The organism is Streptomyces spongiicola (genome assembly GCF_003122365.1).
Taxonomy (GTDB): Bacteria; Actinomycetota; Actinomycetes; order Streptomycetales; family Streptomycetaceae; genus Streptomyces; species Streptomyces spongiicola.
Genome location: NZ_CP029254.1, coordinates 173,015 through 230,559 on the forward strand (window position 1 = coordinate 173,015; position 57,545 = coordinate 230,559).

The window sequence follows — 57,545 nt, forward strand, 5'->3', positions numbered from 1 at the left end:
CGTGCCGGTCGCCGAACCCTGGAGGGCCACCGGCCGGAGTGGATCCCGTTCCCCTCCGACGGTGCGCGGCGCACGCACGGCCCCGAAGCCGGTGGCCGGATTGCGGCGCACCCGACGGCATGCCGGTGGCGGACCGCGGTGCACCCGACGGCGGCGGTGCCGGCCGGGTGCACCGGCCGACCTCCTCGGCCGGCCGGTGCGGAACCCGGCCCGGAACCGGTTGTCGTACCCCCGCGCTACGGTGCCGGACATGGTGGAGTTCGTACTGACGGCGGCCGCTCGGCTCGGTGCACGGGGCGAGGCGGCCGTACGGGCGCGCTCGACCGGAGCCGTCCGCACATCCGTGGGGGCTGACGGCGGGAGCCGGACGCTACTCCGCCCCGGCGGCCCCGCGGACGACGCCCGGCGGGTGACGGCGAGCGGCCCCGGGTCATCCCGGACCGCCCGTGGTGCGCGGAGCGCTCTCCGTGCGCGGGCCGCCCTGGGTGCGAGCGGCGCCCTCCGTGCTCGAACCGGGCTCCGTAGCCGAGGCGTCCTCCGGGCGCGGGGCGTTTCGACCCGCGCCCTCCGGGCCCGCCACCCGCCGTCCGAGCGTGTCGACGGCGGCGACGACCCGGTCCCAGAACCTCTCCTGGTCGAGGCCCACCGCCACGCGCGCGTTGACCGGCCGGTCGAGGTGCCGATGGAGGTCCACGACGGTCGCCCCGCGGGTGAACGCCCCTCGGAGTTCGACGGCGACGCTCGCCTCGGCACAGTCCACGATCGCCGGATCGACGACCCGGGCCACCGCCACCGGATCGTGCAGGGGTGGCGCGGAGAATCCCCGCGAGCGCCGGTAGGTGCCGGCGAAGAACGTCATCAGCTCCGCGCATACGCGCCCGAGGTCCGTGTCGAGCCCCTCCAGCCGGGCGAGCACCTCGGGGGTGACCAGCGCCTGATGGGTGACGTTGAGCCCGCACATGGTCACGGGCAGCCCGCTGCGGAAGACGATGTCGGCGGCCTCCGGGTCGACGAAGATGTTGAACTCGGCGGCGGGAGTGCGGTTGCCGCGCTCCGTCGAACCACCCATGAGCACGATCTCGCGGATGTGCGCCGCCACGTCGGGGTAGCGGGTGAGCAGCAGGGCGATGTTGGTCAGCGGCGCGGTCGGCACCAGGGTCACGGGTTCCGGGTGCCGGGTGAGGATCCGGTACATCAGGTCGACGGCGTGCTCGGGCACGGTATCGACGGTCGGTGCGCCGAAGCTCGGCCCGTCCAGGCCCGACTCGCCGTGGACGTCGTCCGCGATCTGGAGTCGACCGAGGAGCGGACGGGCGCAGCCTGCGGCGACGGGCACGTCGGTGATACCCGCGACGGTGCAGACGCGACGGGCGTTGAGCGTTGTCTTCTCCAGTACCTGGTTGCCGGCGACGGTGGTGATCGCGAGCAGGTCGACGGCGGGATCCCCGGCGGCGAGCAGGATGGCGAGGGCGTCGTCGTGCCCGGGGTCGCAGTCGAGGATGATCGGTACGGACACGGTGCTCCTCGGCGTCGGTGTCGGCTCTTGGGGACGCGCGCCGTCGGTGGGGCGGCGTGGCCGCCAGGGCGGCCGGTACGGCGCGGATTCGGGGCGACGCGGACTTCGGACGGCGCGGACTCGGAGCGGCGCGGACTCGGAGCGGCGCGGACTCGGAGCGGCGCGGACTCGGAGCGGCGGCGTCGCCGTGGACAGGGAGCAGCGGGCGTTTCAGCGGGCAAGGGCCGGCGGGCCCCGGGCGGGGAAGCGACGCCACCAGTGTGCCCCGGATCCCGCCGCGCGGTCCCCTGGCGCGCGGACCGCGGTTCGCGCGCCAGGGGACCGCGCGCCAGATGTTCCTTCGTCGTGCGGGGCGTCCCGCCCGCGCGCACCAGGCGCTCCGTCCGCCGTCCGGGGTGTTCCGCACGTGCGTACCGGATGGTCCGCACGGCCGTACACGATGGCACGTACGGGCGCACGGCCCCGTACGAGCGCGGGCGCACAGACGCACGGGCGCACAGACGCACGGGGTGTTCCCTACGGGGTGTTCCGGGCCGTGCCGGACTCCCCCGGCGCGGACCGGGTCCCGGCTCAGCGCGGAGCCGGGCGCGCTCCGGGCTTCCCCGCCCCGGCTCGCCGGGCCCGGCGCCGCGGGTGAGCGGGGCCGCGCCGGACACGGCGGCCCGGTGGCCCGGCGGCCCGGGCTCACAGGGCTCTGAGGCCGTCGATCACCTCCCGCAGGATCCTCTCGTCCGGTAGCTGCGCGGGCGGCACCGGCATGGAGACCGTGACATGCCCGCCTTCCAGCAGATCGCCGACGAGCACCCGGACGACTCCCACCGGCAGATCGGCGTCCGCGGCGAGTTCGGCGACGGACTGGGCCTCGGTGCGGCAGAGTCGCAGCAGTGCCCGGTGCTCGGGACCGAGCAGGGACTCCGCCGCCCGGTCCGCCGCGTCGCCGACGGCGTCTACGAGCGCGATGAGGTCGAGGCGCGCGGAGTTCGGTCCGGGCCGGGTGCGGCCTCCGGTCATGGCGTACGGGCGGACCAGCGGACCCGCCTCGGCGTCGTACCAGCGGCTGCCCGGGAGGTCCGGGCGGCCGTCGGCGGCATCGTTCATGTCGCTGGAGCCCTTCTCCGGTCAAGAGGCGTCAAAAGGCGGCGGACGGGGGCGTGGACGTGCGTGGCGGGCTGCCGAGGTGCTCGCCGACGCGCTTGACCAGCCGTGCCATCTCGTAGGCGATGAGCCCCACATCGGCGGTGACGGAGCAGAGGACGGCAAGGCAGGAGCCCTCGCCCGCGGCGGCGACGAAGAGGAAGCCGTCGTCCATCTCGACCATCGTCTGCCGGACCCCGCCGGTGCGGAAGTGGCGGCCGGCGCCCTTGGCGAGGCTGTGGAACCCGGAGGAGACGGCCGCGAGATGCTCCGCGTCCTCCCGGGTCAGTCCGCCGGACGCGCCGACGGCGAGGCCGTCGCCGGAGAGCACGACCGCGTGGCGGACCTCGCCCACCCTCAGTACCAGGTCGTCGAGCAGCCAGTCGAGTTCACCGGAGCGGTGATGGGAGGTCCTCTCGTGGTCGATCATGCGGGGTCTCCTTCGCTGCGGTGGGCGCCGGTGTGGGTGGGACTGCCCGGGGCGGCGCCTTCACCGCGGGCCCAGCCGGCGCGGTAGGCGGTCATCCGGTCCCGGACCTGTTCGGGGGTGCGTTCCGCTGCGTCCTGCCGGGCGGGGTCCGCCGGTTCCGGCTGCGAGGCCGTGCGCAGCTGGGGGACGAGGCTGGCCTGCCTGACGCGGCGCGGCAGACCGGCCGCTTCCGCGGAGGAGGGGGCCTTGCGGGTGGTGCCGCCGCGGGCCTGGGTGCGGACGGGGGTGCTCTCGGGGCGGGGGCCTCCGTCGGGTGGTGTCCCGTTGCGGTCGGGCAGCCGCAGGGCGACGACGCCCGGCGGTGGGGCCGCCCGCCGGGCCCCGGCCTCGGTGTCCTGCGGGTCGGGCGGGCCCGGCGGAGGTTGCTCGCCGTGCCGTTCCGGCCGCGGCTCCGTGTCCGGCACGGCGCAGGGGGCGGAGGGTGTCGCGGGCCCCGGTCCCGGGGCGTGTGCGGCCGCACGGCCCGCGGCCGCCGCAGTCGCGTCGCCTGCGGGCGGGGCGCTCCGCAGCAGCGCGGTGGGGACCAGGACGACGGCGGTGGTCCCCGCGTACGGCGAGGTCCGCAGTTCCACCCTGATGTCGTGGCGGGCGGACAGCCGGCTGACGACGAAGAGGCCCAGCCGGTCGCTGTCGAAGAGGTCGAGCGCCTCCGACTGCTCGATGCGGCGGTTGGCGTCCGCGAGGGCCTCCTTGCCCATTCCGAGTCCCCGGTCCTCGATCTCCAGTGCGTAGCCGTTGCCGACCGGCTCGCCGCTGACCCTGACCTTGGTGTGCGGCGGTGAGAACTGTGCCGCGTTCTCGATGAGTTCGGCCAGCAGGTGGGTGAGGTCGGCGACCGCGGCCCCGGCCACCGCGGCCTCCGGAAGCTGCCGCACCTCGACCCTCGCGTAGTCCTCGACCTCGGACACCGCGGCGCGGACGACGTTGGTGAGCGGCACGGGCATCCGCCAGGCCCGGCCCGGTGCCGCGCCGGACAGGATGATGAGGCTCTCCGCGTGCCGGCGCATACGGGTCGTCAGATGGTCGAGGCGGAACAGGTCGCCGAGTTCACCGGGGTCCTCCGCACGGCGCTCCATGCCGTCGAGCAGGGTGAGCTGCCGGTGGACCAGCACCTGGCTGCGGCGGGCGAGGTTGACGAACACCCCGGAGATGCCGCGGCTGAGTTCGGCGCGTGCGACGGCGGCGCTCAGCGCGGCGCGGTGCACGGTGGACAGCGCCTCGCCGACCTCGGCGATCTCGTCCTGCGCGGGCGGCCCGGGCGGCGCCTCGGCCCGGATGTCGATGTCCTCGCCGGAGCGGAGCCGGCCCATGGCCTGCGGCAGTTTGTGCCGGGCGATCTCCAGGGCCGTGTTGCGGAGACCGACGAGTTCGACGACGAGGGCACGTCCGATGCGTACGGAGATGGCGAGGGAGGCCGCCACCGCGACCAGTCCGAGCAGGACCGCGGCACCCGCGGCGGTGAACAGGCCCTGACCGACCGGATCGGCCCGGTCCGCCGCGCCGCTCCGGGCGCTCGCCTCGATGTCCCGCATGCCGGCGCGGACGGCGTTGTGGGCGGTGTCCCAGGTGGCGGCGGGTACGGCCGCGGCCGCCCGGCGCCCGGCCGGGGCGGCGGCGGTGGCGTCCTCGGCGGACCTCAGGGCCCGGTAGGCGACCTGGCCCGTGAGCACCCGCCAGGAGGCTCGCTCGCGCGGGCGCAGATCGGCCGCGGCGGACTCGGTGAGCGCACGCCGGGTCTCCACCGCCCCGGTGAACCGCCGCAGCCGGTCGGCGCCGAAGGACCCGGCGGCACGGGCACCGGTGAGCAGCACGTCCTCACGCGCGAGCATTTCCCCGGCCCGGGCGAACTCGAGCAGCACCCGCGCGTCCGCACTGGTGCCGGAGTCCTGGACGCCGGCGAGTGCGCCGGCGACGCCGAAGCCCGAGCCGATGGCGGCCGTGTACTTCTCGTATGCGCCGTCCCAGTCGGTCCGGCCGTCGAGCACGGAGGCCCGAAGGGCGGTGAGACCGCGGCCCCGAGTGACGAACCCGGCCAGCCGGCGGCCGACGTCGCGGGGCAGTTCGGCGCCCTCGGCGACGGTGTGGGACGGGCCGAGGGAGAGTGCGGCGAGTGCGGCGTCGGTGGCCTTCGCCCGCTGCCGCAGCTCGGTGGCGCGCTGTGAGCCGGGCGCGGCGATCTGGCGGAGTGCGGCCCGGCGTTCGTCCTGGAGTGCGTGCACGGCGTGGGCGACGGGTCCGCGCACGCGGTTCTCGACTTCCTGGAGCTGGCGGAGCCGGGCGACGTCCTGCGCGGTGGTGACGGTGGCGAACCCCCAGAGGGCGAGCAGGGAGACGACGGGGACCATCAGCAACGAGATGATCTTGGCGCGTACGGTCCCTGGGCGCAGCGGCCGGGGCTCCCCCGGCCCCGGTGCCTCCCGGCGGGGCGGGCCGGCCGGCCCGTGGGCGGTAGCGGACTCGGCCCGTTCGTCCGCGGGCGGCCCCGCGTGGGCGCGGCGACCGCGGCCGATGCCCTTGTGCGGCGGGGCGTCCGGCTCGGGCCCCGCGTGGGCGCGGCGACCGCGGAACGCCGGGGCACCGGCCGCCGCGGGTGGTCGCGGGTGCGGGGGCGGCGTCTGGGCGCCGGACGTGCTGCGCGGTCTGCGCATGGCCTCCTCGTTCCGGGTGCGGGTCGTTGGGTGCGGCGGGGACGGCGGGGCGGCCGCGCGGGTTTCCGGGCCGGGGCGGGGCGGGGCGGTTTCCGGGGCGTTCGGGCCGGGGCGGGGTTCGGGCCCGGGTGGGGATGGAGAGGCCGGGCGGGGATGGAGAGGCCGGGACGCCCCCACGAGGGCGCGGACGGCGTGGGGCCGGGACGGCGTTCGGCGGGCCCGGGACGGCACTTCGCGGGGCCCGGGGCGACCGCGGCGGGCGGGACCGCCTCGGGGGACCGCCTCGGGGGACGGCGGCGGCCTACGACGTGGCCGGCTCCGGTGCGGGCGAGGCGGGCTCGATCGCGGCCTCGGCGCTCCGCCCGGCCGACGCGTAGTCGGCCCGTTCGCGGACCGTCGGGGTGAGCGCGACGAAAGCCGAGGTGAGGAAGAGGTACGACCCCAGGCCGACGGCGAGCGGGAAGATGAACTGCATCGTCGTGGCCCCGGGCAGCACCGCGTCCGAGGGCGCGACGGTCACCCGTACGGCGAGCATGCCCGTGTAGTGCATGCTGCTGACAGCCGCGCCCATGACGAGGGAGGCCACGGCCACCGCGCGGGGCGATCTGATGTTCAGCGCGGCCCACAGGGCGGCGGTCGCGGCGACCACGGCGATGGCGATGGAAAGGGCGACGAGCAGCGGATCGTAGGTGACGTCCCCGTGCAGCCGGAGGGCCGCCATGCCGAGGTAGTGCATGCTGGCGACGCCCAGCCCGGTGGTCAGCCCGCCGAGCAGCAGGGCGCGGGGGCGTCCGCCGCTGTGGCCGACGGCGAAGACCCCGGCGCCGACCACGGTGACGGCGACGATCAGGCTGAGGATGGTGAGCGGGACGTTGTACCGGATGTCGGTTCCGGTGACACCGAAGCCGAGCATCGCCACGAAGTGCATCGTCCAGATGCCGGTGCCGATGGCGGAGGCCGCCGTGAGGAGCCAGTTGCGCCGGGAGCGGCCGGTCGCGTCGAGCGCGCGGACGGTGCAGCGCAACCCGAGGGCGGCGCCGATGCAGGCCATCGCGTACGACAGCACGGGGGTCAGCCAGCCGAATGTGGCGTGGTCCAGGTGTCCCATGGCTCAGGGACGGTAGTCCTGGTCGGGGCGGGGGACGGGGGCGCATTCCGAAAGCGGCTGGAATATGACAGCCGATGTTTCAGAACGATCGTGCCGAGGTCGTACGAGTGCGCCGCACGCCTGTTCCTGCAATCGTTCGGTGGTGCGGGCGGTTCTTCCGGCGGTTCTTCCCGCGGTTCTTCCCGCGGTGGTAACGGTGGTCGTGACGGTGGTGGTAGCGGTGGTGGTAGCGGTGCCGGCGGTTCTTCCCGCGGTGGTGCAAGTGGGGATCAGGGGGTGGGCCCGGGGCTGAGGGATCATGGGGCGCATGACCGACGACCACAGACATGTACAGGAGTTCTTCGGCGCCCGCGCGGCGGGCTGGGACACCCGGTTCCCGGACGACGGCCCCGCCTTCGCCGCGGCCGTCGCGGCGCTGGCTCCGCGGCCCGGCGGTGTGGTGCTGGACGCCGGCTGCGGCACCGGACGCGTACTCCCCCTCCTGCGCGAGGCCGTCGGCCCGCACGGCACGGTCCTCGGCGCCGACCTGACTCCCGAGATGCTGCTGGCGGCGGTGCGCGCCGGACGCGGCCGCGACGCGGCGCTGCTGCTCGCCGACGTGGCACGGCTGCCGCTGCGCACGGGGGCCGTGGACGCGGTGTTCGCCTCGGGGCTGATCGCACATCTGCCGAATCCGGCCGAGGGTCTGCGTGAACTGGCCCGGGTGGTGCGTGCGGGAGGCCGTCTCGCCCTGGTGCACCCCATCGGCCGGGCGGCCCTGGCGGACCGGCAGGGCCGCCGGCTCACGCCAGGCGACCTGCGCGCCGAGCCCAACCTCGGCCCCCTGCTGGCCGCTTCGGGATGGCGGCTGGTCTCGTACGTCGACGAGGAGGCGCTCTTCCTCGCACTGGCGCTGCGGGAGGACTGACAGCACGGGGCGGCCCGGTGGGGCCGCCGCCCGTCGGCGGCACCGCCGGGGCGGGACCACGCCGACGGGCGCGGCCGCAGGGACGGGAACGCGGACGGGGACAGGGGGACACGGGGACGGCGGGACGGCGGGACGGCGGGACGGGAAGACGGGAAGACGGGAAGACGGGGGACGGGAGCAAGGACGGAAACGAGGACGGAAACGAGGACGGGCGTCGGCCCGCGCCCTGCCCTCTCGGTGCGGCGGTGCCGCGAGGGCAGGGCGCGGCGGAAGCCGGCGCGGTTTCCTGCCGCGGACCCTCGACGGCGGGGTTACCCACTGGTTAGGGTGCGCCGACGAACGATCGGACGGGGGAGGATGCGGTGGCCGGGACGGACGGAGCGGCAGACGACGACGCGCTCTTCGTGCTGACCGCGCAACTGCTCACACCGGCGCGGTTCCCCGGGGTGCTCGGCGACGACTATCCCGCGGCGTGCGCGGCGCTCGGGCTTGCGCCCCACGGCGGCGGCTACGGACTCGTCCTCGGACAGGACGGCGCCGGAGCCCGCTGGACGGTGGTGATCGACGACGTGTCCCTGGTGGCCGTGGCCATCGCGTCGTGGGACTGCGGGATGGAGTACGACCTGTCGCCGGGCGACCGTTCGGTGGTCGCCGCACTGCCGGGCTGGCCGCTGGCCGTGGCGACGGTCGCGCCGGGTGTGCCCGCGCCCCATGACCCGGACGGGGAGGAGGTGGACGGGCCGCCGTTGGCCCCGCCCGACACCAGCGAGTGGGGTCCCGCGCAGCGTCGGCTCGGCGCGGACGAGGTCGCGTTGCAGTGGGGCGTGTGGCGCGCGCAGGTGGACGAGCAGATCACGTTCGCGCGGCCGGACGCCCTGCCGGAGGAGCGCGCGGCGCCGCACGAGGGGGTGCGCCGGGTGCTCAGGGAGCTACACGGCTATGTCGACGACGCGCCGCCGCTCGGGCGGGTCCGGTCGAGCTTCGCGTCCGACGGTGCGCGGATGCTGAGGGCGGACGGGCCGGGGTGGTCGCTGGTGGCCAGGACCGACGACATCGCCCTTGTGCTGCTTGACGAGGAGCCGGGGGAGGTCCTGCCGGTGGGACGCGGACCGGAACTGCCGGGACTGCTGGAGGCGCTGGACAGGCTGGCGGTGCGGCCTTCCTGAGGCGGGGTACGCCGACGCCCGTCGGCGCGCAACCGCACCCGTCAGCAGCCCGTCGTCGCGCCGTAAGCAGCCCGTCGTCGCCCCGCCAGCACCCCGTCGTCGCGCCGTCCGCGTACGCCGGCGCACGTGGACGAGTGCGAGCGAACCGCCGGAGAGGCTCCGCGCGAGTGTCCGCCATGCCCCACCTCCCACACATGGCCGAAGTGTTCGAGGTGTGTTCCGCGCCTATGGCCGGGCGGTATCGGCCGCAGCACGCTGAGGCTGCGCACCCACCCGTTCGTCGTTCGCCCGGAGGCCGCGGCCATGCGTCTGTTCCGTACCACACCCCGGAGAGCACCGGTGCTCACCGCCCTGCTCCTGGCACTCACCTCCGCGTCCTTCGCGGGCGCCGTCCCGGCGCAGGCAGGGGCGCCGCCGGGCCACTGCGCCCGACCGGATCGGCTCGACGTGCCCGGCGCCGCACACCAGCGGTCGGCCTGCCTCGGAGACCTGACGACGGCCGGGCTGGCCGGAACTGCGTACACCGACATGGCGGACCAGGCGGGACTCGCGGCGGCCGGCACACTCAACCCCTCGGGGGTGCCGGGCGTGCAGATCGACGGCTACTTCCCCGACGGCTCCCGCCTCAACCGGACCCACGGCTGGAACCACGACGCCCAGTTCGTCATCAGGCTGCCCGACCGGTGGAACGGGGGGCTGGTGGTCACGGGCGCTCCGGGGACCCGCCGCCAGTACGCCACCGACGCTCTGATCTCCGATCACGTACTGGCCCAGGGGTACGCGTACGCCGCCACCGACAAGGGCAACACCGGGCCCGACTTCTTCACCGACGGCCGCTCCCCCGGTGACGCCGTCGCCGAGTGGAACCGCCGGGTGACCGAGCTGACGCTGGCGGCGAAGAGCGCCGCGCGGCAGCGCTACGGCCAGGCGCCGGACCGCACGTACATGACCGGAATCTCCAACGGCGGCTACCTCACGCGCTGGCAGCTGGAGAACCGCCCGGGCCTCTACGACGGGGGCGTGGACTGGGAGGGCGCCCTGTGGACCGCACGCGGTCCGAACCTTCTCACTGACCTGCCGGTCACGGTGGCCCGCAGCCTCGGTCAGGCCGGTGACGAGGACCTGCTGGCGGCCGGCTTCGCACCGGGCTCGGAGTTCCTCTGGCCGTATCACGAGAAGGTGTACTGGGGGCTGACGCAGAAGATCTTCCGCGCCGAGTTCGACCCCGGGTACGACCGGAACTGCCCGGGCGCCTCGGCCGGCTCCACCCTTGAGGAGATCTTCTCTGCCTGCCCCTCCGACGCCGTCTACGACCTCGCGTCCCGTCCCGCCTCGGTACGGAAGGCGCTGGCGAAGGTGGCGCTCACGGGCAGGATCGGCAAGCCGATGATCACACTGCACGGCGATCTCGACACCCTGCTGCCGATCCGGCGCGACTCCGACGTGTACGCGGGGATGATCGGCGACCGGGGGCGCTCGCAGCTGCACCGCTACTACACGGTCGAGGCGGGCACCCACACGGACGCCCTGTACGACACCCATCCGGACCGGCTGCGCCCGATCCTGCCGTGCTACCGGTCGGCGTTCGCCGCACTGACCGCCTGGGTGGAAGAGGGCGCGGCGCCGCCCGCGAACCGGAGGATCCCGCGGCCCGCGGGCGGCGATGTGGTGAACTCCTGCGCGCTGAGCTGACCGTTCGGGCTCCTGCCCCGGCCCTCGCACGCCGGACGGGCCCGCCGCACGCCCGGCGGCCCTCTCCGGCATACGAGACGCCCGGGCCGACGGCACGGGGCGCGAGCCGAGGGCACGGAGCGCCGGCCGACGAGGGGGGCGGCGGACCGACGAGGGGGGCAGCGGGCCGACGAGGGGGCGGCGGCCGGAAGGCCCGACGGTTCAGCGCCCGATCTGCTTGCGGTTGTTGATCCGGCGAAGCCGGCGGCGCTGCGACGGGTCGAGCGCGAAGTAGGCCACGGCGGGTACTCCGACGATCACCAGCAGCGACATCCAGAATCCGATCAGCGGGATCAGGAGAAGGCCGACGGCCACTCCCCCGATGGCGATCTTCGCACCTGTCGACATTTCGCAGCCTCCTTCGCGGCCCCGGGGCGCCGCCTACTGCTGTGACAACGCGTCCGCGTGCCCGTCGGTTCCCTCCTCCGCCCGGAGCGCCTTCGACGGGCGCACGGCCCTCCTCCACCGTACGGCCGCCGCACTCCACCGCACGGCCGGCCGGCGAGCCGTGCCCTTCGCGTGCGGTACGTCAGGGCGGGCGGCGGGGCGCGTGGGCGCGTGTCACCGCCGGGCAGCTGCGCGACGCGAAGGTGACGGGCGGCCCGGCGCGCGGGTGCGCGAGGCTGGAGCGGGTCTGATGTGTCCACGGCCGGGTCGGGCGGCCGGGCGCGCGGGTGCGTGGGCCTCCCCGCCATCGCCATAGCGGAAGGCGACCCCGGGTGCGCGGATGCACGGGTGCACGGGTGCGCGGATGCACGGATGCACGGGTGCGCGGATGCACGGGTGCGCGCGACTGTGCGCGCCCCTTGTCGGGGGCGCCGGGCCGCACGACCATGGGCACGGACGCGGACCGGGGACCGGGAGGCCGAGTTGACGGACCCATGGGTGGCGCTGGAGCCCGACGGCGACGCCGGACGGCGGGCCGGTGCGCTGCGCCGGGCGTACGAGCAGTTCACGGCGGCGGGCCGGGTGGAGGCGGGAGTACGGCCCGTGGTGGCCGAGTCGTGGCGGCGCTCCGCGCGGGCCAGGGTCGCCCCGGAGGGCCGGGCCAGTGTGGAACTCCATGACGACGAACTGGCGGTGTACCGGGACGGGCATCCGCTGTCCCGGGTGATGCCCCTGGTCCGGGAGCTGATGGGCGTGTACGCCGTCGACGGCGAGCACCTGGTCGCGGTGTGCGACGCCCAGGCGCGGCTGCTGTGGGTGGAGGGCCACCCGGCGGCGCGGCGGCGAGCGGGGCGGATGAACTTCGTGGAGGGGGCGCGCTGGGCCGAGGCGGTGGCGGGGACGAACGCACCGGGCACGGCGCTCACGGTCGACCGCCCGGTGCAGGTGTTCGCGGCGGAGCACTTCCAGCGCCCGGTACAGGACTGGACGTGTGCCGCGGCCCCGGTCCACGACCCGCACAGCGGCCGGCTGCTGGGCGCGGTCGACATCACCGGGGGGAACGGACTGGCGCATCCCCACAGTCTGGCGTTCGTCGGTGCGGTGGCGCGGGCCGCCGAGTCGCAGCTGGCGCTGCTGGCACCCCGGCCCCGGGGCGGCGAGGCGCAGCTGACGGCACTGGGCCGAAACGAGGCGCTGCTGGTCCTTGAGGGCCGCAGGGTGCGGCTGAGCCGGCGGCACAGCGAGATCCTCGTGATGCTCGCCCACCGCCCCGAGGGGCTGAGCGGTGACGAGCTGCTGCTGGAGCTGTACGAGGACGAGCGCATCACCCCGGTCACGCTGCGCGCCGAGCTGTCCCGGTTGCGCGCACTGCTCGGCCCCCGGCTGCTGAGGTCCCGTCCGTACCGGCTGGGTGTCGCCGTCGACACCGACTTCGGCACCGTGGGCCGCCGCCTCGCCTCGGGTGGGCTCGCCACCGCGCTCGGCGGGTACACCGGGCCGCTGCTGCCCGCTTCCCGGGCGCCCGGCGTGGTACGGCTCCGCGAGCGGCTGCGGGACCAGCTGCGCACCGCCGTGATCGCCCGCGGCGACCCGGGGCTGCTGGCGGACTGGGCGTACAGCCGGTGGGGCGAGGACGATCTCGCCGTGTGGCGGGCCCTGGCCGCCGCCCTCCCCGAGCACCGCCGCCCCGCGGCGCAGGCCAGGGCCCGGGCCCTGGACCGGGAGTTCGCGGAGGGAACCCCCTCCCTCGGCCCGGAGTAGGGAACGGGGGCCAAGGCCCGGAGCGGGCATCAAACAGAGCGGGCATCAAACAGAGCGGGCATCGCCGGGGCGGGCATCAAACAGAGCGGGCATCGCCGGGGCGGGCAGCGACCGGGGCGGGCATCGACCGGGCTGATACGCCTCGGGCGTCACCGCCTCGTCGCACCCATGGGCCCATGGCCTGACCTGCGATTTCCGGCCCCTGCCGGAAGAGCGGACCACCGGGCGCCCGGCTCGTGAAAACAGTCACATTTGGGTTGCTTTCGTCCTGTTCTGGTGGATGGTGGAGGCTCCGAGAACGTTCACCGGGCTGTACCGGCGGCCCGCCAGGGCGTCGTCGCGGCCCGGCCGACGCCGAGGGAGTCTCATGGCAAGCGGAACCCGCGCATCCGGCAGCCGGCGGTTGGCTCTGACCGTCGCGGGCGGGGCGGCCGTCCTCGCCGCAGGCGGTCTGTACGCGGCCGGACTGGCGGCCGCGGACGTCCCCGACGGCACCCGGGTGCGTGGGGTCGACATCGGCGGGATGAGCCTGCCGGAGGCCCGGCGGACCCTGGACCGGGAACTCGCGGGGACGTTCACCGCTCCGCTCACGCTGAGGATCGGGGACCGGGTCGAGAGGGCTGAGCCGGCCGCGCTCGGTCTCTCCGTCGACACGGCGGCGACCGCGGACAACGCCGCCAGCGACTCGCTCGACCCCGTCAGCGTCGCAGGGAGGCTCTTCGGCACGGAGAACCGCGACATCGAGCCGGTGATACGCGTCGACGAGGAGAAGAACCGGACCGCGATCGCACGCATGGCCGCGACCGCCGAGCGGAAGGTGCGCGACGGCGGCGTATCGTTCGAGGACGGCCGGGCAACGGCGGTCGCGCCGGTCACCGGCACGTCCCTGGTGGAGGAGCGCGCCCCGGACGCCCTCTTGGACGGCTACCGGCGCGGGGACCGCTCGCCGGTCGTGATGCCGGTGAAGCTGACGGCTCCGCGCACCGACCTGGCCGAGACCGAGCGGGCCATGAACGACTTCGCCCTGCCTGCGATGTCCGGACCCGTCACCCTCACCCTCGGCGGCAGGGCGGTGACCATCGGACCGTCGGTCCTCGGTCGCCATCTGGCCATGACGCCGGGAGAGGACGGCCGGCTCACCCCGTCGCTCGACGCCGAGGGGCTGCTCGACGACCCCGGGATATCCGCCCGGATACGCGAGGCCGCGCAGGGCCCGCGCGATGCCGTACTCGGGCTCGACGGCGACCGGGTCGTCGTGACCCGGCAGGCCCGCACCGGCTACCAGGTCGAGGAACGGGACTTCGGCAAGGCCGTACTCCCCCTGCTGACCCGCGAGGGCGCGGCCCGCACCGGCGAGATCCCGGCGAAGGCCGTCCAGCCGCGGTTCACCGGCGATACCGCCCGGCGCCTCGGGATAAGGGAGAAGGTCTCCTCGTTCACCGTCGACTTCCCCGCGGCCCCCTACCGGGTGACCAACATCGCCCGCGCCGTGGAGCGGATCGACGGCTCCGTCGTCCTGCCGGGCGAGGAGTGGAGCTTCGACCGGACGGTCGGTGAGCGCACCGAGGAGAACGGCTTCGTCGACGGCATCATGATCAACAACGGCCGGTATGTGAAGTCTCCCGGCGGAGGTGTCTCGGCCGTCGCGACCACGATGTTCAACGCCGTGTTCTTCGCGGGGGTCAAGCCGGTGGAGTACCGGGCCCACTCGTTCTACATCGAGCGCTACCCGGAGGGCCGCGAGGCGACGGTGGCATGGGGCACCCTCGACCTGCGCTGGCTCAACGACTCCGGCAGCGCCGTCTATGTCAAGGCCGAGTCCACGGACACCTCGGTCACCATCTCCTTCCTCGGCACGAAGAAGTACGACGAGGTACGCGCGACCAGGGGACCGCGCACCAACGTCGAGGAACCGGGCACCCGCGAGGACGGCGGCCCGCAGTGCGAGCCCCAGACGCCACTCGAGGGCTTCGACGTCACGGTGGGGCGCCACTTCGTCAAGGACGGCCGCGAGGTCGGCCGGGAGGACTTCACCACCCACTACACACCGCGCGACGAGGTCGTCTGCACCCCGGAGGAGCCGGCCCCGGGCGAGGGCGGCGCTGAGCCCGAGCACGCTGCCGAGGACGCCGGCGCCGTCGAGCCGCACTGAGGCGCCGGCGGTCGCGGTGGGCCCGGGGCTGATCGGGCCGGGCCCGGGGACGCCGGGCCTCCCGCAGGCCCGCGGGACACGGCGGTGCCGCCGGAGCACGGTCGGCACGCCGATGACCGCCGACGGGGCACGGAGCCGCGGCGGCGGGCTCGGCGGCGCCGGGCGCCGCGGCGCTGGCCGCCGGGCGTGCGCGCTCGCGGGTTGCCGACCGTGTCGCACCGCACCCCTGCACGCAGGTAGCGCGTGGCGGTGGGCGGTGGGCGGTGGCGTACCCCACCGGAAGCCTCGCACCCTCAGCACCCGGGAGCCCTGCATCCGTACCGCGCCCTACATCCATACCGCCCTGCATCCGTACCCCTCTGCGCCCGTACCGCCCTGCATCCGTACCCCTCCGCTCCCGGGGAACGTCGCGCGTCCCACCGTGCGCCCCGGTGCGCCGGGTGCAACGGAGTTGCAACATCCGCTTCCCTAGATTCGCCGTCGAAGCGCCGTCCGGCGGAGGGCGGCGGCGAGCCCGGGAGGCCTCCGAGATGACCCGCTACGCCGCGCCCGGCACCGAGGGTGCGATCGTCACGTACGAGCCCCGCTACGACCACTGGATCGGCGGCGAGTTCGTACCGCCCGCCCGCGGCATGTACTTCGAGAACCCGAGCCCCGTGAACGGGAAGGCGTTCACCGAGATCGCCCGCGGCACGGCCGAGGACGTCGAGCGGGCCCTGGACGCCGCGCACGCGGCGGCCCCCGGCTGGGGCCGCACGGCCCCCGACGCCAGGGCCAACGTCCTGCTGAGGATCGCCGACCGGATGGAGGCGCGTCTGGAGGAACTCGCGGTCGCGGAGACCTGGGAGAACGGCAAGCCGGTCCGGGAGACGCTGGCGGCAGACATCCCGCTGGCCATCGACCACTTCCGGTACTTCGCGGGTGTGCTGCGCGCCCAGGAGGGTTCGCTCAGCGAGATCGACGACGACACCGTCGCCTACCACTTCCACGAGCCGCTCGGCGTGGTCGCCCAGATCATCCCGTGGAACTTCCCCATTCTGATGGCCGTCTGGAAGCTCGCCCCGGCCCTGGCGGCCGGCAACGCGGTGGTGCTCAAGCCCGCCGAGCAGACGCCCGCCTCGGTCCACTACTGGATGGGTCTCGTCGCCGACCTGCTGCCGCCGGGAGTGGTGAACATCGTCAACGGCTTCGGCGCGGAGGCGGGCAAGCCCCTCGCGTCGAGCCCCCGGGTGGCGAAGGTCGCGTTCACCGGCGAGACCACGACGGGGCGGCTGATCATGCAGTACGCCGCGGAGAACATCAAGCCCGTCACCCTGGAGCTGGGCGGCAAGTCGCCGAACATCTTCTTCGACGACGTCTGGTCGGCCGACGACGAGCTGAGGGACAAGGCGTTGGAGGGGTTCACCATGTTCGCCCTCAACCAGGGCGAGGTGTGCACGTGTCCGTCGCGGGCGCTGATCCAGCGGGGCCACTACGGCGAGTTCCTCGACGCGGGCATCGCGCGTACCGAGGCGATCGTCCCGGGCCACCCCCTCGACACGGACACGATGATCGGGGCGCAGGCCTCCAACGACCAGTTGCAGAAGATCCTTTCGTATCTGGACATCGGCCGGCAGGAGGGCGCGAAGATCCTCACGGGTGGTCAGCGCATCGAGTACGACGGCGAGCTGGCGGGCGGCTACTACGTCGAGCCGACGATCTTCGAGGGCGACAACCGGATGCGGGTCTTCCAGGAGGAGATCTTCGGGCCGGTCGTCGCGGTGACCTCCTTCGCCGACTTCGACGACGCGATCAAGACGGCGAACGACACCCTCTACGGCCTCGGCGCCGGGGTCTGGACGCGCGACGTCAACCAGGCGTACCGCGCCGGCCGAGCGATCCAGGCCGGCCGGGTCTGGACGAACTGCTACCACGCCTACCCCGCGCACGCCGCCTTCGGCGGCTACAAGCAGTCAGGTATCGGCCGTGAGACGCACAAGATGATGCTGGACCACTACCAGCAGACGAAGAACCTGCTGGTGAGCTACTCGCCGAAGAAGCTCGGCTTCTTCTAGCGGCACGAAAGACGGCACTGTGAGATCCGCAGGTGGATGACCTCCGCCGGACGCATGGCCGCGTAGTACATGCAGCCGAAGAACGCCTCAAGGTGCGGGCCACGTCCCCGTTGTTTGCCAACAGCGGCCAGCAGGCGAGCAACCGGGGTCGGGTTCGGCACACAGGCCGGGTCCACTTCCTCACTCACCCCAGGGGCCTGCCACCTGACCCTTGCGAGCGGGTTCTCCCCGAAGTATCCCTTGTCGACGGCAGTTCCGAGGACCTCGCTGAAGGCCGATTTCTTTCCGCAGGGCGGTCTTCGCCGCAGCGGACTCGCCGTCGATCCTCCGCCCAAGCGCGCCCAACGCCCGGCCCACGACATCTGGTTCCGTCAGCCTGGATCCACCGCGTGAATTCTGATCTTCAGTATCGGGTGGGCTCGGGGTGATCTTTCGGGGTGCGGGCAGCGCGATGGGCCGGGTGGCCGTCCGGTGCGGGGTCTCCGAGGTCCTTCCGGATCGTGGGCGGCAGGGTGGTCGCCCGGTTCAGGTGAGCATGCGCTGGCCGGTGGCTGTCCACAGGCCGGTGAAGTCGTCGGCCCACCGCCAGTGCCTGGGCAGGTGGAGGGTGAAGCGGCGGGCTCCGGCGGCGATCCGGGCGGGGATGTCGATCAGGTGGCGGCGGATGGTGCCGGTCCTCGCCCTGGCGTGGAAGGCGGAGGCGAGGTGGCCGCTCGCGCGGGTGAGGTTGTAAGGGGTGGCCGCCAGGGGGCCAGGCGGCGTTCGCGGTGAACTTCCCCGACGGCAGGTGGGCGAGCGCGGAGTCTTCCAGGTCGGCGAAGACCTGCTCGATCACGGCGTGTTCGCGGTGCATCGGCTCGGCCTGGGCCAGGACGAAGGGGCATGGTCACGAAGGCCGGACTCCGCACCGTGTCCGCCACCCGCCGCGCCAGCGGTGGGGGCGGACACTACGGCTCGAAACCGTCACGACTCGATGTCAGGCGACTGCCGCGCTTTGCGGGGTGAGCCAGAAATCGAGCAGGGCGGAGGCCACTTCGGATGGTTTGTGCACATTTCCTCATGACCACGAGACGCCCGTTCTCAGAACCTCGGGATCCAGGGTCTCGCGTGTCCAGGATCGAGAGTCGAGACCCATCAACGTCCCTGCGGTTGAGTGGCGGCCGTCCGGTCGGCGGTGGCGCCCAGGTAGGTGATGCGGAGGGTGCCGGTGGCGGGTTCGCGGTCGACGAGTACCCGGACGCCGTAGACCGACTCGATCAGGTCGGGGGTCAGCACGGCCTCCGGGGAGCCCCCGGCGGCCACCTGCCCCCGGTCGAGGACGACGACGTGGTCGCAGTACCGGGCGGCGAGGTTGAGGTCGTGCAGGGCGACGACGCAGGTGACGTCCAGGTGCGTCAGCAGGTCGAGCAGTTCGAGCTGGTGGCGGATGTCGAGGTGGTTGGTGGGTTCGTCGAGGAGGATCTCCCGGGGCTCCTGGGCGAGGGCGCGGGCGAGTTGGGTGCGCTGCTTCTCCCCTCCGGAGAGGGTGTGCCAGCTCCGGTGCTGCTTGTCGCTGATCTCGGTCCGTTCCAGCGCCGCGTCGACGATCCGCCGGTCGCGCTCGGTCAGCGCGTCGAAGCGGCCGCGGAACGGTGTGCGGCCGAGTTCCACGACCTGGCGGACGTTGACGTGGTGGTGGGCGGACACGTCCTGTTCGACGACGGCGAGCCGCCGGGCCCGCACCCTGCGGCCGAGGTCGTCCAGGCTGGTGTCGTCGTAGCGGATGGTTCCGGTGTCGGGGCGGCGCAGACCGGCGAGCAGGCGCAGCAGTGTCGACTTGCCCGAGCCGTTGGGGCCGAGGAGGCCGACGGTCTTCCCGTCCGGGGCCGCCATGTCGATGCCGTCGAGCAGCCGGTGGCCCTTGACCGACCAGGAGAGTCGGGTGGTGGTGATGCGGCCCATCAGGACTCCAGACGCTTCAGGACCAGTGCGAAGGCGGGCGCGCCGAGCAGCGCGGTGATGACGCCGGCGGGCAGTTCGTGGGGCGCGAACGCCGTGCGTGCGAACACGTCCACCCAGATGAGGAAGACGGCGCCGACGATCGCGGACAGGGGAAGCAGGGCGCGGTGCGTCGGACCGGCCAGGATGCGGACGGCATGCGGGACGAGCAGCCCGATGAAGCCGATCGCGCCGGAGGCGGCCACGGCGGCCGCCGTCATGACCGAGGTCAGCACCATCAGCCGGACGCGGGCCGCGGTGACGTTGACGCCCAGGGTTTCGGCGGAGTCCCACCCGAAGGTGAAGGCGTCGAGGGCGGGCGCGAGGAACTGCACGGCGACCACCCCGATCAGGATGATCACGACGGTGACGGCCGCCCCTTCCCACCGGGCGCCCGCGAGGGTGCCGAGCAGCCAGTAGGTGAAGCCCCGGGTGGAGTCGGCGTCCCCGCCGACCATGAGGATCACCGAGGTGACCGCGGCGAAGAACTGGGACACCAGCACGCCGGTCAGCACCACGCGGGAGGGGCTGGCGACGCGCCCCCCGCCGAGCAGGAGCAGCAGTACGCCGAAGGAGACCAGGCCGCCGGCGAAGGCTCCGGTCGACAGGGAGATGCTTCCGCCGACGCCCAGCAGGAGCACGGCGACCGCGCCGGTGGAGGCGCCGGAGGAGACTCCCAGCAGGTAGGGGTCGGCCAGGGGGTTCCTGGTGACCGCCTGGAGGATCGCTCCGGAGACCGCGAGGGCCATGCCGACGGCGGCGGCCAGCAGCACGCGCGGGAAGCGGGACTCCCAGATCAGGGCGTCATGGAGTCCCGGGAGCGGCGCGGTGGGGGCGATGGAGTCCAGGCCGATATGCCGCAGGATCGTCGAGACGACGTCCAGGGGCTGGATGTCCGCGCTCCCGAACAGTGTCGCGGTGACGACCGACACCAGCAGTCCGGCCGCGGCCAGGAGGAGGAGCGCCGCCGTGCGGGCGCGCCGCGCGCCCACCGGAACCGTCGCGCGGCTGGGGGCCGGGTTCCTGGTGGGCGCGGCGGACTTGTGTGAACCGGTGGTCATGGGGTTCGCGACTACCCGAGCTTGTTCAGGCCGTCGACGAGCGCGGGAACGGCGGACGCGCTGCCGTATCCCGGGTCCATGTGGGTGCCGGGGATGGTGATGAACCGGTCGCCCTTCACCGCGGGGAGCTTGCTGGTGAGGGGGTCCTTCTTCAGCAGTTCGATCTTCTCCTCGGCCGTGTCGTTGGGTTCGCCCCGGGTGAGGTCGGCCAGGATGATGACGTCCGGGTTGCGGGCGGCGGCCTCGTCCCAACTCACCTCGGCCCATTTGGACTTGGCGTCGGCGAAGATGTTCTCGACTCCGACGAGTTCCGAGATGTGCTGCGGCAGGCCACCGGGGCCGGCGGCCCACGGAGTGCCCTCGAAGGTGGAGTAGAACCACATCACCTTCAACGGCTCGTCCCGCTTCTCGACCTCGCCGACGGCCTTGTCCACCAGGGCCTTCTGCGCGGCCGCGAGCTTCTCCCCCGCCTCGGGGACGTTCATGATCTTCCCCAGTCGGCGGTACTCCTCGAAGAGCATGTCGAAGTCCGCGTCGGCAACGGCCTCGTGGTAGGAGCAGTCGAACTCGGTCAGATAGGTGGGCACGCCCAGGTCGTGCAGTTCCTTGCGGTCGCCGGCCTCCTCCTTGGTGAGGAAGCTCGCGAACGAGCTGTAGACGAAGTCGGGCTGCGCCTCCAGCAGTTTCTCGTGCTTGACCGTGTCGCCCTTCGCAGACAGCTGCGGGATCTTCCCGTACTGCTCGGCGATCGCGTCCGGGGTCTTCTCGATCTCGTATCCCGACCCGATGATCCGGTCGCCCACCCCGAGGTGGATGAGGATCTCCGCGGCGGTCTGGTTGAGGGTGACGACCTTCTCAGGCGCGGCCTTGTAGGTCACGTCGACGCCGCAGTTCTCGAGGGTGAGCGGATAGGCCGCCGCGCCCTTCGCGGACTTCGCGTCCTGCCCGCCGTCGTCGGGGGACCGGTCTGCGGCGCACCCCGCGACCGCCAGTATCGCCAGGGCCGTACACGTTCTGATTATCATTTTCGTTTTCATCAGCGGCAGAGTACCAGGTCGCGGCGGGGAGTGAAGCGGGCCCCGGCTCGGCCGGGTAAACCGCCGGACCGCCCGGCGGGCCGGGCCGGCGCACCGGTGGATGCCACCGGTGCGCCGGGTGTCCCGCCCGTTCCGGCGGTGCGGGCGCTATCGCAGCATCGCGGCCAGCCGACGGACGACCTGCTCGTCGAACAGGCCGTTGGCCGCCATCCAGTCGTCGTTGAACACGGTGTCCAGGTACTTGTCGCCGCCGTCGCAGACCAGCACGACGATGACGGTCCCGGCCCCCGCGCCCTGCGCCCGCTCCAGGGCCTTGTAGACCACGCCGCCCGCCGAACCGCCGATCAGGATGCCGAAGTTCCTGGCCAGGTAGCGGCAGGTCTCGAAGGCCTCCGAGTCACTGGCCTTGAGCCCCTGGTCGATCAGTTCGTAGTCGACGACACCGCCGATCTCCGAGCCCTCGGGGGTACCGGTACCGGACTGGTGGTAGGGCGCGCCCCGGCCGCCGAAGACGACGGACCCCACCGGCTCGACACCGATGACCTTCAGGTCCGGGATGCGTTCCCGCAGGACGCGGCCGGTGCCGCAGAGCGAACCACCGGTGCCGACGGCCCCGTACAGGTAGTGGATGCCGTCACCGAGATCGTCGTGCAGCTCGCGGGCGAGCGGCCGGTAGCCGTTGGGGTTGCCCTGGTTGCGGTGCTGCGCGGTCCAGTACGCGCCGTGCTCGGCCGCGAGCCGCTCGGCCACGGTGTCGCGTTCGGCGGTGGCGAGGCCTTCCTCGTCCCCGGCGACGTTGAGGATGTCGGCCCCGTAGGCGAGCATGCCGCGCAGTTTGTCGGTGCTGGAGTGGTTGTCCACCACGGCGGTGAACTTGTATCCGCGTTCGGCGGCGATGAGCGCCAGACCGAGCCCGGTGTTGCCCGAGGTGGACTCGACCAGCCATCCGCCGGGGGTGAGCAGCCCGGCCTCCTCCGCCTCCTCGACCATGCTCCTGGCCATCCGGATCTTGGCGGTGCCGGTGGGGTTGTACTGCTCCAACTTCAGCACGACCGTCGCCGAACCGTCCGCAACCGGCAGTTCGAGCAGGGGCGTTCGCCCGATCAGATCGGATATCCTGGTTCTTATCACGACTTGCCCTTCGCGCAGATCTCCGTCAGGCACCGCACGAAGACGTCGTTGTCCTCGGGGGTCGACAGGGAGGCTCGGATGTGGTTCTCGTATCCCGGCTCTCGCCACGCCTTGACGATGATTCCGGCGCGGTGCAGTTCCCGGGCGACCCGGTCGGAGCGGCGGCCGGTGTCGATGAACAGGAAGTTGGTCGACGACGGGACCACGCCCAGTCCCGCGGCACGCAGCCGGCCGGTGACCCTGGCGATCTCCAGACGGGTCCGGCGGACCGTCTCCGCCAGGTGGCGATGATCGCCCAGCGCGGCGACGGCGGCGTCCTGGGCCGGCCGGTTGACGTTGTACGGGGTGCGGACCCGGTCCAGTGCCTGGATCAGGACCGCGTCGGAGGCGATGCCGTACCCCACCCGGACGCCCGCCAGACCGTAGGCCTTGGAGAAGGTGCGCAGCACGATCCACGGCCGGTCCAGGCCGCGCAGGGCCTCCAGCCCGTCGGGGTACTCCGGGTCGCACCGGGCGAACTCGCCGTACGCCTCGTCGAGTACCAGCAGGGCCGACCGCGGGGTCGCGGCCACGACGTGCTCCAGCTGGCCGGCCCTGAGCATCGCCCCGGTGGGGTTGCACGGGTTGGCGAGGAAGACGAGCTTCGGGCCGGCGGCCAGTGCGGCACGCCAGGCGTCCGCGTCGAACCCGAAGTCCGCGGTGACCGGGACCTTCTCGACCCGGGCGCCCATGACCCGGGGGAAGGTCTCGTGCAGGCTGAACCCGGGCGCCTGGGTGACGACCAGGTCACCGGGGTCGAGTACGGCCTGGCACAGCAGTTCCAGGATGTTCTCCGATCCGTTGCCGAGCACAACCCGCCCGGCCGGCACGTCCAGACTCCTCCCGACGGCGTCGGCCAGCCGTCTGCCGGTGGGGTCGGGGTAGCGGCTGACGCCGTCGGCCAGGCCCAGCCGTACGGCTTCGGCGACCGCCGGAGAGACACCGAACGGGCTCTCGTTGTTGGACAGTTTGATCACGCGGCGGGTGCCGCTGAGGGCGGCCACCTCGTCCGGGTCGGCGCCGGGGTCGTAGCGGGGCAGGCCCGCCACTTCGCTGCGTATCAGGGAGGCCGTGGCGGCCGGGGCCGGGGCCGCGGAGGCAGAGGCAGAGGCAGAGGCAGAGGCGGCAGAGGCGGAGGCGGCGAGGGCGTGGTTCATGAGGACTCCGGTTCCGGGACGGATGCGCCGGCGGCTGCTCGGTGGAGCCGGTCGGCTCGGCGCAGGAACGCGACCAGCAGGATGGCGGCGGTGGCGGCGAGGCCGATGGTCTGGCCGATCCAGACGCCCTCGACGCCCCAGCCGGCACCCACCCCGAGCAGACAGCCCGCGGGCAGCCCGATCAGCCAGTAGCCGACGAGGGAGATCCGGAACGGCCCGGCGGTGTCCCCGATGCCGCGCAGGATGCCGTTGCCGATGTTCTGCGCCGCGTCGAAGACCTGCATCAGTGCGGCGATCAGCAGTCCGGTCGCGGTCAGCGCGAGGATGTCCGCGTTGCCTGCGTGCTCGGCCGAGATGAAGAGGGACACGATCGGCTCCGGGAACGCCAGGTAGGCGACGGCGACGACCAGCATGGCGATGACGCCCCAGCCCGTACCGAGGAGCCCCGTTCTGCGTGCTGTCACATAGTCGTCGGCACCGGCGGCCTCGCTGATGTGGATCGACGCCGCGTGCGACAGTCCGGCGGAGATCATGAAGACGATGTAGACGATCTGGTTCAGCACGGTCTGTGCGGCCAGGGCGTCGACACCGAGGGTTCCGATGACCAGCGTGAGCACACTGAAGAACCCCGCCTCCGAGGCGTATGTGCCCGAGATCGGCAGGCCCAGGCGCCAGACCGACCGGACCGCGTCCCCGGACCAGCGCCGCGCGCCGGGCGAGACGAGGTACGGGCGGAGGACTCCGTCGCGCAGGACCACCGCGACGAACGCCAGGAAGGACAGCAGGAACACCGTGACGGTGGCGATCGCCACACCGACGAAGCCGAACGCGGGCAGGCCGAACTTGCCGTAGATCAGCGCGTAGTTCAGACCGATGGTCACGACGACCGAGGCCAGTGTGATGGCCAGCAGCGGACCGGGCCGCTTGAGGCCGGTGGTGAAGTGCCGCAGGTTCTGGAACCACAGGCAGGGCAGCATGCCCGGCGCCAGGACCGTCAGGAACTCGCCGGCCTTGCCGACCACCTCCGGGTCCTGCCCCAGGAGGACGAGCAGCGGGCCGATCAGCAGGAGCACCGCGCAGAACACCACACCGCACACGGTCGCCCAGAAGAACCCCGCGAACAGCAGCGCGCCGATCCGCTCCCGGTCGTCCCGCACCCGTGCCTCGGCCACCAGGTTGCCGACTCCGGTGACCAGCCCGGTGCCGGTGGTGCGCAACTGGTTGAACAGCGCGATGGCCAGGCCGGCGGCGGCGATCTCGACCGCGCCGAGCCTGCCCAGCATCACGATGTCCACGGTGGTCAGCGCTACATAGGCGAAGTTGGTCAGGATCAGCGGGAGCGCGAGCCTGAGCAGCGCCCGTGAGTTCCGGACCCACCAGCCGACGCCGTTGCCTGCCGTCCCGGTCGTGCCGTTCGCACTGGCCGCCTCCGCGGTGCCGGCCGACTCCGCCGCACCGGCCGTGCCGTTCGTGCCGGCCGACTCCGCCGCACCGGCCGTGCCGGACGACGCTGCCGTACCGCTCGTACCGGTCGTACTGGTCGTACCGGCCGTACCGTTCGCACTGGCCGCACTGGCCGCACTGGCCGCCTCTGCGGTGCCGGCCGACTCCGCCGCACCGGCCGTGCCGTTCGTGCCGGTCGACTCCGCCGTACCGCTCGTGCCGTTCGTTCGGGTGCCGCTCACCAGAAGTTGACCTTTTCCCCGCGCCCGGCCGCCCGTGCGAGGTCGGCTATGTACCGGCCAAGCGCGGCGTCGGTGACCGCCATACCGCTGTTGTAGGCGAAGACCACATCGTCCGGATGGCGCCGGGCGGGGGCCCGGCCGAGCAGGACGTCCGGCAACTGGGCGTCGACCGACGGCGGAGTGCCGTCCGCACCCCGCAGGTCGTCGCAGGTGGCGTGCATCTGGGCGGTGTCCGTGGCGATCCGGTAGTCCGCGCCGTGGCACACGTCGGCGTGTACGCCGTAGCCGAGCAGTACCGCGACCGAGCCCGGCTTCATCCAGTCGCGCCGGACCTCCTCCGTGGCGGAGAGGCCCGCGGCGCCGATCACGATGTCGGCCGCACCGGCGGCGGTCCGGAGGTCCCCGACGATCTCGACCTCGCGGCCGTCGACGCTGTCCCGGACGGCGCGCAGACCGTCCGGGTAGGTGCCGAACACCTGCAACCGCTCCAGCTCGGGCAGCGCCGCCAGCAGCATCGGCAGGGCCGCCTGCCCCTGGACTCCGGTGCCGACGACCAGGGCGCTCCGCGCGTCGGGGCAGGCCTCGCGGGCGAACAGCGCGGTGGTGGCCGAGGACCGCAGCGGGCCGAGCTTCACCACGTCCATCAGGGCGATCGGCTCCCCGGTGGTGTCGTCGACGAGGAAGACGAACGAGTGGAACCGGTAGCCGTCACGGGTGCGGCGCGGGTCGAACTCGTAGACGGCCTTGAAGCACACGGTGCCGCTGCCGCCGTCCCGGGCCACCATCGAATAGCTGAGGGAGTGGTGGCCGGGATCGTCGATGATCGTCTTGACGGGGTTGTTCGAACCGCCTTCGCGCAGCGCGCGGTAGGCCCGCTCGACGACCGCGATCACCTGCCGGTGGTCGAGGTCCAGCCCTTCCTGCTGCGACTGCGGCAGCAGCCACAACTGCCCGGGCGGGGCGTAGCTCGGTGACATACGAGGGTTCTCCTCTGGTGGTCGGATTGCGTCGGTTCGGGGTCTCATCGGGCTCCGTCCAGTCGCCAGCGCGGCGGGGCCCCGCCGTCGCCGAGCCGGAGAACGGCCTTCAACGGGAGTGCGGCGTCGTGGAACGGCGACTCGTTGGAGTCCATCTGGTAGCCGGCCGTGTTGAGGTAGACCAGGTGGTCGCCGCGCCGTACCGGCCGCGGGAAGCCGATCTTCCGCCAGGTCACCAGATCGCTCTCCAGGCAGGTCGAGCCCGCCACGCAGGCCGGGAACGGCTCGTCGGCGGCGGGCTGCGCGGACAGCAGCAGCGGGTCGGGGAGGTAGTCGCTGTTGAACCACTGCTCGGAGAGGCTGAAGCTGCTGCCCGCGACGGTGACGATCGCGTACCCGTCGGCGTCCCGCCGGTCGTCGACCTGCTGTACCCGGTACAGGGTGAATCCGGCCTGGTCCAGCAGCGCCCGGCCGGGCTCGGCGAGGAAGCGGATACCGTGGCGCCCGGCCTTCGCCGACAGGCTCTCGCCGCCGTCGACGGGGTGCGCCATGATCTCGCGTACCGCCTGGGCGGCGGGCTGCCCCCCGTACGGATAGAAGTCCTTGAAGTCCTTGCCCGCGTGGTAGTGGGCCGGCCCGTTCTGCTCGAGGAACGCGTCCCAGAGCCGCGGCTCGACATAGCGGACCGGCAACCCGCCGCCGATGTCGACCACTTCCGCGGAGAGCGAGCCCCGCCGTCTCGCGTCGAGGCAGTGCTCGATCATCTCGTCCGCCGCCGTGGCGCGTTCCGCCGTGGAGTAGCCGTTCAGATGGAAGGAGAACCCCAGCAGGCCGATGTGGTCGCGGAGTTCCCCGCAGAGGCCGACGGCGGTGGCGCGTTCGGCGGCGGACAGCCCGAAGCGGCTTCGCGGTTGACCCGCCGTGCGGGTCCTCAGCAGCACCGCGGCCCGGCGCCGTGCGCCCCGCGCGGTCGCGGCGAGCCGGCGGAGTTCACTGACCGAGTCGACGGCGACCAGGCAGCCATGCTGAACGGCGAGAGCATGCAGAGTGTCGTCCTTCTCCGGGCCGGACACCCCGATCCGGTGTCCCGGCACTCCGCCGGCCAGCGCCTTGACGAGTTCGGGGGTGCTGGCGACGTCGATCCCCACTCCCAGGGCGGCGGCCGACGTGGCATAGCAGTCGGCCTTGTTGGCCTTCTTGGCGAACAGGAGGTCGGCGGTGGCGCCCGCCTCGGCGAACGCCCGCCGGAGTGCGGCGACGTTCTCCTCGAAGATCTCGGGCAGCACGATGTGCAGTGGTGACCCCAGGCCGTCCAGGAGGTCGGCCAGCAGGACACGGTGATCCGCCAGGAGCCTGGAGACCGTGGGATGCCGGAGTGCGGTGAGCGCCAAGGGCCGGACTCCGGCCGTGGGGCGCTCCAGCAACTGTCGTGAGATGAGCACCTGGTACTTCTATACGATTATGACAGTCATTTTCAATTGAACAGGGACAGGGGCTCGACTTACAGGGGGGGGAGGAAAGCGGACGAATCGCCGCCCATCGGGCCGCTCGCTCCGACGAGTCGAGCGCCGGAACGAGTCCCGCGCGGACGCCGCGTCGGCGGGAAGCCCCTCATGGGGGACGACCGGGCGGGGCCCCGTTCGGGCCGGGCCTCGTGACGACCCGGGTGACCGCCTGCTCCCCCGCGGCGCCGGGGGCGCTTGCGCCTGCTTGACCGCGGGACCCGCTCGTCGCGTACGGCCCCCCGGCCGGGGGGAGTCACACCGGCTGGGAGCGGCCCGCGCCGGTGCTCCCGCCGACGACTCCCGCCGGGCCGCCGGGCCGCCGGGGCACGGCGGCAGAGCAGCACAACGGCACAGCGACACGGGCGGCGCGGCGGCACGGCGGCGCGGCGGCACGGCTCAACACGCCCGTACCGGCCGGGAACCGGATGCCCGGCATGCCCGGCCGGCCGCACACAGGCGGTGATGTGCTTATCGCTCCGCGGTGTTGCCGTGAGGGAGCCGTTCCGGTGGGCGGAGCAGCACCGCCTGTGCGCCTTCCAGGCGTACGGCCGACGGCTCGGCAGTATGGCGCGGGTGAGCGTCTGGTTGCCTGTACTCGTCCTGCTCGGGCTGACCGTGGCGGCGGTCGCCGGCCTCTACGGGCTGAGCGCGCTGCTGTCCGGAGGAGCCGCCGCCTGCGCTCCGGTGCCGTTCGCCGGCGGCCTGATGCCGCGTGAACACGCCTTCTCCCGCTTCCATGTCAGGTGGTACCCGGTCACCATGATCTTTCTGGCCTTCGACATGGAGATGCTGTTCATGTATCCGTGGGTCAGGGTGGTTCGGGAGATGGGCCCGCCCGCGGTCATCGAGATGTTCCTGTTCCTGGGCATCCTCTTCGCGGCGGTGACGTACGCCTGGCGCGAGGGCGCACTCCGGTGGACCTGATCGGCGCGCTGCCCCGACTGGCCGCCCGGCGGCCTCCCGTGCTGCTGGTGACCATGCCCGGCGCCACCCGGGAGCGGCTTGCGGTGGAGGCGGAACTCACCGGGCGGGGCTGGCCGTCGGCCCCCGGCCCGGCCGCCGCCGCGGGGCTTGTCGTGGCCGGCCGGGCGGGCGGCGCGCAATGGCTCGGCGATCTGTGGAACGGCATGCCCCGGCCGAGAGCGTATGTCGCCGTCGCCCATGCCGGCGACGCGCCTCACGCGCTTGATCTGCTGGGCAGGTTGCTGTCCTCGGGGCGTGAAGGCGACGCGCCCCGGGCGGTCTCCGCCGGCGCCCCCCGCGGGGCGCCGGGCCAGGGCGGCGGCGACGGCCCGGACCACCACCCGGGGGCGCCGGGCAGTGGGGCCCGTGAGACCCCCGGCGACGAGGACGGCCGGAGCGGCCGCGGCGGCCAGGAAGGCCGCGACGGCCGCGGGCAGGCGCGGGGGCAAGGACGGGGGCAAGGACAGGGACGGAAGCAGGGACGGGCACTGGGACTGGGACTGGGGCAGGGACGGGGACAGGGACAGGGGCAGGGGCAGGGCCACGGCGGGCATCGCGGTGGTGTCGCCGGGCTGCCGATGGCCGGGCGGGCCGACGACCGTGACGGCCTGCGGCTGGACCGGCTGCATCTTCCGCTGGGACCGGCGCTCGCGGACTGGCCGGCCGGCCTGGTCCTGGATGTCGCGCTCCAGGGAGACGTGCTCCAGTCGGCCGAGGCGCATCCGTGGGAGGCCGCTCCGGCCGGGCGGTATCCGTTCTGGGGCGAACCGTGGCTGCGTGCGGCAGGGGGCGAGGCGGTGACCAGGGGGGCGGCGGAACGCCGGCGCTGTGCGTCCCATCTGGACAGCGTGGGCCGGTTCCTGGCCGTTTCGGGATGGCCTCGGCCCGCCGCCCGGGCGCGCCGTCTGCGCGACCGGCTGCTGCAGGGCGCCGCGGCAGGCGAACTCGCTCCTGAAGTCCTGCGGCTGACCCGCGGGGTCGCCCGTTCGCGGACGCTGCGGTGGCTGACGCGCGGGCTCGGGGAACTTCCCGCCGGGCGGGCCCGGGAACTCGGGGTCACGGGCCCGGCGCTCGCCGCCGACGGTGACGTCCATGCCCGTCTGCGCGTCTGGCTGGGGGAGATCGAGCGCTCCGTGCACGGCATGGACGATCCCCGCGCCCTCACCGGCGTCGACGGTCCCCGAGGGCGGCTTGACGGGCCCCGGCCTCCTTCCCGGCTGCTGCTTGCCGCCCTGCTGCCCCTGCTGCCAGGCGCGGAGTTCGCCTGCGCACGGCTGATCCTGGCGAGTTTCGATCCGGATCCCGACGAGTTCGCCGGGGCCGGGCATGGCTGAGGCGGCGCCGCTGTGGGCGGTCCCGGTCCTGCCGGTTGCCCTGTGCCTCGGGGCGGTCGCCGCCGCCGCCTTCGACGCGGTGGTGGGCGGGGGCTCCGGGCGGCCCGGCGCCGGTGTGCTCGCTGCGGCGTCGGCGCCGCTGCGGGAGGGGCTGCGGCTGCTCGCGCAGCAGCGGCGGACCACGCCTTCGGCCGACACCGCGCTCGGGCGCGTCGGTCTCGGCCTGGTGCCGGTGGCCGCGGTCCTCGCCGCGGCGGTCGTCCCGTGGGGCTTCGTGCAGGTGGCCGATCCCGCGGTCGGGATCGTGTGGTTCAACGCGATGGAGGTACTGGCCTGGGCGGCGGTCTGGCTCGCGGGCTGGGGGCCGAACTCGGTGCTGTCGCTGATCGGCGGCTACCGCTTCCTCGCGCAGGGGCTCGCCTACGAGTTGCCGCACATGTTCGCGCTGACCACCGCGGGCCTGGGCGCGGAGTCCCTTCGGGTGTCGGAGGTGGTCGGGGCCCAGCAGGGGCTGTGGTTCGCGGTGTGGATGCCGGCCGCGTTCGCCGTCTATCTGCTGAGCGCGGTGGCCATGTCCTTCTGGGGCCCCTTCGGTTATCCGCTGGGCGGGGACGTGGCGGGCGGCGCCGTCGCGGAGTACAGCGGGGTGGACCGTCTCCTCCTGCTCGGCGGCCGGTGGCTGCTGCTCACGGCCACCGCGGCGTTCAGCGTGCCCCTGTTCCTCGGCGGCGGGCGGGGACCCCTGCTGCCGGGCTGGGGATGGACGCTGCTGAAGACCGCCGCCGTCCTCGCGGTGCTGATCCTGGCGCGGCGGATGCTGCCGGTGCTGCGGGCGGAGCGCTACATGGAGTTCGCCTGGATGGTGCTGGTGCCGCTGACGCTGGTGCAGGCGCTGTTCGTCGCCGTCGTGGTACTGAACCGCTAGGGAGCGGCATGCTGGACAACACGGTCTTCTCGGTCCTCTCGGCCGTCGCGGTGGGCAGCGGGGTCATGGTGTTCCGCTTCGACTCCATGGCGCGGGCGACGTATGCGCTGCTGCTGTCGCTGCTCTGCGTCGGCGGGCTGCTCGTCCTGCTCGGGCTCGACTACCTCGGCGTGGTCATCGTGCTGATGATGACCGTCGAGATGGCCGTCATGGGCGTATTCATGGTGATGTACATGATGAACCCGGCAGGGCTCATGCCGATGTCCATACTGCACAACCGGAAGGGCGCGGCGGTCGTCTGCGCGGTGGTATTTCTGCTGATGGCCCTGGGCATCGTCCTCGCGCCGTGGCCGCGGCGGGCGGGGACGGCGGACGAGGACCCGACCAAGGCGCTGGGTGAGTCCCTGATGGGCCCGCAGATGCTGACGATGATGACCCTGGGTTTCGCCCTGTTCTCCACCATCGTGGCCACGGTGCTGCTGGCCACCCACCGGGGCCGCTACGACCGGCTGGGGGACGACCTGCGGGCACGCCGCGCCGACGACCCGGTGCCGGGAGGGGTCGGCCGGTGAACCTGCAACCGTTCCTGCTGGTCGCCGCGGCGCTGTTCGGCGTGGGGCTGTTCGGTGCGCTGAGCCAGCAGTCCGTGGTGATGCTGATGATGGGGCTGGAGCTGATGCTCGGCGGCGTCATCCTGGCCGCCGCGGCCGTCTGGCACCATATCGCCCCCGCCTCCGCCGACGGGCAGGTGCTGGTCGTCGTCGCCGTCACCGTGATGGCGGTGGAGATGGCGATCGGATTCGCGGTGGTCACCGCCCTGTTCCGGGCCCGGGAGGTCGATATGACCGACGAGGCGGGAGACCTGAGGGCATGAGCGCACTGCTGTGGGCACTGGTCGCCCTGCCGCCGGCGAGCGGCGTGCTGCTGTGCCTCGCGGGACGGCGGGCCGACCGCGTGGCCCCCGCCGCCGCGGTCGCCGTCGCCGCCGCCGCGGTCGTCCTCGCCGTGGCGGCGGCCTTCGCCCAGCCGCGGGCCGGCGCCCCGCTGCTGCGGGGAGCGGCGTTCGGTCTCGCGGTGGACGGCCTGTCGGGCCTGATGGTGGTGACCGTCACCGCCGTCGCCGCTCTCGTCGTCCTCTTCGGCGCCGCGGACATCGGACCGGAGCAGGCGCGAGCGAGGTTCTTCGGCCTGATGCTGCTTTTCGTCGGGGCGATGCTGGTCACCGTCACCGCGACGACCCTGCCCGCCCTGCTGATGGGCTGGGAGGTCATGGGAGCCACCTCGTGGGCGCTGATCGGCTACTGGTGGCGCGACCCGGTGCGGGGCGAGGCGGCCGGAGTCGCGTTCCTCACCACCCGGACCGCGGACCTCGGGCTCTACCTGGCCGCCGGCGCCGCGCTGGCCGGGGGCGGCAGCCTGGCCCTGGCGGACCTGGACCAGGTCGCGCGGCCCTGGCTGCACCTGGTGGCGGCGGGGGTGATCGCGGCCGCGCTGGGGAAGTCGGCCCAGCTGCCGTTCAGTTTCTGGCTGTCGAGGGCGATGCAGGGCCCCAGCCCGGTGTCGGCTCTTCTGCACTCGGCGGCGATGGTCGTCGCCGGGGCGTACCTCCTGATCCGAACCGGCCCGCTGCTGGCCGCGTCGGGCTGGGGCAGCGACGCCACCTCCTGGATCGGTGCCGCCACCGCGTTCGCGCTCGGACTCGTCGCCGTGGCGCAGCGCGACCTCAAGCAGCTGCTCGCCGCCTCCAGCTGCGCCCAGATCGGGTTCATGGTGCTCGCGGCCGGTGCCGGTTCGGCCGTCGGCGGCACCCTGCAACTCGTCGCCCACGCGGCGGCGAAGAGCCTGGCCTTCCTCGTCGCCGGCTTCTGGCTCACCCGGCTCGGCACCAGGGAGCTGCCGCGGCTGCGCGGAGCCGCCCGCGCCGCGCCGGTGGCCGGGGTGGCGTTCAGCGTCGCCGCGCTGAGCCTGGCCGGTGTTCCGCCGCTGTCGCTGTGGGCGGCCAAGGACGTGCTGCTGGCCGGAGCCCTCGCCCAGTCCCCCGCGCTGTACGCGGCCGGTCTCGCGGCCGCGGTGGTGTCCGCGGTGTACAGCACCAGGGCGCTCTGGTACGTCTGGCGGCCCGCTGCCCCGCCGGGCCCCGCCCCCGGCACGCCCGCCCCGAAGCGCGTGTCGGCGGCCGAGGGCGTGCCGTTCGCCGTGCTGTCCGTCGCCGCGGTGGCGCTGACCGCCCTGGCACTGCCTCCGGTGCGGGCGGCCGTCGCGCGGACACTCGGCGCGATCGGCGAACCGCAGCCCCTTCCGTGGGAGTTCGCCGTCAGCGGCCTGCTGGCGCTGTCCGTCGCCGCCGTGGTCTGGGCACGGGGCGAGCGGCCCGGCCCGGTGCCGCGGCCGGTCGCCCGGTGGGCCGCCGGCTGGCTCGGGCTGGAGGCCGCGTCCCGGGCCGTCCTGGTACGCCCCGTCCAGCGCCTGGCCGAGGCACTCGCGGGCTTCGACGACCGGGGCCTCGACCGCGGCGTCGACGGGCTGGCTCGCGGCACACTCCGGCTCGCCGAACTGGCCGGCCGGCGCGCGGAGCCGGCGGTGGACGGGCCGGCGCGGGGTACGGCCGCGGCGGGCCGGGCCCTCGGGCGGCTCGCGCGCCGCCCGCAGACCGGGCAGCTGCACCAGTACCTCGCCCAGGCCGTCGCCGCCTTCACCGTTCTCGCCGTCGTACTCGTCCTCGTGAGGTGACCGACGTGCTCACGGCCATCATCCTGCTGCCGGCGGCCGCCGCCGCCCTGCTGCTGTGCCTGCCGCGCCGCACACCCCGCGCCGTGCACCTCGGCGTGTGGGCGGCGGTCTCCGCGATCGTTCTCGCGCTGACGCTGGTCGTGTGGGCGGGCTACCGCCCCGGGGAGGGCATCCAGTACGAGACGTACGCGCGGTGGATCCCCAGCGCGGGCGTCGGCTACCACGTCGGTGTCGACGGGCTGTCGCTACCGCTGCTGGCGATGACCGGGGTGCTGTTCCTCGCCTGCGCCTGCTACGCGTCGCGCGAGACGCGCCGCGTGCGTGACTTCGCGGCGCTGTTCCTCCTCCTGGAGACGACGTGCCTGGGTCTCTTCGCGGCCCTGGACCTGATCCTCTTCTTCGTCTTCTTCGACCTGTCGATCGTGGCGATGTACTTCATCATCGCCGGCTGGGGCCACCGGGGCGCCGCACGGGCGGCGCTGAGGTTCTTCCTCTACACCTTCGTCGGGTCGCTCGCCCTGCTGCTCGGTTTCATCGGGCTGTACCTCGCCGCCGACCCGCACACCTTCGACATGGTGGCGCTCACCCGCGAGAACCCGCTCGCCGGACGTTCCGCGTACGGTGCCCTGGTGCTGCTGGCACTGGGCGTGGGACTGGCCGTGAAGACGCCCACCGTGCCCTTCCACACCTGGCTCCCGCCCGCGCACACCGAAGCGCCCGCCGCGGGGTCGGCGATCCTCGCCGGTGTGCTGCTGAAGATGGGCACCTACGGGTTCCTGCGGATCGCCATGCCGATGCTGCCCCAGGCCTGGCGCGAGTACGCCCTCGTCTTCGTCCTCGTCGGCGTGGTCTCCGTGCTCTACGGGGCGCTGGTCGCGCTGGCGCAGACCGAGTTCAAGCGGATGATCGCCTACACCAGCGTCAACCACATGGGTTACATCATCCTCGCCGTCGGCGCCGCCGCGGCAGCCGGAACGGACGCGGCGGACGCCCGCCGTCTCGCGGTGACCGGGGCGACCTTCCAGATGGTCAGCCACGGGCTGCTGACCGGGGCGCTGTTCCTGCTCGCCGGTGTGCTCTACGAGCGCGGCCGCACCTACGAGATGGCCGCCTACTCCGGCATCGCGGCCCGGGCACCGCTGTTCGCGGCACTCACCGGAGTGGCCGTCTTCGGCTCACTCGGGCTCCCCGGCTTCTCCGGCTTCATCGCCGAGTTCCAGATCCTGGCGGGCAGTCTGGGGCCGCGCCCGGTGGCGACCGCGCTGGCCGTCGCCGGCATCCTGCTCACCGCCGCCCTGCTGGTGCGGGCGCTGCAGCGGATGTTCCTCGGACCACTGCGGCTCCCGGACACCGCGGGTGCCTCCGGGGCCTTCGCCGACGTCCGTGCCCACGAGGGCGCGGCCATCGTGCCGCTGCTCGCCCTCGCCGTCGTCCTCGGCCTCGTGCCGCGCTTCGTGCTGGACGTCATCGAGCCGGCCTCGCGCGGTGTGCTGGAGCTGCTCGCCCGATGACCGAGATGAACGAGAACCCGCTGTTCCTCCTGCCCGAGGTGTTCCTCGGCGGCTCCGCCGTGCTCGGGCTGCTTCTCGGAGCCTGGCTCCCGCGCCACCGCCAGTGGCTGGTCGCCGCCCTGGGCGCCGCCGCCTGCACGGCCGGCATCGCGGCGGCCGGGGTGGCCGCCGCGGGCGCTCCCGTCACGGCCTTCGACGGGGCCTTCGCCGTCGATCCGGTCACCTCGACCGTGCGGATCGTCGTCCTCGGCGGAACGCTCGTGGTGCTGGCCCTGAGCACCGCCCCCTTGCGGGGGCAGGCCCGCGAGAGCGAGTTCCACGTCCTCGTGCAGCTCTCGGGCCTGGGGGCGCTGATGCTCGCCGGCTCCCAGGACCTCCTCCTCGTCGCCGCCGCCTATCTGCTGGCGAGCGTCCCCTCCTACGCGCTGGCCGGCTTCCTCAAGGACGGGCCCGGCACCGAGGCGGCGCTGAAGTACTTCGTGATCGGAGCGCTGCTCGGCGTCCTGTTCCTCACCGGCATCACCGTGGTGTTCGCGGCGGGCCGGGGGACGGCCTACGCCCAGCTCGGGGGCACCCTGCCCGAGGCGCCGGCCGCCCTCGTCGGCACCGGACTGGCCGGCGTGCTCGCCGGGCTCCTCTTCAAGGCCGGAGCGGTGCCCAGCCACTTCTGGGTGCCCGACGCCGTCCAGGGCAGCTCGCCACCCGCCGCCGCGCTGCTCACCACCCTGCCCAAGATCGGAGCACTGGCCGCCCTCTACCGGCTGCTCGTCGCGCCGCTCGCCGGCTCCGAGGTGCCCTGGCCGGAGGTCGTGGCCGTACTCGCCGCCCTGTCCATGACGCTGGGGAACTTCGGCGCCTTCTTCCAGACCGACGTCAAACGGCTGCTGGCGTACTCCACCATCAGCCAGGTCGGCTATCTGCTCATGCCGGTCGCCGCAGCGGCCGCCAGTGCGCGGGCCCAGCCCGCGCTGCTCTACTACCTGGCCGCCTACGCCCTGACCAACCTGGGTGCCTTCGCCGTGGTGTGCTCGCTCCCCCACGCGCGGACCCTGGAGGACTACCGCGGCCTGCTGCGGCGGCACCCCGCGCTGACGCTCAGTCTGATCGTCTGCCTGCTCGGTCTCCTCGGCACTCCGCCCACGGCCGTGTTCCTCGGAAAGCTCGAGGTGTTCACGGCGGCCGTCGACGGCGGACTCGCCTGGCTGGCCGTGGTCGCCGCCGCCAACACGGTGGCCTCCCTCTTCTACTACCTGCGCTGGATCCGGCCCGCCGTGTCGGGCGGCGGGGATTCCCCGTCCCACCGGGCGCTGCGGCCGCCGGCCGTGCTGGCCTGCGTGACCGCCGCGGCCTCGGTGGTGCTGGGGATCGCCGGGGGCCCGGTGCTCGGCGTCATGACCGGAGCCCTCGCCGGCTGACCCCTCCCGTATCCGGGGCGGGGCGACAAGGCACCGCGCTCGCCGGCCGCAGCGGCGGCGGGTGCCGCCCCCGCCGTCCTCGGCGTGGTCCCCCTGTTCCGGTCCGGGACCCCGGAGGCGGCGGGGGACGCGGCGCGGGCGGCACCCGGCCGTGTTCGCGGCCTGTGGCGCACCCCGTCGGGCGGCCCGGGGCGCCGGCGGCGCGGCGGTCCGGCGCGCCGCCTCAGCCGCCGTCCTCAGCCCCCTTCAGGGCCGGTCCCGGAGCCGATGAAGCGGTTCACCGCCGCCGCCAGTTCAGGGCCCCGGTCCTCCTGGAGGAAGTGCCCGCCGCCGGTGACGGTGACGTGTTCCTGCCCGTGTGTGCCGGGGACGCGTTCGAGGAAGACCCGGTCGAGGCCCCGGGTGATCGGGTCCTCGTCGCTGAACGCGCAGAGGAACGGCTTGTCGAAACGCTCCAGCACCCGCCAGGCATCGCGGTTCGGGCCGGCCGCCGGGTCGTCGGGGGAGACGGGAACGAGCAGCGGGAACTGGCGGGCACCCGCCTTGAACGAGTCGTCGGGGAACGGCGCGTCGTATGCCGCCTTCACCTCCCGGGGCAGATCGCTGCGGCAACCGAGGTCGACGATGTCCGCGACGCGCAGGTCGGGGGTGCTCTGGCTGAACTCCCGCCACTCCAGGAACGCCTTCGCGGGCTCCCCGTCCCCCGTCGGCAGGAAGGTGTTGGCCACGACGACGCGGGCGAAGCGATCGGGGTGTTCCGCCACGAGACGCAGGCCGACGAGGCCTCCCCAGTCCTGGCACACGAGGGTGACCCGGCGCAGGTCGAGCCGGTCGAACAGGGCCTCCCGCATCCAGTCGACATGGCGCTGGTAGGTGTAGTCCGAGCGGGCCGCCGGCTTGTCGGAGCGGCCGAAGCCGATGAGGTCGGGGGCGACGCAGCGGTGGCCCGCCCCGCTGAGCACCGGGATCATACGGCGGTAGAGATAGGACCACGACGGCTCGCCGTGCATCAGCAGCACGGTCTCCCCGGAACTGCCGTCGCCCTCGTCCACGTAGTGCGCCCGCAGCGTGCCGCCGCTCCCGTCACCCGCGGCCACATCCACGTAGGACGGCTCGAAAGGGTAGTCGGGGAGATCTCGGAAACGCTCGTCGGGTGTGCGCAGGATCTGCATGGGGCTGTCCGTCTCCTCCGAAGCGAGTAACCGCGGCCGGGTGCCGCGCGGTTGCCAGTCGACTCCTGCGCGGAGAACGGCCCCTCGCCGCCCCGTCCCCGCGGGGCACGTGGTCCGAACCCGCCCTCCCGCTCATCGGGTTGCCGCGGTCCGACGCGGGACGCGGACCGCCGCGGCGGCCGCTCCGGCAGGTGTCGCGGTCCCCCACCCTTCCACAGATATGGAACCCGTTCTACCTCCTCGCCCGGGTGCCCGCGAGGTCACCCCGGCCCGCCGGCCGACGCCGTGGACCCGGGCAGGGGGCAACGCCCGGTGCCGGCCCGAGGCTCGCCTCAGGCCTGCCGGTACCTTCGGCGCAGTTCCCGGGGGCTGGTGCCGAAGCGCCGGCGGAAGGCCGTGCTCAGGGCGCTCGCCGAGGAGAATCCGAGCGCGCAGGCCAGTTCGCTGATCGTCATGTGCGTGTACTCGGGGCGCTGGAGGCGGTCGCGGACCACACGCAGCCGTTCCTCCCGGATCAGCTCGCGCGGTGTGGTCCCGGCCCGTTGGAGGGCGAGCTGGACCTGGCGGAGCGACCAGCCGAGCGCGTGGGCCATGGACGCACCGGTGAGGTCCGGCTCGGCGGCATGGTCGCGCGCGTAGCGGCGGATGGCCGCCTCGACCTGTGCCAGGTGGTCCGGGGCGTCCGGGCGGTCGTCACCGGCGGCGAGCATGCACAGCAGCTCGACCGCACGGTCGGTGACCGCGTTGAACTGCGCGGCGTCCAGGCGCGTGCGCTCGGCCCGCAGGCTGAGCAGCATGCCGTGCAGAACCCGCCCCAGCCCGGTGGTCAGGTCCAGTGGGGCGTCAAGGGGGGACTTCCGGTTGAGTGGTCCGTCGATCCCGCGGGCGGGGATCGACAGGATGACGCCGCTCAGCATCGAGCCGTGGAGCAGCTCGAACGGGGCGTCCAGCGTGATCAGCCTTCCGAACCCCGGGGCCAGCCGCGCCTCCTGACCATCCTGACGCAACGTCAGCTCACCCTGGAGCGGGAACAGGAAGCGGTAGTCCGGTGCCGGATCCCGGCGTACCAGCCCGGGCGTCCGGACGTACTCGATCCGGTCGCTGCACCAGCCGATGAGTTCGTAGTCGTCACTGCGCTGACTGGTCAGTTCACCGCGGAAGCCGTCCCGGCGGGCGTATCTGAAGTCCAGCCGGGTATGCCGCGAGTCGACCTGCTCGCTCCAGAAATCGGCCCGCTCCCGCGGCTCGACATGCGCCGTCGAGTGTGTGACCACGCTGTACGTACCCCCACGCAAGAGCGCCCCTCCGCCGCCACGCGTCCCTTCCCCGGCGAAGGCCGCTCCGTCGCTTTGCCGCGGCCGTCCGCGCGGGCATCGTAGTGCAGATCAGCGGGGTCGCCTACCCGTCGTGACCGCGCGCACACGTGCCGGGCCCGAGATGGTTCGCCTTCGGGCCGATCGACTGCGCCGCGACCGCGCAGGCGTGCCGGGCGCATCGGCCGGCTCCTCCCCCCGACCGCGCATCGGCCGGCCCCTCCCCGGAACCTCTGCGCCCGACGGCAAGACCTGTGCGCGTGAGAGGTAGTGGGCACGGCGGGCCGGGGCTATCGTCGGCGGCTCCCGCAGGCTCGACCCGTCTTGAGGACGTCATGACTGAACAGATACCGGAGGCGGTGGTGTGGTGCCTGGGCGTCGGCCTCCTGGCCGTCACCGTGCTCCTGGTGCGCCAGCGCGGGATCAGCGCGCGGCAGGGGAGGCGCAGCGAGTTGCTCGCCGAGGGCCTGCGCAGCCGCGAGGAGGAACTGCGCCACCTGGTCACCGTACGGCTGCCGGCCCTGGAGGAATCGGCGCACCGGCCCGTGCCCGGCGTCGGACTGCTCGACGCGCGGCTCGCGGAAACGGACTTCGCGAAGTGCCTGGACGGTGTGCTCGAGCGGTTCGCGGAGGCCGTGGAGAACTCGCAGGCCCGGGCCGACCGGTCGGCGAAGGCGGCGCTGAAGTCCTCGATGCGCTCCATCCAGGCACTCGCCAGCGAGCAGCAGGTGGCGATCTCGGATATGCAGGACCGCCACGACCACCCTGACGTCCTGCGGGATCTGCTGGAAATCGACCATGCGAACGCCCAGTTCGGCCGCCGGGCCCAGGCCATCGCCGTACTGTGCGGGTCCTGGCCGGGGCGGCAGCGGGCGGCTTCCGGGCTGACCGACGTGGTGCGCGGATCCACCTCCCGGATCCGCGACTACCGGCGGATCCGGATCCACGGCGAGGTCGACATCGCTGTCGGGAGCCGGGCGGTGGAGCCCGTGGTCCTGGCCGTCGCGGAGCTGCTGGACAACGCCGCGCGCCACTCCCAGCCCAGCACCCGGGTCGAGGTGGGCATCCGGTCGGTGCACAACGGTGCCTGCATCGTGATCGACGACGCGGGCGTCGGCATGGACGGGCAGGCGCTGGAGAAGGCCGCGCTGCTGCTGTCCGGCCGGCACGCGGTGGACGTCACCCGGCTCGACGACCCGCCCCAGTTCGGGTTCGCCGTGGTCGGGGTGCTCGCCCACCGCTACGGGTTCAACGTCTCCGTGGACGCCCAGTCGCCCTACGGGGGCGTCCGGGCCGTCGTGTTCCTCCCGGGGGCACTGCTCACCCACCAGGACACCCCGGAGGGCGCCGGCGAGGCGGCCCTCGCGGGGAGCTCCCCCGCATCCGCCTCCGGACCGGCCCCCGCACCCGCCTCCGCACCGGCCTCCGCACCGGCCTCCGGGCCTCCGGGAGCCGCGGCGCCGACGACCGCGGGAGGACTGCCGAAGCGCCGCCGCCGTGCCGCGCGGGGTCCGGCGGCCGCGCCCTCGGCGCCGGCGCCCGTCGAGGCCGACACCCGGTCGGCCGAGGAGACCGCGCGGAGGATCGGCGCGTTCGCGCGCGGCACCCTGAGCGGGCGCGCCGCCCAGGACTCCGCCCACGACCCCGCCCAGGACCCCGCCCAGGACCCCGTCCCGGACACCGTCCCGGACACCGCCCCGGGCGCCACCGGTGAAGGCGCCCAAGACACCGCCCACGATGACGAAGGGAACAACCGAGGATGATCGAGCCCACGAACAACGAGTTGGGCTGGATGCTCGATGAGGTCCTGAAGGTGCCCGGGGCGCTGCACGCGATCCTGCTCTCCGCTGACGGCATGCTCCGGGCCCACTCGGAGCACATCGGCAGGGACGACGCGGAACGGCTGGCGGCCGGGCTCTCGGGCGTCCAGTCCATCAGCCGCAGCACGGCCGAGTTCTGCGACCGCGCCGACACCCCGTGGCGGCAGACGCTGATCGAGTTCGCCCACGGCTACGTGTTCCTCGTCGCCGCCGGAGAGGGCGCCTACCTCGCGGTGTCCACCACGGAGAACGTGGACATGGAGGCGGTCACGTACCGCATGCACAAGCTGGTCGACCGGCTCGGCAGGGAGCTGACCAGTCCGGCACGGCAGGGAACCGGCAGCCTGGCATGAGTCCCCCCCGACCACGGCCCTCGGGACGGCTGGTGCGGCCCTACGTGGTCACGGAGGGCCGCGCCCACCCGAGCCGCAGCACCCTCGACCTGGTCACGCTGCTCATCGCGGCGGACGGGCCGTCACCGAGCGGCCTGGGGCCCGAGAAGAGACGCCTCACGGAACTCTGCCGTCCCGGCGCGCTGTCCGTGGCGGAGGTGGCCGGGTATCTGTCGCTGCCGGTCAGCGTCACCAAGGTGCTGGTGGCCGACCTCATGGACAGCGGGCACATCGTCGCCCTCGCCCCGATCCCGGCGGCCCTGCCGTCCGATGCCCGAATCCTCAAGGAGGTGCTCGATGGGCTCCGCGCCCGCCTCTGACGACGTCTACCTCCGGCCGGGTGTGCGCACCGCGGTCAAGATCCTGGTCGTCGGCCATTTCGCGGTCGGCAAGACCACCTTCGTCGGCACGCTGTCCGAGATCCGCCCCCTGCACACCGAGGAGGTGATGACCGAGGCGGGCGCCCTGGTGGACGACCTGGGCGGCGCCCTCGGCAAGACGACCACCACGGTCGCCCTCGACTTCGGACGGCTCACCCTGAGCGACGACACGGTGCTGTACCTCTTCGGCACCCCGGGGCAGCAGCGGTTCACCGAGCTGTGGCGGGACATGACCCGGGGCGCGCTCGGCGCACTCGTCCTGGCCGACACCCGCCGCCTCGGGCAGTCGTTCGACGTCATGGGCGTCCTGGAGGAGCTGGGCCTTCCCTACGCCGTTGCCCTGAACGAGTTCGACGGCGCCCCGGAGCACACGCTGGAAGAGGTGCGGGAGGCCCTCGACCTGCTCCCGGACACCCCCCTCGTCCGCTGTGACGCCCGCGACCAGCACTCCTCCACCCGGGCACTGATCTCCCTCGTCGAGTACCTCCTGACCCGCACCAGCGAACTGGAGCACGCGTGACCTCCGATTCCATTCCCGTGCCCGAGACCGGCCGCCGCTGCCCCGAGCCGCTGTACGGGCCGGAGTTCGCGGCGGATCCCGCCGCCGCCTACCGGCGCATGCGGCGGACCGGGCCGACGGCGCCGGTCGAGTTGTCGCCCGGGGTGCGGGCCACACTCGTCACCGGCTACGACGCCGCGCTCCATGTGCTGCGCAGCTCCGAGACGTTCTCGAAGGACTCGCGCCGCTGGCGTGACATGGCCGACGGCACCGTGCCGGCCGACTGCCCGGTCGCCCCGATGATGGCCTACCGGCCGAACGCCCTGCTGACCGACGGACCGGAGCACCGCCGTCTGCGCCAGGCGATCACGGACAGCCTGGGTGGCGTGGAGCCGCACGCGCTGCGCGGCTATGTGGAGCAGAGCGCCGACGCGCTCATCGACCGGTTCGCCGCCGCAGGTGAGGCCGACCTGCTCGCCGGGTACGCCCAGCCCCTGCCCCTGCTGGTGCTCAACCAGATGTTCGGCTGCCCGCCCGAGTACGGTGAGCGGCTGGTCGAGGGCATGGCCGGCATCTTCGAACTCGTCGACGCCGAGAAGGCGAACGAACTCCTCACCCGGACCGTGGGCGCCCTGATCGCGCTGAAGCGCGAGAAGCCGGGGCGGGACGTCACCTCCCGGCTCATCGCCCATCCCGCGCGGCTGACGGACGAGGAGCTCGTCCACACCCTGGTCCTCCTGATAGGCGCCGGTACGGAGCCCGAACAGAACCTGATCGCCAACAGCCTGCGCCTGCTGCTGTCCGACGACCGGTTCGCGGGCAGTCTGTCGGGAGGCAGCCTGCCCGTGGAGGACGCCCTCGACGAGGTGCTGTGGACCGACCCTCCCATGGCCAACTACGCCGTGCACTTCCCCGTGCACGACGTCCTGTACGAGGGGACCCTGCTCAGGGAGGGGCACCCGCTCGTCATCAGCTTCGCCGCGGCGAACACCGACCCCGCCCTGGCACCGGAGCAGCACCCGGGCAACCGCGCCCATCTCGCGTGGAGCGCCGGCCCGCACTCCTGTCCGGCGCAGGGCGCGGCCCGGCTGATCGCGGCGGTGGCCGTGGAGAAGCTCCTGGACCGCCTGCCCGACATGGAACTCGCCGTCCCGGTGCAGGACCTCGAGTGGCGGCCGGGGCCGTTCCACCGCGCGCTCGCCGCCCTGCCCGTCTCCTTCCAGCCCGCCACCTTCCAGTCCGCCCCGTTCCCGTCCACCGGTGTCACCCGCGCCGCCGCGGACGGGCTGGGCACGGCGGACGGGCGGCCCGCGGGCGACGAGGCGTCGGCGTCCGCGGACCGGCGCGACCAGGCGCCGCCCGGGGGGCGGCGCGGCGCACCGGCGGCCGCGGCGCCGGCGAGCGGCTGGGCCCGGCTGCTCGCCTGGTGGCGGGGGGAGTGATCAGAACAGGCGGACCGGCAGGGACCGGTGCCCGTGGGAGATGAACGACTCCACGGGCAGCAGTTCCTCCGGCGGCCCGGCGAGTGCGAGCCCGGGGAAGCGGTCGAAGAGCGCGGGGATCGCGACCCGGGCCTCCAGCCGCCCGAGGGGGGCACCGAGGCAGTGGTGCGCACCGTAGCCGAAGGCCAGGTGCTCCTTGTCGGTCCGGGTGACGTCGAAGCGGTCGGCGTCCTCGCCGTGGCGCCCGGCATCACGCCCGGCGGCGGCGTAGGCGGCGAGGATGGCCTCCCCCGCGTGGATCACCATGCCCCGCGGTCCGCCGAGTTCACCGAGTTCGATGTCCTCCACGGCGTACCGCAGCGGCAGATTGGCCACGGGTGCGTCCGCCCGCAGGCTCTCCTCGATGGCGTCGTCCCAGGTGGCACGGCCCTCGCGGACAAGGGCGAGCTGATCGGGGTGGGTGAGCAGGGCGTGCGCCGCGTTGTCGATGAGGTTGACGGTGGTCTCGTGACCGGCGCCGATCATGAGTACCAGGGTGTCGAGCAGCTCCTGCTCGCTCAGCCGGGCGGCGCCCTCCTCTTCTCGCGCCGCGATGAGGCCGGTGGTCAGGTCGTCTCCGGGTGACTCCCGCTTGGCCGCGACGAGTTCCCCCAGCACCTGGTAGAGACGGGCGTAGGTGGCGGTGACCTCGTCGGGCTCCGCGGAGGTGTGGAACAGGCCGTCCACGACCTCGCGCAGGTCGACCGCCTTGTCGCTCGGCAGGCCGAACAGTTCGCTGATCACCTGGATGGGCAGCGGGTAGCAGAACTCCTCACGCAGGTCCACCACCTCGCCCCGGCTCCCCACCTCGGCGACCCGGTCCAGCAGCTGCTCCGTGATCTGCTCGATGCGGGGGCGCAGCGCGGCCGTGCGTCGCGCGGTGAAGGCCCGCGACACCAGGCCGCGCAGCCGCCGGTGCTCCCCGCCGTAGGCGGTGAACATGTTCTGCACGGCGACCCAGGTGAACAGCGGCCAGTCCGGGGGGATCTCCCCGTTGATCCAGGCCGGCCAGTGCTGTCGCGGGTCCTTGGACACCCGTGCGTCGGTGAGCAGCCGTTTGAGGAGAGCGGGACTGCTGACCGCCAACGCCTGCACGGCACCGGGGAGTTCGACACGCGCCACCGGGCCTCTCTCACGCATCCGGGCGCCTTCGCCATGGATGTCCCGGCCTGCCGGGTCTAACACGAACGGGCACTGGTCTCGCATCGGGCGCCTCCCCTACTCGGCCTCTCGTACGTTCGGTGACGCTACTCCCCCGTAGGGCAGTCGGCCGAGAGTGCTGACCACCGCCTGCGCACCGGGACAAGGCCCTTGCGCGCAGCGGCAATTCGCCGGGGCGGCGGACCCCGCGGCCGGCGCGGCAGCGGGCCGCGCCGGCCGCGAGGGCCGGGAGGCGGGGCCGGGTGCCCCGGTGGGCCGGGGCGCCCGCCGGGGCGCGGCGCGGCCGGGCCGGCGGAATCGGACCGCCGGAGCCGGGTCACCGGACCGGGCCCGGTATCAGGCCACCGGCACCGGGTAGGTCGGGTACTCGACCCCGGAGACGTGCTGGACGACGCGGATCACCTGGCACGAGTAGCCGAACTCGTTGTCGTACCAGAGGTAGAGGATCGCGCTGTCGCCGTCGACCTTGGTGGCCCCGGCGTCGACGATCGACGCGTGGCGCGAGCCGATGAAGTCGTTGGAGACCGCGTCGGGGGCGGTGACGAAGTCGATCTGGCGCTTGAGCGGCGAGGTCAGCGACACGTTGCGGAGGTGTTCCAGCACTTCCTCGCGGGTGGTCTCGCGGCCGAGCCGCAGGCTGAGGATCGCGATCGAGACGTCCGGGACGGGGACGCGGATCGAGCTGCCGGTGATCGGCGCCTTGAGGTCGGGCAGCGCCTTGGCCACGGCGGAGGCGGCGCCGGTCTCGGTGATGACCATGTTGAGCGGCGCGGAGCGGCCGCGGCGGTCGGCCTTGTGGTAGTTGTCCAGCAGGTTCTGGTCGTTGGTGAACGAGTGGACGGTCTCCACGTGGCCGCGCAGCACGCCGTACTCGTCGGCCATGGCCTTCAGCGGCGGGACGATGGCGTTGGTGGTGCAGGAAGCGCAGGAGATGATCTGCTCGTCCGGCTTGATCATGTCGTGGTTGACGCCGTGCACGATGTTGGGGACGTCGCCCTTGCCCGGAGCGGTCAGGACGACCTTCTCGATACCGGGGCGCAGATGCGTCGACAGGCCCTCGCGGTCGCGCCACTTGCCCGTGTTGTCGATGAGGATGGCGTCCCTGATGCCGTAGGCCGTGTAGTCGACCTCCGACGGGTCGCCGGCGTAGATGACCTTGATCTCGTTGCCGTTGGCGACGATCGTGCTGTTCGCCTCGTCGACGGTGATGGTGCCCTGGAACTGGCCGTGGATCGAGTCCCGGCGCAGCAGCGACGCACGCTTGACGATGTCCTGGTCACCGCCCCGGCGGACGACGATGGCCCGCAGCCGCAGGCCGTTGCCGGAACCGGCCTTCTCGATGAGCAGCCGGGCGACGAGCCGGCCGATGCGGCCGAAGCCGTAGAGCACGACGTCACGCGGTTCGCGGCACTCGATCTTGTTGGCGCCGGTGGCGCCCGCGACGGCCTCCGCGGTGAACTCCGCCACCGGGAGACCGCGGTCGTCCGCCCGGTGGGTGGCGGCGAGCATGCCGATGTCGATCTGGGAGGGCCCGAGATCGAGCGTGGCGAGGGCCTGCAGGAACGGCATCGTCTCGGTGACCGAGAGTTCCTCGCCGGCGATCTGGCGGGCGAACCTATGGGTCTTGAGGATGCTGACCACCGACTTGTTCACCAGGGAGCGGCTGTGAAGCAGGACGGTGACATCCCGCTCACGGTGCAGCTTCCCGATGATCGGGATCATCGACTCCGCGATCTCCTCGCGACGCTTCCAGTTTGTGAACGAGTCCTCATTGACAGTCACAGATTTATCTTTCGAGCTAGGCGGTGCTCATATGCTAACCCGCCCGTCATTCGATCCTTCAGGGGGGCCGCTCGGGCGTTCGGGGCCGCGCCTCCACTCGCCGCAGCCACGGGACCGGCGGCACGGCACCGGCGCGGCGGGCGGCACGGCACGGCACGAGGCGCCGGACGGCACCGGCGGGACGGCACGGGGGCACCGCGGGCCGGGCGGGACGGCACAAGGCGCCGGGACGGGGCACGGCCGTCGGGACGGGCGGGACGGCACAAGGCGCCGGGACGGGGCACGGCCGTCGGGAGCAGGTGAGCCCTTCCGGCCCCGGCACGGGGGCCGGGGCAGGCCTTAGGCTTGCGCATAGGGGCACCCGGTTCCACGGGAACCATGTGGGCCCGGCAGGACGAGCCTTGTCCGGCGGGACCGCATCGCCCTCGGCTCGGGCAGGCCACCGGGCCGCGAACCACGAGAGGCGCTCCGACCGGAGTACGAGGCCCTCCGCAGATCGGAGTTCCGCGGAGCGAGAAGACGATCATGAGCGACAGCATGGCGGACGCCGTCTACCAGCCGACCGGCTCCAACGAGGAGCAGGGGGACGCGGCCCATCTGGACCTCGAGGACGCGCTGGACGAGCCGGACTACGACCAGATACTCGACCAGGGCTACTCTCCGCCGGAGCGGCCGCTCGGCGTGGACCGGGTGGGGACGACGGCGGCCGAGCAGCGCGAGGGCGAGTCGCTCGACCGGCGGCTGGCAGTGGAACTCCCCGACGTCGCGGCGGACGACTGGGACGGCATCGGCGACCTGCCCGGTGGTGCGGGCGAGCCGATCGACGACGAGGTCGGCAGTGTGCGGGCCGGGCGGCTGGTGGCCCCCGACGAGGGAACCCGCCCGGACACCGACAAACAGCTCTTCGCCAGTGATGTGGGCATCGACGCCGGTGCCGCCGGAGCCGAGGAGGCGGCGGTGCACGTCGTGGTCGACGAGGAACGCGGCGAACCACCCGGCGCCGGGCCCTGGCAGTGAGGCCGCGCACCGGGCCCTGACGGGGGGAGGCCGCGCGCCGGGGACGCTCCCCGGCGGGCGGAAGGTGTGCCGTCCGCAAAGCGGGGCAAGCGGACGGCCGGGGACGGGAACGGCGCGTTCCGTACCGGGATTCCCGTACTCCCACGGGAACATGCCGAGGTGAGGAGCACTGGTGAGCGAGCGCGTGTGGGCCTGCGTACCGACCAGCGGACACAACCGCGACGACGACCTGACGGGTTATCGGGTGGAGGCGACCGACGGCAGCGTCGGCAGGGTCGACAAGCACTCCGACGAGGTCGGCTCCCAGTACACCGTCGTCGACACCGGCACATGGATCTTCGGCAGGGAGGTCCTGCTGCCCGCCGGCACCATCACGGCCGTGGACCACGACGAGAGGCGGATCATCGTGTCCCGCACCGGGGACGAGATCAGGGCCGCGCCGGAGTTCGACGAGGACGGGCACCGCGGCGACCCGGCCTACCGCGACCGACTCGGCGGCTACTACGGCTCCGGCCACTGAGCCGCCGGGCGGTGCCGGCGGCCGGGCACGCCCCCGTGCGAGGCGGCGTGCCCGGCGAGCCGTGCGCGAACCGGCCCGCGCACGGGCCCCGGAGGCACGAGAGAGGAGAACGCGCCCATGTACCGGCAGAGTGACGACGCCTCCGCTTCCCCTTCCCCACGGGCCGCCGGGGGGAGCGGGCCGGGCGGTCCGCACGGCCCGCGCACACCGAAGAGACCCGGCTCTCCGGCGACGGCGACCACCGGAGGGGACACCGCGCTGCTCAGGGGCCTGCGGGTCGACGACGCCCGCCCCGAACAGCCGATCCTGCTCGACGGCGACGGCACGCCCATCGACACCTGGCGCGAGAACCACCCCTACGACCACAAGCTGAGCCGCAAGAGCTACGAGCGCCGGAAGCGGGTGCTGCAGATCGAGCTGCTGAAGCTGCAGAAGTGGGTACGGGAGAACGGCGTGCGCATGGTCGTCGTGTGCGAGGGGCGCGACGCGGCGGGCAAGGGCGGCACGATCAAGCGCTTCACCGAACGCCTCAACCCCCGCGGCGCCCGGGTGGTGGCGCTGGACAAGCCCACCGAACGGGAGTCGGGGCAGTGGTACTTCCAGCGGTATGTACCTCATCTCCCCGCCGCCGGTGAGATGGTCTTCTTCGACCGCTCCTGGTACAACCGGGCCGGCGTGGAGCGGGTCATGGGCTTCTGCACCTCCGGGCAGTACCGGCACTTCCTCGCCCAGACGCCGGTCTTCGAGAAGCTGCTGACGGACGACGGCGTCGTGCTGGTGAAGTTCTGGTTCTCGGTGTCCCGCAACGAGCAGCGCACCCGTTTCGCGATCCGCCGGGTCGACCCCGTACGCCGCTGGAAGCTCTCCCCCACCGACCTCGCGTCGCTGGACCGCTGGGACGACTACACCCGGGCCAAGGTCGAGATGTTCCGGGAGACCGACACGCCCCACGCACCGTGGACCGTGGTGAAGAACAACGACAAACGGCGCGGCCGGCTGGAGGCCATCCGCCATCTGCTGCTCCGCGCCGACTACACGGACAAGGACCCGGAAGCCGTCGGGAAGCCGGACCCGCTGATCATCGGTGCCGCGGCCACCCTCCTGGAACGCGGCGAGGAGCCGGCGGACCTCACCCCCACCCCCCTGGCGCCCCACGACGACGGGCCCGGCAGCCATCCCGGGCGGCGGTGACCCGCCCGGCCGTCCCCGTTCCCGTTCCCGTTCCCGTCCCCCCGGAGGACGGCCCTCGACGGGACCGCCCTCCGGGGGTGCGGCCCGCGGTGCGGGCCCCGCGCTAGAGGAACCGCCGGATCGGGGCGACCGAAGCCTCCTTGACCCGCTGGACGGCGGCGCGCCGCCGCCAGCGGGCGGGATCGATGTCCGCGCTGCGTCGGGCGTCCTCGTCGAAGTCGGCGTCGAGGACCGCGGTGAAGGACTCGTCGAGGACGGCGAGCATGATCTCCTCGTCGTGGTCCATCGAGCGCCGGTTGAAGTTGGTGGACCCGATCAGGGACGCCACCGAGTCCACCGTGATGATCTTGGCGTGCATCATGGTGGGCTGGTACTGCCGGATGCTCACACCCGCCTCGAGCAGCGTCGTGTAGTGGTGCTGCCCCGCGAGCCGGCAGGCGCGCTGGTCGGTGTGCGGGCCGGGGAGCAGGATCTCCACCCGCACACCGCGGCGCGCGGTGCGGCACAGCAGGTCGACGAAGAACGCGTCGGGCGCGAAGTAGGCGGTCGTCAGGCGGAAGCGCTGCTCGGCGGAGGTGAGCATGACCCGGATCAGCGTCTGCATGTCCTGCCACCCGATGCTCGCCGAGCCGCGGACCACCTGCACCACGGAACCGCCGCAGCGGGGCTGCTCGGCGAACCGGTCGTGCTCGTCGTACAACTCGTCGTGGCACTCGGCCCAGTTCTGGGCGAACGCCGCCGCGACACCGTCCACCGCGGGTCCCCGGACCTGGACGTGGGTGTCGCGCCACTCCCCCGGTTCGCGGGCGTCTCCGCACCACTCCTGGGCGATACCCACTCCACCGGTGAACGCCGTCTGCTCGTCCACGATCAGGGCCTTGCGGTGGCAGCGGTGGTTCTGCTTGAACGGCGACAGCCACACGGGCTTGCGGAACCAGGCGATCCGCACGCCCGCGCCGTCCATGGTGTCGAGGAGTTCCTGTTCGATCTCCTTCGCCCCGAAGCCGTCGAGCAGCAGCCGCACACGCACCCCGGCACGCGCCCGCTCGGCGAGTTCGCCGGCGAAGTCGCGGGCGATCTGCCCGCGCCAGTAGACGAACGTCATCATGTCGACGGAGTGCTCCGCCGATCGGATCGCGTCCAGCATGGCCGGGAATATCTCGTTCCCGTTGCGCAGTGGTATCAACTCGTTGCCCTCGGTGGCCGCCACGCCGATCAGCCGCTCGAGTCTGCGTCGCAGCCGCTGCACGGCGGCCGTGGCGGGGGCGGCGGCTGCGCGCGGAGCGGCGGCGGGAGCCGTGGCCCCGGCCGGGGCAGAGGCTGAGGCTGAGGCTGAGGCTGAGGCAGAGGCTGAGGCTGAGGCCGGGGCAGGGCGTACGGCGTCATCGGGAGTCACGGCGTCTCCTGGCGGCGGGGTTCGGCGCTGTCGTCGTCTCCGGCGCGGAGGCGGCGACCGGCGGGGCAGGTCCGCAGCGGGATCGGCAGCGCGGTGCGGCAGGGCTTAGATCGCACTTTATCGAAGGGCCGGCCTGGGCTGCGAGCGCGGGACCAGCGCACATCGCCCCTGCCGGGGGTGTGGGCCGCGGTGCCCCGGGGCACGGTGCCGCGCCGCGATGCCGGTACGCAGTGCCGGTACGCGGACTCGGGACGGCCAGGCGGTGCCCGGGCCCGCGACGGCCAGGCGGAGCGCGGGCCCGCGACGGCCAGGCGGTGCCCGGCGTCCACGAGGGTGCCAGGCGCCGTCGGGGGCGACCCGGCGAGGTGTCGCGGACCGATCGCGGGGTGTCCGTCGCCGAGTGCGTCCGGCGCACCCAGGGCGGAGTCGACCGGTCAGCGGCGCCGGTCAGACCGCCCCGGGGCCGGGCTGCTCCGCCTCGTACGGCCGGGGGGCTCGGCCCGGCGGCGCGGCAGGAGCCGCGGACGGCGTCGCCGCCGGGCGTGCCGGGGGCCCTGCGGGACCGCGAACAACCGGTCCTCCAGACGGTCCATGGCGATGAGCAGGAGCAGCATCGCGGGAGGTGTGAGCACGGCGGTGAGAATCATGGGCGTCCCCTCGTGGCGTGCTGCTCGCATTGCCGCGGCAGCGCGCGCGGAACGCCCGCGTCGGTGAAGTTTCTGTGACCGCTCCGGGGCGGGGCGCCCGAACCGCCCGGCATTCCTCCCGGGACCGGACGGCGCGCCCGCGGATCGGGTGCCGGGGCGGGTGAACGCGGCACCACCGCGGTGGGGGCGGATCGGCACAGGAGAGCCGGGAACAGCTCGGCAGGAAGCCGGGAACGGTCGCGGCTCGGCGCCTCAGGGGGCCGCGGCTCCAGGGGCCGACGGCCGGGAACGGGAGGCCGGGAACGGGAACGGAGGCCGGGCGCCGGAGTACCTGGGACCGCAAACCCCGAACCCCAAACCCCAAACCGCAAACCGGAAGCCCGGGTGCCGGGGCAGCGCCGCGAGGCCCGGGCAGGACCCCAACCTCCGTGTTTGCCGAGGTCGTCGGCGGGCCGTGGGGCCTCCAGGTCGCCTGCTCCGGACTATTGACTCTTTGTGTGACAGTCGCGATCCTCATCGCACGCTTGTACAGGTCATGACAGGGGATCTCCGTGGAAGGTCCCGGCCCCGGACGGACTCGGCCCCTGCCCCGTCCGCTCAGCGAAGGCTTGGGTGATGACGATGAAACGGCACACGCGTCGCCGCCGCGGCCCGCTCGCGGTGGTGACACTGCTCCTCACCGCGCTGGCCCTGGTACTCGGCACGGCTCCGGGGTCCTCCGCGGAGTCCGGATGGTGGGTCCCGGACGCCCGGCCCGCACCCGACTCCCGGATCGACGTCTCGGGCGAGCCCTTCAAGGGCACCGGCCCGGACGGAGAGGTGCGCGGCTTCGTCGACGCACACAACCACATCATGTCGAACGAGGCGTTCGGCGGACGGCTCATCTGCGGAAAGGCCTTCTCCGAGAAGGGCATCGCCGATGCCCTCAAGGACTGCCCGGAGCACTACCCCGACGGTTCCCTCGCGGTGTTCGACTTCATCACCAAGGGCGGCGACGGGCGCCACGACCCCGACGGCTGGCCGACGTTCAAGGACTGGCCGGCCCATGACTCGCTCACCCACCAGCAGAACTACTACGCCTGGATCGAGCGGGCCTGGCGCGGCGGGCAGCGCGTCCTCGTCAACGACCTGGTCACCAACGGCGTGATCTGCTCGGTGTACTTCTTCAAGGACCGCAGCTGCGACGAGATGACCTCCATCCGCCTGCAGGCGCGGAAGACGTACGAGATGCAGGAGTACATCGACGGCGTCTACGGCGGACCGGGCAAGGGCTTCTTCCGGATCGTCACCGACTCCGCGCAGGCCCGGCAGGTGATCGAGCAGGGCAAACTGGCCGTGGTCCTCGGCGTGGAGACCTCCGAGCCGTTCGGCTGCAAGCAGGTCCTGGACATCCCGAAGTGCGGGAAGGACGACATCGACCGCGGTCTCGACGAACTCCACGAGCTCGGCGTGCGGAGCATGTTCCTCTGCCACAAGTTCGACAACGCGCTGTGCGGGGTCCGGTTCGACTCGGGCACGCAGGGCACCGCGATCAACGTCGGCCAGTTCATCTCCACCGGCACCTTCTGGAAGACGGAGAAGTGCACCGGACCGCAGCGCGACAACCCCATCGGCCTCGCCGCGGCCCCCGGCGCCGAGAAGGAACTCCCGCCGGGCGTGAAGGTGCCGTCGTACGCCCCGGACGCGCAGTGCAACACCCGGGGGCTCACCGATCTCGGCGAGTACGCCCTGCGCGGCATGATGAAGCGCAAGATGATGCTCGAGATCGACCATATGAGCGTCAAGGCCGCCGGCCGGGCGTTCGACATCCTGGAGGCCGAGTCGTACCCCGGCGTGATCTCCTCGCACAGCTGGATGGACCTCGACTGGACCGAGCGGGTGTACCGGCTCGGCGGGTTCGTCGCCCAGTACATGCACGGCTCCGAGCACTTCAGCGCCGAGGCCGAGCGCACGGACGCGCTGCGCGAGAAGTACGGCGTCGGATACGGCTACGGCAGCGACATGAACGGCGTCGGCGGCTGGCCGGGGCCGCGGGGCGCCGACACCCCCGACCCGGTGCGCTACCCCTTCCGCAGCGCCGACGGCGGTTCCGTCCTCGACCGGCAGACCACCGGCGAGCGCACCTGGGACATCAACACCGACGGGGCCGCGCACTACGGCCTGATCCCCGACTGGCTGGAGGACGTGCGGATCGTCGGCGGTCAGGGCGTCGTGGACGACCTCTTCAAGGGCGCGGAGTCCTACCTCGGCACCTGGGGCGCGTCCGAGCGGCACCGGGCCGGGGTGAACCTCGCCGCGGGTGCGGCGGCGTCCGCCAGTTCGACGGAGTGGAGCCTCTTCACGAGCTACGCGCCCGGCAGGGCCGTCGACGGGAAGGCGGACACCCGCTGGGCCAGCGCCTGGAGCGACGGCCAGTGGCTCCGGATCGATCTCGGCGCACCGTCCCTGGTCGCACGGGTCACCCTGGAATGGGAACGCGCCCACGCCAAGGCCTACCGCGTCGAGGTGTCGTCGGACGGCACGAACTGGCGGCCGGTGTGGTCCACGACGGCCGGTGACGGCGGCCTGGACACGGCCCGGTTCGACGGGACGACGGCCCGCCATGTGCGGATCCAGGGCCTGGAGCGCGGCACCGGGTGGGGCTACTCCCTGTACGAGGTCGGCGTCTACAGCAGCTGAGCCGCCTGCGGAGCGAGCCGCCGGCCGGGGCCGCCCGGATCTGCTGATCCGGGCGGCCCCGGCCGGCTGCCCCGCGCTCCCACCCGACAGCTCATTTTTCATATTTTCCCATACATTGGGGACTATGCCGGTTCCCCATCACCGCACGCGGGGACGCCGCGGGCACGGCGGAAGGACACCGTGGACGCGGGGCCGTACGGCCCGCGCCCTGGCCGCCGCGACCGCCGCCGCCTCGCTCGCCGCCCTCCCCGCCTGCGGAACGGCCGGAGAGGCGGGCGAGGGCGCCGGTGACTCCTCGGGCGAGGGCGGCTTCACGATCGGGCTGCTGCTCCCGGACGTCCACACCACCCGCTGGGCGGCCTCCGACAAACCCCTCATCCAGGCGAAGGTCAGGGAACTCTGCCCCGACTGCAAGCTGCTGCACGCCTACGCATCCGCCGACGTGGACACCCAGCAGCAGCAGATCGAGTCCATGATCGCGAAGGGGGCCAGGGTCCTGATCCTCGACCCCGTCGACGACAAGGCGCTGCGTTCGTCGGTCGCGCGGGCACGGGACGCGAACGTGCCGGTGGTCTCGTACGACCGCCTGGCCGACGGGCCCGTCTCGGGGTACTCCGGCTACGACTCGGAAGAGATCGGCAGGATCCAGGCACAGGAGCTCCTCAAGGCCATGGGGCCCAAGGCCCGCGGCGGCGAGATCGTGATGATGAACGGCGATCCCACCGATCCCAACACCCGGGACCTGCGCAGGGGCGCCCTCTCCGTACTCGAGGGCAAGGTGGAGATCGCCAAGTCCTACTACACCGGAGGGTGGATTCCGGAGAACGCCTTCCGGAACATGTCCGCGGCCATCGCGGAGCTCGGCCCGGACCGCATCGACGGCGTGCTGTCGGCCAACGACGGGCTGGCGGGCGGCATCGTCACCGCGCTGAAGGCGGCCGGGGTCGAGCAGCTGCCGCCCGTGACCGGGCAGGACGCCGACCTGTCCGCCGTCCGCAGGATCGTCAAGGGCGAGCAGTACATGACCGTCCACAAGTCCTTCGAGGCGGAGGCCGAGGCCGCCGCCAGGATGGCGGTCGCCCTGGGCCGCGGCGAGAAGCTCGACGGCATCGCCGGGGACCGCGTGAGCAACGGCACCAACGACGACATCCCCGCGGTCCTCGGGCCCCTCGTGGCCGTGACCGCGGCCAACGTCAAGGACACGGTGGTCAAGAGCGGGCTCTACGGCGTCGGCCAGATCTGCACCCCGGCGCTGGAGGCCGCCTGCCGCAAGGCGGGACTCACCGGGTAGCCGGCCGGGGCCGGGGACCGCACCCACCCTCGTGCGGCGCACCCGGGGCCGGAAGGACGGGACGGGCGAAGGAGGCGGTCCACGTGCCGAGCGCACCACTCCTGGCGATGCGGGGCGTCAGCAAGCGGTTCGGCGCCGTCCGGGCGCTGTCCGACGTCGAGCTGGACCTCCGCGCCGGCGAAGTCGTCGCCCTGGTCGGCGACAACGGGGCGGGCAAGTCCACGCTGGTCAAGGTCATCACCGGCGTCGGCCCCGCCGACGAGGGCGTCATCGAGTGGGACGGCCGCCCCGTGCGGATCGCCCGCCCCCGCGACGCCCAGGGCCTGGGCATCGCCAGCGTCTACCAGGACCTCGCCCTGTGCGAGACGCTCGATGTCGTCGGCAACATCTTCCTGGGACACGAACTCGGCGGGAGAGTGGTCCTCGACGAGGTGGCCATGGAGCGACGGGCCCGGGAGCTGGACGTGCTGGATTCGCTGTCGACGCGGCTGCCCGACTTCCGGGTGCCGGTCGCCACGCTCTCCGCGGGCCAGCGGCAGACGGTGGCCATCGCCCGCGCGCTGCTCGGCGAACCCAGACTGCTGATCCTGGACGAACCCACCGCCGCGCTGGGGGTCCGGCAGACCGCCCAGTTCCTCGACCTGATCGAGCGGCTGCGGGACCGCGGCCTCGGAGTGCTCCTGGTGAGCCACAACCTGGGGGACGTGAAGGCCGTCGCGGACCACGTCGCGGTGCTGCACCTCGGCCGAAACAACGGCTTCTTCAGCGTGCCCACCACCTCCCAGGAGCAGATCGTCTCCTCCATGACCGGTGCCACCGACAACGCGGTGGCCCATCGCCGGGACCGGTGGGGGGAGGTGCTGCGGTGAGGCGGACCCGAGCGGCGGGAGGCGCAGGCGACACGAGGGGCGGCGAAGGCCGGCCGGGCAGTGGGCCCGCGCCCGGCGACCAGCGCCGCGCGGACACCGGCGGCGGTCTGCGCGGCCATGCCCGCGGCTTCGCCGGCCGGATGCGCGGCGGCGAGTTCACACCGCTTCCGGGGGCCATCGGCGTCGCGCTGCTGTGGATCGTCTTCCAGAGCCTGGACCAGCAGTTCCTCTCGCCGCGCAATCTGTCCAACCTCAGCATCGACATCGTCGGCACGGGCATGATCGCACTCGGTCTGGTCTTCGTCCTGCTGCTCGGCGACGTGGATCTGTCCGTCGGCTCGGTCAGCGGACTCACCGCGGCCGTGTTCGCGGTCCTGAACGTGAACCAGGGCATGCCGGAGTGGCTGGCGGTCCTCGCCGCCCTGGTGGTGGGTGCGGCGATCGGGGCCACCCAGGGGTTCTGCGCGGCCCGGCTCGGCGTCCCGGCGTTCGTCGTCACCCTGGCGGGACTGCTGGCCTGGAACGGGCTCATGCTGTACGTCCTCGGTGTCAGCGGCACCGTCAACCTCCCCGAGGAGGGCTTTGTCAACGCGCTGACCAGCTACTACTTCAGGGATGTCGCGGTCGCCTACGGACTGGCCGCGCTGAGCGTGGCCGGGTTCCTCGTCGCGTCGTACCGGAACTCCCGCAGGCGCCGCGCGGTCGGAGTGGCGTACCGGCCGCTCCGCGTCATCGCCGGGCGCACGGCGGCGGTGGCGGTGGTCGCGTTCGCCGCCGCCTGGATCCTGAACCGGTTCCAGGGCCTGCCGCTCGCCCTGCTGGTCTTCCTGGTCTTCGTCCTCGGCCTCGACTTCGTCCTGCGGCGCACCTACTACGGGCGCCGGATCGTCTCCGTCGGCGGCGGTACCGAGGCCGCCCGGCGGGCCGGTATCAACGTGGTGTGGCTGCGGATCTCGGCGTTCATGGTGTCCGGGACGCTGGCCGCGGTCGGCGGCCTCTTCCTGGCCTCCCGGGTGGCCGCGGTCGGCCAGACCTCGGGCTCCAGCATTCTGCTGATCAACGCGATCGCCGCGGCCGTGATCGGCGGTGTCAGCCTGTTCGGCGGGCGCGGGTCGACGTGGTCGGTGCTGCTGGGCATGCTCGTCATCCAGTCGATCGCCTCGGGCATGGTGCTGCTCGGCATCCCGACCCCGATGCAGTCGGTGATCACCGGGGGTGTGCTGCTGGCGGCCGTGGTCCTCGACTCGCTGTCCCGCCGCTCGCAGCGGGCGCACGGCAGGGTATGACCCGCCGGCGCGGGACCCCGGGCGGGACCCCGCACACCGCCGCGGAACACGGTGCCGTCCGGGTGGGCAGCGTGAGCCCGGGCGGGCTCCCGCACACCGCCGCGGAACACGGTGCCGCCCGGGTGGGCAGCGTGAGCCCGGGCGGGCC

Annotated in this window: 46 protein-coding genes and 1 pseudogene; 26 read left to right on the plus strand and 21 right to left on the minus strand. The window is 73.2% G+C overall.

From position 1 onward, the window contains the following. Nucleotides 1–430 precede the first annotated feature (430 nt). The 5 genes from DDQ41_RS00675 to DDQ41_RS00695 form a co-directional block, all read right to left on the minus strand. Nucleotides 431–1,516 carry a nucleoside hydrolase gene (locus tag DDQ41_RS00675; RefSeq protein WP_109292680.1) on the minus strand — a complete coding sequence of 362 codons (1,086 nt, stop codon included), beginning with the start codon at nt 1,514–1,516 and terminating at the stop codon, nt 431–433. A gap of 684 nt (nt 1,517–2,200) precedes the next feature. Continuing rightward, nucleotides 2,201–2,614, minus strand: a complete 414-nt coding sequence (locus tag DDQ41_RS00680) for a DUF742 domain-containing protein (protein WP_109292681.1) — start codon at nt 2,612–2,614, stop codon at nt 2,201–2,203. 31 nt (nt 2,615–2,645) lie between these two features. Next, nucleotides 2,646–3,080 (minus strand): roadblock/LC7 domain-containing protein, encoded by a 435-nt coding sequence (locus DDQ41_RS00685; RefSeq protein WP_109292682.1) that lies wholly within the window; start codon nt 3,078–3,080, stop codon nt 2,646–2,648. Further along, nucleotides 3,077–5,788: a sensor histidine kinase gene (locus DDQ41_RS00690; RefSeq protein ID WP_109292683.1), complete on the minus strand. Its 2,712-nt coding sequence runs from the start codon at nt 5,786–5,788 to the stop codon at nt 3,077–3,079. Before DDQ41_RS00690 ends, DDQ41_RS00685 begins: the two co-directional genes overlap by 4 nt. 301 nt (nt 5,789–6,089) lie before the next feature. Then, on the minus strand, nt 6,090–6,896 hold the full coding sequence (locus tag DDQ41_RS00695) for an MHYT domain-containing protein (protein WP_109292684.1): 807 nt from the start codon (nt 6,894–6,896) through the stop codon (nt 6,090–6,092). A 298-nt stretch (nt 6,897–7,194) separates the two neighbouring features. On the opposite strand from DDQ41_RS00695, the gene DDQ41_RS00700 reads away from it, so the two are divergent. The 3 genes from DDQ41_RS00700 to DDQ41_RS00710 all read left to right on the plus strand — a co-directional run bounded on the left by DDQ41_RS00700 (nt 7,195) and on the right by DDQ41_RS00710 (nt 10,661). Continuing rightward, complete coding sequence (locus DDQ41_RS00700; protein ID WP_172607779.1) at nt 7,195–7,803, plus strand: class I SAM-dependent methyltransferase; 609 nt, start codon at nt 7,195–7,197, stop codon at nt 7,801–7,803. A gap of 362 nt (nt 7,804–8,165) precedes the next feature. Next, entirely contained in the window at nt 8,166–8,969 is an 804-nt protein-coding gene (locus tag DDQ41_RS00705; RefSeq protein ID WP_109292686.1) for a hypothetical protein, read from the plus strand. Between the two features lie 303 nt (nt 8,970–9,272). Beyond that, nucleotides 9,273–10,661 (plus strand): tannase/feruloyl esterase family alpha/beta hydrolase, encoded by a 1,389-nt coding sequence (locus tag DDQ41_RS00710; protein ID WP_109292687.1) that lies wholly within the window; start codon nt 9,273–9,275, stop codon nt 10,659–10,661. 201 nt (nt 10,662–10,862) lie between these two features. Here the strand turns inward: DDQ41_RS00710 and DDQ41_RS00715 are convergent, their stop codons facing one another. Next, complete coding sequence (locus DDQ41_RS00715) at nt 10,863–11,048, minus strand: hypothetical protein (RefSeq protein WP_017950017.1); 186 nt, start codon at nt 11,046–11,048, stop codon at nt 10,863–10,865. A 522-nt stretch (nt 11,049–11,570) separates the two neighbouring features. On the opposite strand from DDQ41_RS00715, the gene DDQ41_RS00720 reads away from it, so the two are divergent. The 3 genes from DDQ41_RS00720 to exaC all read left to right on the plus strand — a co-directional run bounded on the left by DDQ41_RS00720 (nt 11,571) and on the right by exaC (nt 17,054). After that, entirely contained in the window at nt 11,571–12,848 is a 1,278-nt protein-coding gene (locus tag DDQ41_RS00720; RefSeq protein ID WP_109292688.1) for a GAF domain-containing protein, read from the plus strand. Between the two features lie 367 nt (nt 12,849–13,215). Beyond that, complete coding sequence (locus DDQ41_RS00725) at nt 13,216–15,000, plus strand: VanW family protein (RefSeq protein WP_109292689.1); 1,785 nt, start codon at nt 13,216–13,218, stop codon at nt 14,998–15,000. A gap of 530 nt (nt 15,001–15,530) precedes the next feature. Next, nucleotides 15,531–17,054, plus strand: a complete 1,524-nt coding sequence (gene exaC, locus DDQ41_RS00730) for an acetaldehyde dehydrogenase ExaC (RefSeq protein WP_109292690.1) — start codon at nt 15,531–15,533, stop codon at nt 17,052–17,054. A gap of 525 nt (nt 17,055–17,579) precedes the next feature. On the opposite strand, the pseudogene DDQ41_RS33190 reads toward exaC, so the two are convergent. From DDQ41_RS33190 to DDQ41_RS00780, 9 genes and pseudogenes are all read right to left on the minus strand, one after another. Then, nucleotides 17,580–17,925, minus strand: a pseudogene (locus tag DDQ41_RS33190) (IS1380 family transposase); the annotation flags it as partial. Nucleotides 17,926–18,188: 263 nt separating this feature from the next. After that, nucleotides 18,189–18,995: an ABC transporter ATP-binding protein gene (locus DDQ41_RS00740; protein WP_109292691.1), complete on the minus strand. Its 807-nt coding sequence runs from the start codon at nt 18,993–18,995 to the stop codon at nt 18,189–18,191. Beyond that, nucleotides 18,995–20,023, minus strand: coding sequence for a FecCD family ABC transporter permease (locus tag DDQ41_RS00745; RefSeq protein ID WP_109292692.1), 1,029 nt, complete (start codon nt 20,021–20,023; stop codon nt 18,995–18,997). The genes DDQ41_RS00740 and DDQ41_RS00745 overlap by 1 nt, the downstream gene beginning before the upstream one ends. Nucleotides 20,024–20,103: 80 nt before the next feature. After that, on the minus strand, nt 20,104–21,117 hold the full coding sequence (locus DDQ41_RS00750; protein WP_109292693.1) for an ABC transporter substrate-binding protein: 1,014 nt from the start codon (nt 21,115–21,117) through the stop codon (nt 20,104–20,106). Nucleotides 21,118–21,276: 159 nt separating this feature from the next. Then, a complete protein-coding gene (locus tag DDQ41_RS00755; RefSeq protein ID WP_109292694.1) occupies nt 21,277–22,260 on the minus strand; it encodes a PLP-dependent cysteine synthase family protein in 984 nt (327 codons plus the stop codon). After that, on the minus strand, nt 22,257–23,456 hold the full coding sequence (gene hisC / locus DDQ41_RS00760) for a histidinol-phosphate transaminase (protein ID WP_262508316.1): 1,200 nt from the start codon (nt 23,454–23,456) through the stop codon (nt 22,257–22,259). Before hisC ends, DDQ41_RS00755 begins: the two co-directional genes overlap by 4 nt. Next, the gene (locus tag DDQ41_RS00770; protein WP_262508317.1) at nt 23,453–25,141 is read right to left on the minus strand and encodes an MATE family efflux transporter; all 1,689 of its coding nucleotides are present in this window, start codon (nt 25,139–25,141) and stop codon (nt 23,453–23,455) included. Before DDQ41_RS00770 ends, hisC begins: the two co-directional genes overlap by 4 nt. After that, the gene (locus DDQ41_RS00775) at nt 25,138–26,118 is read right to left on the minus strand and encodes an ornithine cyclodeaminase (RefSeq protein WP_109292695.1); all 981 of its coding nucleotides are present in this window, start codon (nt 26,116–26,118) and stop codon (nt 25,138–25,140) included. Before DDQ41_RS00775 ends, DDQ41_RS00770 begins: the two co-directional genes overlap by 4 nt. A 44-nt stretch (nt 26,119–26,162) precedes the next feature. After that, nucleotides 26,163–27,560 carry an alanine racemase gene (locus DDQ41_RS00780; RefSeq protein WP_262508318.1) on the minus strand — a complete coding sequence of 466 codons (1,398 nt, stop codon included), beginning with the start codon at nt 27,558–27,560 and terminating at the stop codon, nt 26,163–26,165. Nucleotides 27,561–28,187: 627 nt separating this feature from the next. On the opposite strand from DDQ41_RS00780, the gene DDQ41_RS00785 reads away from it, so the two are divergent. Genes DDQ41_RS00785 through DDQ41_RS00820 form a run of 8 tightly spaced genes read left to right on the plus strand, consistent with a single transcriptional unit; the run spans nt 28,188 to nt 36,501 of the window. Further along, nucleotides 28,188–28,547 (plus strand): NADH-quinone oxidoreductase subunit A, encoded by a 360-nt coding sequence (locus DDQ41_RS00785; RefSeq protein ID WP_245991405.1) that lies wholly within the window; start codon nt 28,188–28,190, stop codon nt 28,545–28,547. Then, on the plus strand, nt 28,538–29,920 hold the full coding sequence (locus tag DDQ41_RS00790) for a hypothetical protein (RefSeq protein ID WP_109292698.1): 1,383 nt from the start codon (nt 28,538–28,540) through the stop codon (nt 29,918–29,920). The genes DDQ41_RS00785 and DDQ41_RS00790 overlap by 10 nt, the downstream gene beginning before the upstream one ends. Continuing rightward, a complete protein-coding gene (locus DDQ41_RS00795; protein WP_109292699.1) occupies nt 29,913–30,845 on the plus strand; it encodes an NADH-quinone oxidoreductase subunit H in 933 nt (310 codons plus the stop codon). The genes DDQ41_RS00790 and DDQ41_RS00795 overlap by 8 nt, the downstream gene beginning before the upstream one ends. 8 nt (nt 30,846–30,853) lie before the next feature. Continuing rightward, a complete protein-coding gene (locus DDQ41_RS00800) occupies nt 30,854–31,417 on the plus strand; it encodes an NADH-quinone oxidoreductase subunit J (RefSeq protein WP_109292700.1) in 564 nt (187 codons plus the stop codon). Further along, a complete protein-coding gene (gene nuoK / locus DDQ41_RS00805) occupies nt 31,414–31,719 on the plus strand; it encodes an NADH-quinone oxidoreductase subunit NuoK (RefSeq protein ID WP_109292701.1) in 306 nt (101 codons plus the stop codon). The genes DDQ41_RS00800 and nuoK overlap by 4 nt, the downstream gene beginning before the upstream one ends. Further along, nucleotides 31,716–33,575, plus strand: a complete 1,860-nt coding sequence (locus DDQ41_RS00810; RefSeq protein ID WP_109292702.1) for an NADH-quinone oxidoreductase subunit 5 family protein — start codon at nt 31,716–31,718, stop codon at nt 33,573–33,575. The genes nuoK and DDQ41_RS00810 overlap by 4 nt, the downstream gene beginning before the upstream one ends. A gap of 5 nt (nt 33,576–33,580) precedes the next feature. Next, complete coding sequence (locus tag DDQ41_RS00815; protein WP_174720243.1) at nt 33,581–35,086, plus strand: complex I subunit 4 family protein; 1,506 nt, start codon at nt 33,581–33,583, stop codon at nt 35,084–35,086. Next, nucleotides 35,083–36,501, plus strand: coding sequence for an NADH-quinone oxidoreductase subunit N (locus tag DDQ41_RS00820; protein WP_109292704.1), 1,419 nt, complete (start codon nt 35,083–35,085; stop codon nt 36,499–36,501). The genes DDQ41_RS00815 and DDQ41_RS00820 overlap by 4 nt, the downstream gene beginning before the upstream one ends. 236 nt (nt 36,502–36,737) lie before the next feature. On the opposite strand, the gene DDQ41_RS00825 is transcribed toward DDQ41_RS00820, so the two are convergent. Together DDQ41_RS00825 and DDQ41_RS00830 are read right to left on the minus strand one after the other, a co-directional pair. After that, on the minus strand, nt 36,738–37,673 hold the full coding sequence (locus DDQ41_RS00825) for a haloalkane dehalogenase (protein ID WP_109292705.1): 936 nt from the start codon (nt 37,671–37,673) through the stop codon (nt 36,738–36,740). A gap of 332 nt (nt 37,674–38,005) precedes the next feature. Beyond that, nucleotides 38,006–38,947, minus strand: a complete 942-nt coding sequence (locus DDQ41_RS00830) for a helix-turn-helix transcriptional regulator (RefSeq protein WP_109292706.1) — start codon at nt 38,945–38,947, stop codon at nt 38,006–38,008. Nucleotides 38,948–39,321: 374 nt separating this feature from the next. On the opposite strand from DDQ41_RS00830, the gene DDQ41_RS00835 reads away from it, so the two are divergent. The 5 genes from DDQ41_RS00835 to DDQ41_RS00855 all read left to right on the plus strand — a co-directional run bounded on the left by DDQ41_RS00835 (nt 39,322) and on the right by DDQ41_RS00855 (nt 43,519). Beyond that, entirely contained in the window at nt 39,322–40,749 is a 1,428-nt protein-coding gene (locus DDQ41_RS00835; RefSeq protein WP_109292707.1) for an ATP-binding protein, read from the plus strand. Next, complete coding sequence (locus DDQ41_RS00840) at nt 40,746–41,159, plus strand: roadblock/LC7 domain-containing protein (RefSeq protein WP_109292708.1); 414 nt, start codon at nt 40,746–40,748, stop codon at nt 41,157–41,159. The genes DDQ41_RS00835 and DDQ41_RS00840 overlap by 4 nt, the downstream gene beginning before the upstream one ends. Next, on the plus strand, nt 41,156–41,518 hold the full coding sequence (locus DDQ41_RS00845; protein ID WP_167450224.1) for a DUF742 domain-containing protein: 363 nt from the start codon (nt 41,156–41,158) through the stop codon (nt 41,516–41,518). The genes DDQ41_RS00840 and DDQ41_RS00845 overlap by 4 nt, the downstream gene beginning before the upstream one ends. Continuing rightward, nucleotides 41,496–42,098, plus strand: a complete 603-nt coding sequence (locus tag DDQ41_RS00850; RefSeq protein ID WP_109292710.1) for a GTP-binding protein — start codon at nt 41,496–41,498, stop codon at nt 42,096–42,098. The genes DDQ41_RS00845 and DDQ41_RS00850 overlap by 23 nt, the downstream gene beginning before the upstream one ends. A gap of 98 nt (nt 42,099–42,196) precedes the next feature. Then, nucleotides 42,197–43,519, plus strand: coding sequence for a cytochrome P450 (locus DDQ41_RS00855; RefSeq protein ID WP_394342172.1), 1,323 nt, complete (start codon nt 42,197–42,199; stop codon nt 43,517–43,519). Here the strand turns inward: DDQ41_RS00855 and DDQ41_RS00860 are convergent, their stop codons facing one another. Continuing rightward, the gene (locus tag DDQ41_RS00860; RefSeq protein ID WP_262508319.1) at nt 43,520–44,698 is read right to left on the minus strand and encodes a cytochrome P450 family protein; all 1,179 of its coding nucleotides are present in this window, start codon (nt 44,696–44,698) and stop codon (nt 43,520–43,522) included. 357 nt (nt 44,699–45,055) lie between these two features. Next, a complete protein-coding gene (locus tag DDQ41_RS00870; protein WP_109292713.1) occupies nt 45,056–46,501 on the minus strand; it encodes a glyceraldehyde-3-phosphate dehydrogenase in 1,446 nt (481 codons plus the stop codon). A 525-nt stretch (nt 46,502–47,026) separates the two neighbouring features. Between DDQ41_RS00870 and DDQ41_RS00875 the strand changes: the two genes are divergently transcribed. The 3 genes from DDQ41_RS00875 (at nt 47,027) to ppk2 (ending at nt 49,229) form a co-directional block, all read left to right on the plus strand. Then, nucleotides 47,027–47,518: a DUF5709 domain-containing protein gene (locus tag DDQ41_RS00875; protein WP_109292714.1), complete on the plus strand. Its 492-nt coding sequence runs from the start codon at nt 47,027–47,029 to the stop codon at nt 47,516–47,518. A 172-nt stretch (nt 47,519–47,690) separates the two neighbouring features. Continuing rightward, nucleotides 47,691–48,038, plus strand: a complete 348-nt coding sequence (locus DDQ41_RS00880) for a ribosome maturation factor RimM (RefSeq protein ID WP_109292715.1) — start codon at nt 47,691–47,693, stop codon at nt 48,036–48,038. A 117-nt stretch (nt 48,039–48,155) separates the two neighbouring features. Then, on the plus strand, nt 48,156–49,229 hold the full coding sequence (gene ppk2, locus DDQ41_RS00885) for a polyphosphate kinase 2 (protein WP_109292716.1): 1,074 nt from the start codon (nt 48,156–48,158) through the stop codon (nt 49,227–49,229). A gap of 103 nt (nt 49,230–49,332) precedes the next feature. Here the strand turns inward: ppk2 and DDQ41_RS00890 are convergent, their stop codons facing one another. After that, nucleotides 49,333–50,478 carry a phospholipase D-like domain-containing protein gene (locus DDQ41_RS00890; RefSeq protein ID WP_109292717.1) on the minus strand — a complete coding sequence of 382 codons (1,146 nt, stop codon included), beginning with the start codon at nt 50,476–50,478 and terminating at the stop codon, nt 49,333–49,335. A gap of 581 nt (nt 50,479–51,059) precedes the next feature. Continuing rightward, nucleotides 51,060–51,272 (minus strand): hypothetical protein, encoded by a 213-nt coding sequence (locus DDQ41_RS00895; protein ID WP_109292718.1) that lies wholly within the window; start codon nt 51,270–51,272, stop codon nt 51,060–51,062. 615 nt (nt 51,273–51,887) lie between these two features. On the opposite strand from DDQ41_RS00895, the gene DDQ41_RS00900 reads away from it, so the two are divergent. From DDQ41_RS00900 to DDQ41_RS00915, 4 genes are all read left to right on the plus strand, one after another. Further along, a complete protein-coding gene (locus tag DDQ41_RS00900) occupies nt 51,888–53,951 on the plus strand; it encodes a discoidin domain-containing protein (protein ID WP_172607774.1) in 2,064 nt (687 codons plus the stop codon). A 124-nt stretch (nt 53,952–54,075) separates the two neighbouring features. Beyond that, nucleotides 54,076–55,242 carry a sugar ABC transporter substrate-binding protein gene (locus tag DDQ41_RS00905; protein ID WP_109292720.1) on the plus strand — a complete coding sequence of 389 codons (1,167 nt, stop codon included), beginning with the start codon at nt 54,076–54,078 and terminating at the stop codon, nt 55,240–55,242. Between the two features lie 107 nt (nt 55,243–55,349). After that, nucleotides 55,350–56,111 carry an ATP-binding cassette domain-containing protein gene (locus DDQ41_RS00910; RefSeq protein WP_109292721.1) on the plus strand — a complete coding sequence of 254 codons (762 nt, stop codon included), beginning with the start codon at nt 55,350–55,352 and terminating at the stop codon, nt 56,109–56,111. Next, nucleotides 56,108–57,397 (plus strand): sugar ABC transporter permease, encoded by a 1,290-nt coding sequence (locus DDQ41_RS00915; RefSeq protein ID WP_109292722.1) that lies wholly within the window; start codon nt 56,108–56,110, stop codon nt 57,395–57,397. Before DDQ41_RS00910 ends, DDQ41_RS00915 begins: the two co-directional genes overlap by 4 nt. The last annotated feature ends 148 nt before the right edge of the window (nt 57,398–57,545 follow it).

Coding starts and splice junctions, on each gene's coding strand:
- DDQ41_RS00680 (WP_109292681.1), bottom strand. CDS start 2,614: ATGAACGATGCCGCCGACGGCCGCCCGGACCTCCCGGGCAGCCGCTGG.
- DDQ41_RS00685 (WP_109292682.1), bottom strand. CDS start 3,080: ATGATCGACCACGAGAGGACCTCCCATCACCGCTCCGGTGAACTCGAC.
- DDQ41_RS00690 (WP_109292683.1), bottom strand. CDS start 5,788: ATGCGCAGACCGCGCAGCACGTCCGGCGCCCAGACGCCGCCCCCGCAC.
- DDQ41_RS00695 (WP_109292684.1), bottom strand. CDS start 6,896: ATGGGACACCTGGACCACGCCACATTCGGCTGGCTGACCCCCGTGCTG.
- DDQ41_RS00700 (WP_172607779.1), top strand. CDS start 7,195: ATGGGGCGCATGACCGACGACCACAGACATGTACAGGAGTTCTTCGGC.
- DDQ41_RS00710 (WP_109292687.1), top strand. CDS start 9,273: ATGCGTCTGTTCCGTACCACACCCCGGAGAGCACCGGTGCTCACCGCC.
- DDQ41_RS00715 (WP_017950017.1), bottom strand. CDS start 11,048: ATGTCGACAGGTGCGAAGATCGCCATCGGGGGAGTGGCCGTCGGCCTT.
- DDQ41_RS00725 (WP_109292689.1), top strand. CDS start 13,216: ATGGCAAGCGGAACCCGCGCATCCGGCAGCCGGCGGTTGGCTCTGACC.
- exaC (WP_109292690.1), top strand. CDS start 15,531: ATGACCCGCTACGCCGCGCCCGGCACCGAGGGTGCGATCGTCACGTAC.
- DDQ41_RS00740 (WP_109292691.1), bottom strand. CDS start 18,995: ATGGGCCGCATCACCACCACCCGACTCTCCTGGTCGGTCAAGGGCCAC.
- DDQ41_RS00750 (WP_109292693.1), bottom strand. CDS start 21,117: ATGATAATCAGAACGTGTACGGCCCTGGCGATACTGGCGGTCGCGGGG.
- hisC (WP_262508316.1), bottom strand. CDS start 23,456: ATGAACCACGCCCTCGCCGCCTCCGCCTCTGCCGCCTCTGCCTCTGCC.
- DDQ41_RS00775 (WP_109292695.1), bottom strand. CDS start 26,118: ATGTCACCGAGCTACGCCCCGCCCGGGCAGTTGTGGCTGCTGCCGCAG.
- DDQ41_RS00785 (WP_245991405.1), top strand. CDS start 28,188: ATGGCGCGGGTGAGCGTCTGGTTGCCTGTACTCGTCCTGCTCGGGCTG.
- DDQ41_RS00795 (WP_109292699.1), top strand. CDS start 29,913: ATGGCTGAGGCGGCGCCGCTGTGGGCGGTCCCGGTCCTGCCGGTTGCC.
- DDQ41_RS00800 (WP_109292700.1), top strand. CDS start 30,854: ATGCTGGACAACACGGTCTTCTCGGTCCTCTCGGCCGTCGCGGTGGGC.
- DDQ41_RS00810 (WP_109292702.1), top strand. CDS start 31,716: ATGAGCGCACTGCTGTGGGCACTGGTCGCCCTGCCGCCGGCGAGCGGC.
- DDQ41_RS00820 (WP_109292704.1), top strand. CDS start 35,083: ATGACCGAGATGAACGAGAACCCGCTGTTCCTCCTGCCCGAGGTGTTC.
- DDQ41_RS00825 (WP_109292705.1), bottom strand. CDS start 37,673: ATGCAGATCCTGCGCACACCCGACGAGCGTTTCCGAGATCTCCCCGAC.
- DDQ41_RS00835 (WP_109292707.1), top strand. CDS start 39,322: ATGACTGAACAGATACCGGAGGCGGTGGTGTGGTGCCTGGGCGTCGGC.
- DDQ41_RS00840 (WP_109292708.1), top strand. CDS start 40,746: ATGATCGAGCCCACGAACAACGAGTTGGGCTGGATGCTCGATGAGGTC.
- DDQ41_RS00845 (WP_167450224.1), top strand. CDS start 41,156: ATGAGTCCCCCCCGACCACGGCCCTCGGGACGGCTGGTGCGGCCCTAC.
- DDQ41_RS00850 (WP_109292710.1), top strand. CDS start 41,496: ATGGGCTCCGCGCCCGCCTCTGACGACGTCTACCTCCGGCCGGGTGTG.
- DDQ41_RS00855 (WP_394342172.1), top strand. CDS start 42,197: ATGCGGCGGACCGGGCCGACGGCGCCGGTCGAGTTGTCGCCCGGGGTG.
- DDQ41_RS00860 (WP_262508319.1), bottom strand. CDS start 44,698: ATGCGTGAGAGAGGCCCGGTGGCGCGTGTCGAACTCCCCGGTGCCGTG.
- DDQ41_RS00875 (WP_109292714.1), top strand. CDS start 47,027: ATGAGCGACAGCATGGCGGACGCCGTCTACCAGCCGACCGGCTCCAAC.
- ppk2 (WP_109292716.1), top strand. CDS start 48,156: ATGTACCGGCAGAGTGACGACGCCTCCGCTTCCCCTTCCCCACGGGCC.
- DDQ41_RS00895 (WP_109292718.1), bottom strand. CDS start 51,272: ATGATTCTCACCGCCGTGCTCACACCTCCCGCGATGCTGCTCCTGCTC.
- DDQ41_RS00900 (WP_172607774.1), top strand. CDS start 51,888: ATGACGATGAAACGGCACACGCGTCGCCGCCGCGGCCCGCTCGCGGTG.
- DDQ41_RS00905 (WP_109292720.1), top strand. CDS start 54,076: ATGCCGGTTCCCCATCACCGCACGCGGGGACGCCGCGGGCACGGCGGA.
- DDQ41_RS00910 (WP_109292721.1), top strand. CDS start 55,350: ATGCGGGGCGTCAGCAAGCGGTTCGGCGCCGTCCGGGCGCTGTCCGAC.